The 57,277-nt window shown below is 65.1% G+C and carries 46 protein-coding genes, 1 tRNA gene, 3 pseudogenes and 1 CRISPR repeat array (2 of these 51 only partly in view); of the genes and pseudogenes, 29 read left to right on the top strand and 21 right to left on the bottom strand.

All coding sequences use genetic code 11. The features are described from left to right. Both G5A46_RS14800 and hemB read right to left on the bottom strand, forming a co-directional pair. Window positions 1-455, bottom strand: partial view of a lipid-binding SYLF domain-containing protein gene (locus G5A46_RS14800; RefSeq protein ID WP_163850583.1) — the 5' portion only. Its footprint begins 106 nt before the window's first position; the window shows 455 of its 561 coding nt (coding positions 1-455); the start codon lies at window positions 453-455; its stop codon lies beyond the left edge, outside the window. Between the two features lie 272 nt (window positions 456-727). After that, the gene (gene hemB / locus G5A46_RS14795; protein ID WP_163850581.1) at window positions 728-1,726 is read right to left on the bottom strand and encodes a porphobilinogen synthase; all 999 of its coding nucleotides are present in this window, start codon (window positions 1,724-1,726) and stop codon (window positions 728-730) included. A gap of 153 nt (window positions 1,727-1,879) precedes the next feature. Between hemB and G5A46_RS14790 the strand changes: the two genes are divergently transcribed. Further along, complete coding sequence (locus G5A46_RS14790; protein ID WP_163850579.1) at window positions 1,880-2,404, top strand: component of SufBCD complex; 525 nt, start codon at window positions 1,880-1,882, stop codon at window positions 2,402-2,404. An 18-nt stretch (window positions 2,405-2,422) separates the two neighbouring features. Continuing rightward, complete coding sequence (gene mfd / locus G5A46_RS14785; protein WP_163850577.1) at window positions 2,423-5,905, top strand: transcription-repair coupling factor; 3,483 nt, start codon at window positions 2,423-2,425, stop codon at window positions 5,903-5,905. A gap of 106 nt (window positions 5,906-6,011) precedes the next feature. Here the strand turns inward: mfd and G5A46_RS14780 are convergent, their stop codons facing one another. The 5 genes from G5A46_RS14780 to G5A46_RS19665 all read right to left on the bottom strand — a co-directional run bounded on the left by G5A46_RS14780 (window position 6,012) and on the right by G5A46_RS19665 (window position 12,712). After that, window positions 6,012-7,691: a tetratricopeptide repeat protein gene (locus tag G5A46_RS14780; protein WP_163850575.1), complete on the bottom strand. Its 1,680-nt coding sequence runs from the start codon at window positions 7,689-7,691 to the stop codon at window positions 6,012-6,014. 272 nt (window positions 7,692-7,963) lie between these two features. Then, window positions 7,964-9,307, bottom strand: coding sequence for an HlyC/CorC family transporter (locus G5A46_RS14775; RefSeq protein WP_163850573.1), 1,344 nt, complete (start codon window positions 9,305-9,307; stop codon window positions 7,964-7,966). 477 nt (window positions 9,308-9,784) lie between these two features. Beyond that, complete coding sequence (locus G5A46_RS14770; RefSeq protein ID WP_163851176.1) at window positions 9,785-10,726, bottom strand: tyrosine recombinase; 942 nt, start codon at window positions 10,724-10,726, stop codon at window positions 9,785-9,787. Window positions 10,727-10,737: 11 nt separating this feature from the next. Further along, window positions 10,738-12,393 carry a hypothetical protein gene (locus G5A46_RS14765; RefSeq protein ID WP_239520959.1) on the bottom strand — a complete coding sequence of 552 codons (1,656 nt, stop codon included), beginning with the start codon at window positions 12,391-12,393 and terminating at the stop codon, window positions 10,738-10,740. Window positions 12,394-12,562: 169 nt separating this feature from the next. Then, window positions 12,563-12,712 (bottom strand): hypothetical protein, encoded by a 150-nt coding sequence (locus G5A46_RS19665; protein ID WP_204318764.1) that lies wholly within the window; start codon window positions 12,710-12,712, stop codon window positions 12,563-12,565. A gap of 122 nt (window positions 12,713-12,834) precedes the next feature. Between G5A46_RS19665 and G5A46_RS14760 the strand changes: the two genes are divergently transcribed. The 13 genes from G5A46_RS14760 to G5A46_RS14700 all read left to right on the top strand — a co-directional run bounded on the left by G5A46_RS14760 (window position 12,835) and on the right by G5A46_RS14700 (window position 26,461). Continuing rightward, window positions 12,835-13,380, top strand: a complete 546-nt coding sequence (locus tag G5A46_RS14760) for a shikimate kinase (protein WP_163850571.1) — start codon at window positions 12,835-12,837, stop codon at window positions 13,378-13,380. Beyond that, window positions 13,377-14,489, top strand: coding sequence for a 3-dehydroquinate synthase (aroB, locus tag G5A46_RS14755; RefSeq protein ID WP_163850569.1), 1,113 nt, complete (start codon window positions 13,377-13,379; stop codon window positions 14,487-14,489). Before G5A46_RS14760 ends, aroB begins: the two co-directional genes overlap by 4 nt. Before the next feature lie 131 nt (window positions 14,490-14,620). Further along, the gene (locus G5A46_RS14750; protein ID WP_163850567.1) at window positions 14,621-15,166 is read left to right on the top strand and encodes a DinB family protein; all 546 of its coding nucleotides are present in this window, start codon (window positions 14,621-14,623) and stop codon (window positions 15,164-15,166) included. Between the two features lie 58 nt (window positions 15,167-15,224). Then, window positions 15,225-16,214, top strand: coding sequence for an acryloyl-CoA reductase (gene acuI, locus G5A46_RS14745; protein WP_163850565.1), 990 nt, complete (start codon window positions 15,225-15,227; stop codon window positions 16,212-16,214). A 231-nt stretch (window positions 16,215-16,445) separates the two neighbouring features. Next, a complete protein-coding gene (locus G5A46_RS14740; RefSeq protein ID WP_163850563.1) occupies window positions 16,446-16,865 on the top strand; it encodes a universal stress protein in 420 nt (139 codons plus the stop codon). 201 nt (window positions 16,866-17,066) lie between these two features. Continuing rightward, the gene (locus G5A46_RS14735; RefSeq protein WP_163850561.1) at window positions 17,067-18,710 is read left to right on the top strand and encodes a BCCT family transporter; all 1,644 of its coding nucleotides are present in this window, start codon (window positions 17,067-17,069) and stop codon (window positions 18,708-18,710) included. A 172-nt stretch (window positions 18,711-18,882) separates the two neighbouring features. After that, a complete protein-coding gene (locus G5A46_RS14730; RefSeq protein ID WP_204318763.1) occupies window positions 18,883-20,301 on the top strand; it encodes a cryptochrome/photolyase family protein in 1,419 nt (472 codons plus the stop codon). A gap of 98 nt (window positions 20,302-20,399) precedes the next feature. Further along, the gene (locus G5A46_RS14725; protein ID WP_163850559.1) at window positions 20,400-20,846 is read left to right on the top strand and encodes a TrgA family protein; all 447 of its coding nucleotides are present in this window, start codon (window positions 20,400-20,402) and stop codon (window positions 20,844-20,846) included. A gap of 8 nt (window positions 20,847-20,854) precedes the next feature. After that, window positions 20,855-21,994, top strand: a complete 1,140-nt coding sequence (locus tag G5A46_RS14720) for an NUDIX domain-containing protein (RefSeq protein WP_239520955.1) — start codon at window positions 20,855-20,857, stop codon at window positions 21,992-21,994. An 88-nt stretch (window positions 21,995-22,082) separates the two neighbouring features. Then, complete coding sequence (locus G5A46_RS14715) at window positions 22,083-23,114, top strand: cysteine synthase A (protein ID WP_163850557.1); 1,032 nt, start codon at window positions 22,083-22,085, stop codon at window positions 23,112-23,114. A 32-nt stretch (window positions 23,115-23,146) separates the two neighbouring features. Further along, window positions 23,147-25,564: a DUF3772 domain-containing protein gene (locus G5A46_RS14710; RefSeq protein WP_163850555.1), complete on the top strand. Its 2,418-nt coding sequence runs from the start codon at window positions 23,147-23,149 to the stop codon at window positions 25,562-25,564. Continuing rightward, the gene (locus G5A46_RS14705) at window positions 25,561-26,274 is read left to right on the top strand and encodes an alanyl-tRNA editing protein (RefSeq protein WP_163850553.1); all 714 of its coding nucleotides are present in this window, start codon (window positions 25,561-25,563) and stop codon (window positions 26,272-26,274) included. Before G5A46_RS14710 ends, G5A46_RS14705 begins: the two co-directional genes overlap by 4 nt. Window positions 26,275-26,371: 97 nt before the next feature. After that, window positions 26,372-26,461 (top strand) — tRNA-Ser (locus tag G5A46_RS14700). A gap of 272 nt (window positions 26,462-26,733) precedes the next feature. On the opposite strand, the pseudogene G5A46_RS14695 reads toward G5A46_RS14700, so the two are convergent. From G5A46_RS14695 to G5A46_RS14680, 4 genes and pseudogenes are all read right to left on the bottom strand, one after another. Further along, window positions 26,734-27,171 (bottom strand): annotated as a pseudogene (locus tag G5A46_RS14695) (recombinase family protein); the annotation flags it as partial. After that, a complete protein-coding gene (locus G5A46_RS14690; RefSeq protein WP_163850551.1) occupies window positions 27,168-27,620 on the bottom strand; it encodes a DUF2924 domain-containing protein in 453 nt (150 codons plus the stop codon). The pseudogene G5A46_RS14695 and the gene G5A46_RS14690, both read right to left, overlap by 4 nt. A gap of 22 nt (window positions 27,621-27,642) precedes the next feature. After that, window positions 27,643-28,272 carry a DUF6441 family protein gene (locus G5A46_RS14685; protein ID WP_163850549.1) on the bottom strand — a complete coding sequence of 210 codons (630 nt, stop codon included), beginning with the start codon at window positions 28,270-28,272 and terminating at the stop codon, window positions 27,643-27,645. Beyond that, window positions 28,269-28,583 (bottom strand): head-tail joining protein, encoded by a 315-nt coding sequence (locus tag G5A46_RS14680; RefSeq protein WP_163851168.1) that lies wholly within the window; start codon window positions 28,581-28,583, stop codon window positions 28,269-28,271. Before G5A46_RS14680 ends, G5A46_RS14685 begins: the two co-directional genes overlap by 4 nt. Before the next feature lie 113 nt (window positions 28,584-28,696). Between G5A46_RS14680 and G5A46_RS19945 the strand changes: the two are divergent. The 9 genes and pseudogenes from G5A46_RS19945 to cas2e all read left to right on the top strand — a co-directional run. Next, window positions 28,697-28,771: pseudogene (locus tag G5A46_RS19945) on the top strand (hypothetical protein); the annotation flags it as partial. A gap of 244 nt (window positions 28,772-29,015) precedes the next feature. Next, window positions 29,016-31,562: a CRISPR-associated helicase Cas3' gene (gene cas3 / locus G5A46_RS14675; protein WP_239520953.1), complete on the top strand. Its 2,547-nt coding sequence runs from the start codon at window positions 29,016-29,018 to the stop codon at window positions 31,560-31,562. Between the two features lie 101 nt (window positions 31,563-31,663). Then, window positions 31,664-33,148: a type I-E CRISPR-associated protein Cse1/CasA gene (gene casA / locus G5A46_RS14670; RefSeq protein WP_239521036.1), complete on the top strand. Its 1,485-nt coding sequence runs from the start codon at window positions 31,664-31,666 to the stop codon at window positions 33,146-33,148. Beyond that, window positions 33,145-33,648 carry a type I-E CRISPR-associated protein Cse2/CasB gene (gene casB / locus G5A46_RS14665; RefSeq protein WP_163850545.1) on the top strand — a complete coding sequence of 168 codons (504 nt, stop codon included), beginning with the start codon at window positions 33,145-33,147 and terminating at the stop codon, window positions 33,646-33,648. Before casA ends, casB begins: the two co-directional genes overlap by 4 nt. Next, window positions 33,645-34,700, top strand: coding sequence for a type I-E CRISPR-associated protein Cas7/Cse4/CasC (gene cas7e, locus G5A46_RS14660; RefSeq protein ID WP_163850543.1), 1,056 nt, complete (start codon window positions 33,645-33,647; stop codon window positions 34,698-34,700). The genes casB and cas7e overlap by 4 nt, the downstream gene beginning before the upstream one ends. Continuing rightward, entirely contained in the window at window positions 34,693-35,394 is a 702-nt protein-coding gene (gene cas5e / locus G5A46_RS14655; protein WP_163850541.1) for a type I-E CRISPR-associated protein Cas5/CasD, read from the top strand. The genes cas7e and cas5e overlap by 8 nt, the downstream gene beginning before the upstream one ends. Further along, entirely contained in the window at window positions 35,394-36,068 is a 675-nt protein-coding gene (gene cas6e / locus G5A46_RS14650; RefSeq protein WP_239520949.1) for a type I-E CRISPR-associated protein Cas6/Cse3/CasE, read from the top strand. Before cas5e ends, cas6e begins: the two co-directional genes overlap by 1 nt. After that, complete coding sequence (cas1e, locus tag G5A46_RS14645) at window positions 36,068-37,009, top strand: type I-E CRISPR-associated endonuclease Cas1e (RefSeq protein WP_163850537.1); 942 nt, start codon at window positions 36,068-36,070, stop codon at window positions 37,007-37,009. Before cas6e ends, cas1e begins: the two co-directional genes overlap by 1 nt. Then, window positions 36,990-37,274: a type I-E CRISPR-associated endoribonuclease Cas2e gene (gene cas2e, locus G5A46_RS14640; RefSeq protein WP_163850534.1), complete on the top strand. Its 285-nt coding sequence runs from the start codon at window positions 36,990-36,992 to the stop codon at window positions 37,272-37,274. Before cas1e ends, cas2e begins: the two co-directional genes overlap by 20 nt. Before the next feature lie 84 nt (window positions 37,275-37,358). Further along, window positions 37,359-38,668: direct repeats of the CRISPR family, unit length 29 nt; unit sequence CCGTTCCCCGCCCACGCGGGGATCAACCG. Window positions 38,669-38,755: 87 nt separating this feature from the next. Here the strand turns inward: cas2e and G5A46_RS14635 are convergent. The 5 genes from G5A46_RS14635 to G5A46_RS14615 form a co-directional block, all read right to left on the bottom strand. Next, entirely contained in the window at window positions 38,756-39,406 is a 651-nt protein-coding gene (locus tag G5A46_RS14635) for an ATP-binding cassette domain-containing protein (RefSeq protein WP_163850532.1), read from the bottom strand. Beyond that, window positions 39,403-41,109 (bottom strand): ABC transporter permease, encoded by a 1,707-nt coding sequence (locus G5A46_RS14630; RefSeq protein ID WP_163850530.1) that lies wholly within the window; start codon window positions 41,107-41,109, stop codon window positions 39,403-39,405. The genes G5A46_RS14635 and G5A46_RS14630 overlap by 4 nt, the downstream gene beginning before the upstream one ends. Beyond that, window positions 41,106-42,287, bottom strand: coding sequence for an ABC transporter substrate-binding protein (locus G5A46_RS14625; RefSeq protein ID WP_163850528.1), 1,182 nt, complete (start codon window positions 42,285-42,287; stop codon window positions 41,106-41,108). The genes G5A46_RS14630 and G5A46_RS14625 overlap by 4 nt, the downstream gene beginning before the upstream one ends. A 72-nt stretch (window positions 42,288-42,359) precedes the next feature. Continuing rightward, window positions 42,360-42,974, bottom strand: a complete 615-nt coding sequence (locus tag G5A46_RS14620; protein WP_163850527.1) for a CDP-alcohol phosphatidyltransferase family protein — start codon at window positions 42,972-42,974, stop codon at window positions 42,360-42,362. 253 nt (window positions 42,975-43,227) lie between these two features. Continuing rightward, window positions 43,228-43,740 carry a hypothetical protein gene (locus tag G5A46_RS14615; RefSeq protein WP_163850525.1) on the bottom strand — a complete coding sequence of 171 codons (513 nt, stop codon included), beginning with the start codon at window positions 43,738-43,740 and terminating at the stop codon, window positions 43,228-43,230. A gap of 23 nt (window positions 43,741-43,763) precedes the next feature. Here G5A46_RS14615 and G5A46_RS14610 point away from each other — a divergent pair, with 23 nt between their 5' ends. Next, window positions 43,764-43,904: a hypothetical protein gene (locus tag G5A46_RS14610; protein ID WP_163850523.1), complete on the top strand. Its 141-nt coding sequence runs from the start codon at window positions 43,764-43,766 to the stop codon at window positions 43,902-43,904. Between the two features lie 52 nt (window positions 43,905-43,956). Beyond that, window positions 43,957-44,067: pseudogene (locus G5A46_RS14605) on the top strand (IS5/IS1182 family transposase); the annotation flags it as partial. A gap of 1,118 nt (window positions 44,068-45,185) precedes the next feature. Here the strand turns inward: G5A46_RS14605 and G5A46_RS14600 are convergent. The 5 genes from G5A46_RS14600 to G5A46_RS19940 all read right to left on the bottom strand — a co-directional run bounded on the left by G5A46_RS14600 (window position 45,186) and on the right by G5A46_RS19940 (window position 48,798). Continuing rightward, window positions 45,186-45,938: a DUF6602 domain-containing protein gene (locus tag G5A46_RS14600; protein ID WP_163850521.1), complete on the bottom strand. Its 753-nt coding sequence runs from the start codon at window positions 45,936-45,938 to the stop codon at window positions 45,186-45,188. Then, a complete protein-coding gene (locus tag G5A46_RS14595) occupies window positions 45,935-46,873 on the bottom strand; it encodes an AAA family ATPase (RefSeq protein WP_239520943.1) in 939 nt (312 codons plus the stop codon). The genes G5A46_RS14600 and G5A46_RS14595 overlap by 4 nt, the downstream gene beginning before the upstream one ends. After that, on the bottom strand, window positions 46,870-47,391 hold the full coding sequence (locus G5A46_RS14590) for an HORMA-1 domain-containing protein (RefSeq protein ID WP_163850519.1): 522 nt from the start codon (window positions 47,389-47,391) through the stop codon (window positions 46,870-46,872). The genes G5A46_RS14595 and G5A46_RS14590 overlap by 4 nt, the downstream gene beginning before the upstream one ends. Window positions 47,392-47,400: 9 nt before the next feature. Continuing rightward, the gene (locus tag G5A46_RS14585) at window positions 47,401-48,366 is read right to left on the bottom strand and encodes a CBASS oligonucleotide cyclase (RefSeq protein WP_163850517.1); all 966 of its coding nucleotides are present in this window, start codon (window positions 48,364-48,366) and stop codon (window positions 47,401-47,403) included. A gap of 135 nt (window positions 48,367-48,501) precedes the next feature. Continuing rightward, entirely contained in the window at window positions 48,502-48,798 is a 297-nt protein-coding gene (locus G5A46_RS19940) for a hypothetical protein (protein WP_163850515.1), read from the bottom strand. A gap of 161 nt (window positions 48,799-48,959) precedes the next feature. Between G5A46_RS19940 and G5A46_RS14575 the strand changes: the two genes are divergently transcribed. The 3 genes in view from G5A46_RS14575 to G5A46_RS14565 are tightly spaced (each overlapping or abutting the next) and all read left to right on the top strand, a layout consistent with a single transcriptional unit that may run on beyond the window. Further along, a complete protein-coding gene (locus tag G5A46_RS14575) occupies window positions 48,960-54,038 on the top strand; it encodes a DEAD/DEAH box helicase (RefSeq protein WP_163850513.1) in 5,079 nt (1,692 codons plus the stop codon). Next, the gene (locus G5A46_RS14570) at window positions 54,035-56,800 is read left to right on the top strand and encodes a DEAD/DEAH box helicase (protein ID WP_163850511.1); all 2,766 of its coding nucleotides are present in this window, start codon (window positions 54,035-54,037) and stop codon (window positions 56,798-56,800) included. Before G5A46_RS14575 ends, G5A46_RS14570 begins: the two co-directional genes overlap by 4 nt. Next, window positions 56,797-57,277, top strand: partial view of an Eco57I restriction-modification methylase domain-containing protein gene (locus tag G5A46_RS14565; protein WP_239520942.1) — the start only. Its footprint extends 3,503 nt past the window's final position; 481 of the gene's 3,984 nt are visible here — the first part of the coding sequence; its start codon is at window positions 56,797-56,799; its stop codon lies off the right edge, out of view. Before G5A46_RS14570 ends, G5A46_RS14565 begins: the two co-directional genes overlap by 4 nt.

Raw genomic sequence — 57,277 nt, 5'->3', positions numbered from 1 at the left:
TCCGCGCGCAGCATCTCGCCCACGTCGTTGAAGGCGTATTCCACGTCGGCGGAAGCCGCCCAACCATCGGATCGGCGGAAGTTCTGCAACGCCTCTTCGGTCATGAAAAACAGCACATGGGCATATTGCTGTGCGCCGAATTGCAGGCCCACATTGGCACGGGTGGCAGAGTAGTAATCCACCGTCGCACCGCCAACGCGCAGCGCGCCGCGACCATAGCCGCCGCCGACGCCCAGCCCTGCCTCGGTGATGACGGGCATCACCATCATGCCCGAGGACCGCGCAGAGAGGGTCCGCGTCTGCGGGTATTTCTCGAACATGTGGGCGATGGTGGCATCGACGCGGGCGTCGATCTCGGACGGCGCGCGGGAGCCGACGCCGCGGCTGCAAGCCGCCAGCGCGGGCAGGGCCGCGAGGCCGGCCAGAGTGAAGGAACGTCTGGTCAGTTGGGTCATGTCACTTGCCTGTCACTGCCCCGGTCAGGCCGGTGGCGTTTCGTTGTTCTGTCCTGCTCGGACCTTGTTCTGTCGGGCCTTGTCCGGGTTGCGCCCGGATTGCCGGCCCATGTCTGCGTGGCGCGGGGGAGCCCCGCGCAGGGCGCAGTATAGTCCTGCGCGCAGATCCTGTCACCGGATAACGCCGTGCGCGCCGGCAGGGGGCAGGATCCGGCCGGTCGCGGCGGCGGGAACCGACCGCGGCGTGATCACACCCCTCCGGTCCGGTGCGGTCAATCCGACAGCAGGCGCGCCACGGCGGGGGCAAAGTAGGTCAGCACCCCGTCGCATCCGGCCCGACGAAAGCCCAGCAGGCTTTCCACCATGGCCTTTTCCCCGTCGATCCAGCCATTTTGCGCCGCCGCCTGGATCATCGCGTATTCGCCCGACACCTGATAGGCAAAGGTCGGCACGCCGAAGGCATCCTTTATCCGCCGGCACATGTCCAGGTAGGGCATTCCCGGCTTGATCATCACCATGTCCGCGCCCTCGGTCAGGTCGCGGGCGACCAGGCGCAGGGCCTCGTCGGTGTTCCCGGGGTTCATCTGGTAGGTCTTCTTGTCGCCCTTCAGCGCGCCCGAGGCCCCGACCGCGTCGCGGAACGGCCCGTAGAAGGCCGAGGCATACTTGGCCGAGTAGCTCAGGATCGACACGTTTTGGTGGTCGGCGGCTTCCAGCGCGCTGCGCATCGCGCCGATGCGGCCATCCATCATGTCCGAGGGACCGATGATGTCGGCGCCCGCCTCGGCCTGGCTGAGCGCCTGTTTCACCAGCGCCTCCACCGTGGCGTCGTTCACGATCTCGCCGTCCACGACGAAACCGTCGTGCCCATCGATGTTGTAGGGGTCCAGCGCCACATCTGTCATGACCAGCAGGTCGGGGCAGGCGGCCTTGATCGCGCGGGTGGCACGGTTGGACAAATTGTCGGGGGACCAGGCCTCCGCGCAATCGGATGTGCGTTTCTCCATTGGCGTATAGGGAAACAGGCAGATCGCCGGGATGCCCAGAACGTGGGCCTCCTGCGCGGCCAGAACCACGCGATCGACCGAACGGCGCACCACGCCGGGCATGGAGGGTACGGGTTCCTCGTGGTCCTCGCCCTCACAGACGAAGACGGGCCAGATCAGGTCCGAGACCGACAAGCGGTTCTCCTGAACCAGGTCGCGGAGCGCGCCGCTGGCGCGGGTTCTGCGGAAACGGGTGGCGGGAAAGGGGGCATGAAGCGGCTGCATCGGTGATCCTGTGCTTGATCCGGCGGGGCGGTGGTGGCATGGAATAGCGCGTCTCCTTACCGGGACGCAACGGGCCATCCGGTTCCGGCGCGGCGACGGGGTCCGATCCCGGCGCGAACGAACGCGCAACATGGGGGCACGAAAGGCAGGCGGGTGAACATTTCGACGAGTATCTTCGAGCTGATCGACCTCAGATCGTTTTCGAATCTCTGGTTCTGGATTGCGCTTGCGGTTGTCTGGTCCTCGGCCAGCCACTGGGTGCTGGGCGTGCCCTATGACCTGGTGCTGCGCGCGCGCCGCCATCGCGGCCGGTTCGAGGACGATTTGATCGACCTGGTGCGGATCAACGTGACGCGTCTTCTCTACGCGGCCGAAGTCTCGGGGCTGATCATGGTGGGGCTGGGCAGTTTCGTGCTGACCATGCTGGTGGCGCTTGGGTTCTTCTACGATGTCGAATTCGCCCAGGCGCTGTTCCTGCTGATGCTGCCGCTCAGCCTGGTTGCGCTGATGTCGGTGCGCACGGCCCGGCAGATCCGGCTGGAAGATCCGGATCCCGAAACGTTATACAAGCGTCTCCACCGGCACAGGATGGCCGTGCAGGGGATCGGCGTGCTTGCCATACTCATCACGGCGATGTGGGGCATGTACCAGAACGCCACGCTCGGGGTTCTCGGCTAGACACAAAGGAAAGGCGCGATGGCAACGGATCCCGCCCATATCACCCTTGGCGGGGCGCCCGAAGGGTTCGACGCCGCCCTGATCCTGTCGGAGGCCCGCCGCCACGGCGGATCGGTCGTGCACGTGGCCCGCGATGACAAGCGGATGGCCGCCATGGCGGAGGCGCTGCGCTTCTTCGATCCGGGGATGCCGGTGTTCAGTTTTCCGGGCTGGGATTGCCTGCCCTATGACCGCGTCTCGCCCAATGCCGAGATCTCGGCCACCCGCATGGCCACACTGGCGGCGCTGGTGCACGGGATGCCGGACCGGTTCGTCCTGTTGACCACGCTGAACGCCGCGACCCAACGGGTGCCGGCGCGCAAGGTGCTGGAAACCTCTGCCTTTTCCGCGCGTGTCGGTGATCGGGTGGACGAGGCGGGGCTGCGCGATTTCCTGGTGCGCATGGGGTTCTCGCAATCCCATTCGGTGACCGAACCGGGCGATTACGCCATTCGCGGCGGCATCATCGACATTTTCCCGCCCGGACCCGGTGGGCCGGTGCGGCTGGATTTTTTCGGGGACGTGCTGGATGGCGCCCGCCGCTTCGATCCGGCGACACAGCGCACCACGGAGAAGCTGGAGCTGGTCGAATTGGCTCCGGTGTCCGAGGTCATCCTGGATGATCAGGCGATCACCCGGTTCCGCCAGAACTATCGCATCGAATTCGGCGCCGCCGGCACCGACGATCCGCTGTACGAGGCCGTCAGCGCGGGACGCAAGCACCAGGGCATCGAGCATTGGTTGCCGTTCTTCCACGACCGGCTGGAAGTGCTGTTCGACTACCTGCCCGGTGTCTCGATCACGCTGGACGAACATTCCACCGCCGCACGCCTGGCGCGGTGGGACAGTGTTGCCGATCAATATGAAACCCGCCGCATCGCCCTGACGGAAAAGGGGCGGATGGATTCGATCTACAAGCCCACGCCGCCGGAGCTGCTTTACCTTGACGATGCCGCCTGGACGCGGGCGGTGGCCGGGCGCCGGGTGGTGCAGCTGTCGCCGCTGCCGCAGGCCTCGGGCCCCGGCGTGGTGGATGCGGGCGGGCGCGTGGGGCGCAATTTCTCTCCTGAACGGCAGATGGAGAACGTCAATCTCTTTGCTGCGCTGGCCAGCCATATCAAGAAACGCCTGCCGGACGGTCCGGTGGTCATCGCTTCTTATTCCGAAGGCGCGCGCGAACGCCTGTCCGGCCTGATCGAGGACGAGGGCCTGTCGGAAACGATCCACATTCCCGACGCCAGCCGTGTCGGCAAGACCGGCCTTTATCTCGCCGTCTGGGCGCTGGAACACGGGTTCGAAGGGCGCTGGCAGGACCGACCTGTCACCGTGATCTCCGAACAGGACGTCCTGGGTGACCGACTGATCCGTGGCGCCCGCCGCAAGCGCAAGGCCGAAAATTTCCTGACCGAGGCGCAATCGCTCAGCCCCGGTGACCTGGTGGTGCATGTCGATCACGGCATCGGGCGCTATCACGGGTTGGAGGTGATCACCGCAGCCGGTGCCGCGCATGAATGCCTGGTGCTGGAATATGCCGAAAGCGCGCGCCTTTATCTGCCGGTCGAAAATATCGAGCTGCTGTCGAAATATGGCCACGAAGAGGGGCTGCTGGACAAGCTCGGCGGCGGCGCCTGGCAGGCCAAGAAGGCCCGGCTGAAGGAACGCATCCGCGAGATGGCCGACCGGCTGATCCGCGTCGCCGCCGAACGTGCCCTGCGCCGCGCCCCCATGCTGGAGCCGCCGGGCGGTGAATGGGACGCCTTTCAGGCCCGTTTCCCCTATGAGGAGACAGAGGACCAGCTGTCTGCAATCCATGACGTGATGGACGACCTCGGCTCCGGCCACCCGATGGACCGGCTGATCTGCGGCGACGTGGGGTTCGGCAAAACAGAGGTGGCGTTGCGCGCGGCCTTTGTCGCGGCCATGTCGGGGGTGCAGGTGGCGGTGATCGCGCCCACCACCCTGTTGGCGCGCCAGCATTACCAGGGCTTCGCCGAACGGTTCCGGGGCTTCCCGATTCAGGTCAGCCCGCTGTCGCGGTTCGTCTCTGCCTCCGACGCCACAAAGACGCGTGAGGGGATCTCGCGCGGGACGGTGGATATCGCCGTGGGCACCCATGCCCTGCTGGCCAAGGGCATCCGGTTTCAGAACCTGGGCCTGCTGATCGTGGACGAGGAACAGCGCTTTGGCGTCAATCACAAGGAACGGCTGAAGGCGCTGCGCACCGATGTTCATGTGCTGACCCTGACCGCCACACCAATTCCGCGCACGCTGCAATTGTCTCTGTCGGGGGTGCGTGACCTGTCGATCATCGGCACCCCGCCGGTGGACCGCCTGTCAATCCGCACCTACGTCAGCGAATTCGACACCGTCACCATTCGCGAGGCGCTGCTGCGCGAACATTATCGCGGCGGGCAGAGCTTTGTCGTGGTGCCGCGCGTGTCCGATCTGGCGGAGATGGAGGAATTCCTGAAAACCCAGGTGCCGGAGGTCAGTTTCGTCACTGCCCATGGTCAATTGGCGGCTGGCGATCTGGATCAGCGGATGAACGCCTTCTACGACGGGCGCTACGATGTGCTGCTGGCCACCACCATCGTGGAAAGCGGGCTGGATATCCCCCGCGCCAACACGATGGTTGTCTGGCGCGCGGACATGTTCGGCCTGTCGCAGCTGTATCAGATCCGGGGACGCGTCGGCCGGTCCAAGACCCGTGCCTATGCCTACCTGACGACGAAACCCCGCGTCCGGCTGACGCCTGCCGCCGAAAAGCGCCTGCGGGTGCTGGGCACGCTGGACACGCTGGGCGCGGGCTTTACCCTTGCTTCGCAGGATCTGGACATTCGGGGCGCCGGCAACCTGTTGGGGGAGGAACAGTCCGGCAACATGCGCGATGTCGGCTATGAACTGTACCAGAGCATGCTGGAGGAGGCGATCGCCAAGATCCGCACCGGGGAACTGGACGGCCTGACGGAGGCCGACGACCAATGGGCGCCGCAGATCAATCTGGGCGTGCCGGTTCTGATCCCCGAGGATTTCGTGCCCGATCTCGACCTGCGCCTGGGCCTCTATCGCCGCCTGTCGAGCCTGTCGACCAAGGTGGAGCTGGAAGGCTTTGCAGCGGAGTTGATCGACCGGTTCGGCCCGCTGCCGCGTGAGGTCAACACCCTGCTGCTGATCGTGCGGATCAAGGCGATGTGCAAACGCGCCGGCATCGCCAAGCTGGACGGCGGCCCCAAGGGTGCAACGATCCAGTTCCACAACGACAAGTTCGCCAATCCCGAAGGGCTGGTCGAATTCATCAAGGACCAGCGCGGCCTGGCCAAGGTCAAGGACAACAAGATCATCGTCCGCCGCGACTGGAAAAAGGAAAGCGACAAGATCAAGGGCGCCTTTGCCATCGCGCGCGACCTGGCCGAAAAGGTCATCGCCGCGAAAAAGGCCGCGCGGGCCAAGGCCGCGAAGTGACCACCGCCGCCGGGGGCAGGATCGCCTCCGGCAAGCGGAGGGGCAAAGCGGTGCATGGGACGCGCGCTGCCCGGTGTCAATCTGTCAGAGGCCAGATCGCGCCCTGTCAGCCGGTGGAACAACAGCCCCGCATCGCGGCCTGCGCGCAGAAACAGCTGGCGGCGACCTCCACATCGGCGCGGGCAAGTGCCAAGTCCAGACGTTGCCGGATCAGCGGACGCTCTGACGCTTCGCCGCGCGCTTCCAGGCAATCGTGCAACCCCTTCAGCGCCCAGACGTTATCGGGGTGGATGCAGACGCGGGGCAGATCACCCGCCAGCCCCAGATCTTCGCGGTAGACCTGTTCGGCCTCCGCCACCTGGCCTTGTTCGAACAGCAGCGCTCCAAGGGCGTGCCGGGCGGGCTGCATCCAGCCCCAGGGCTCGTCATAGGGCAGGGTATCGTCGAGGCGGACCGCCTCCCGCAGGGCGTCGAAGGCAGCGGGGAAATCCTGCTGCCGGTAAAGGATTTCCCCGCGCAGCATGGCGCGGGCCACGGCCAGCAGGTCCACCACGCGGTTGTTGTGCATCAACCGCGTCGACGGCACCCGCGCGGCGGCCTCCAGAAAGATATGTTCCGCCGTCAGCGCCTGGTCCACCTGGCCCAGAGCGGCATGGGCCAACGCCTTGCCATAAAGGACAAAGGCGGTGGTGGCGCAGTAGAACGCCTGATCCTCGGGCAGGGGCAGGGCCAGCAGCTCCGCCCAGCGGCCAAATCGGATCAGGATATGCGGCTCGAACCCCATGAAGCTTTCGAAATAATCGGCCATCGGTGGGCTTTCGATGCGCAGCATCTCGTCGGGGGTGGTGGCGATCAGGTCGCGATTGGCGGCCAGGGCAGGCGCGATCTGACCCAGGAACATGGCGCCGTAGATGACGAAATGGTAATTGTGCTGCCGGTAGCCGGTGTAGAAATCCATGCCGCCCCTGCTGTCGTACCAGCGCCGGTCGGCCCGCACGGCCTGCTGGTTCCAGTCCACCGTGGCCTGGTAGTCGCCGCAGAGCACGTCGATATGGGTGGGCATATGCACCAGGTGGCCGGCATCCGGCACCAGCCTGCGCAACGCGTCGCCGGCGCGCAGCGCGGCCTGCGGTTCGGGCGACATCTCCATCAGGTGGATGTAAAGGTGCAGCAGGCCGGGATGAGCCATGGCGCCGGGCCGGGCCAGCGCGGTTTCCAGCACCTGGCGGCATTCCACCGTATGGGCCCGCGGATTGGGTTGGCCGGCGGGCAGATCCCACATCTTCCAGGGCGTGACGTTCAGCAGCGCCTCAGCGAAGATCGTCGCCGCCTCCGCATCTTCGGGCAGGGCCTGGTGGACCTGGCGCATCGCGGCGGCATAGTCTTCGTCCCAGGGGCGCATGTCCTCGACCGGCTCGGCCTGGGGGTAGCGGGCGGGCAGGGCGCGGATCAGCGCCGCCTCCCAGGGCTGAACCCGGTCGGCCAGCGCCAGTGCACGGTCCATCGCATCGCGCGCCACGGCCAGGGCGGCACGGCGCGAGGGCAGGTCCATCACCTTCCATGGCAGGTTGTAATTCGGCCCCGAGGCATAGGCCACGCCCCAATGCGCCATGGCGCAGGCGGGATCGGCCTCCGCCGCGCGGCGAAAACAGGCTACGGCTTCCACGTGGTGATAGCCAAAGGTCCAGTTCAGCCCGCGATCGAACCAGGTCTGTGCCTGGGCATTGGCGCAGGTGACGGGACGGGAATGCGGGCCAAGGTCGAAATAGGTGTCAGAATGAGTCATGCGGAATGGTTAGCGCCGGTGCCAGCAGGGGACCAGAGGTTTCGCGCCTTGCCGGGGGGGGGCTGTGGTGCGCCGACCAATCCGGCGCCGGGTGCGGCAGGCGCCTTCGGGCGGTTGTGCGGCGCGGGGCAGGGTGGCCGGGCTGAGAGGAGCGGGGCTGTTCTGAACAGGACCGATGCGGCCGCGCCGATCCGAACGGGCCAGGGGGCAGAGCCTGTCGCGCCATCGCGTCCGGCCCGTCAAGAAATCGCGACCGGTTCGCGCAGGGCTGGTCAGAGACCGCGCATCAGCGGCCGGATCTTCAGCCCGGTGATCCGGTTGTCCTTGCGCGCCGTGACCTCGAAACGGAAGCCGTGGAAGGAAAACACCTGTCCCACCGTGGGGATCGTCTGGGCCTCGTGGATCACCAGGCCGGCAACGGTGTTGGCCTCCTCGTCCGGCAGCGACCAATCCAGCGCCCGGTTCAGATCGCGGATGGTCATGGCCCCGTCGATCTGGAAATGCCCGTCCTCGGAAGGGCGCAATTCATGCTCTCCATCCTGGTCGAACTCGTCGGTGATTTCGCCCACGATCTCTTCAAGGATGTCTTCCAGCGTGATCAGACCCTGCAAGGCGCCGTATTCATCCACCACCAGCGCGAAATGCGTATGCAGCCGCAGGAACTGGCGCATTTGTTCGTCCAGCGTTGTGGTTTCCGGCACGAAATAGGGCGGCATCACCACGTCTTCGATGCGAAACCCGGTCAGGGCGGTGACGGCAGGGGTTTCCGCATCCTCCGCGGTTTCCGACGCCGTGACAAAGGCCAGCTTGTGCATCGCGCGCAACAGGTCCTTTGCGTGGATGATGCCGATGATGTTCTCCGGCTCCCCCTCGTAGACAGGCAGACGGGTGTGGTTGGAGCGCAGGCATTGCGTCAGGATGTCCGCCGGCGCATCGGCGGCGTTGATCATCTCGATCCGCGAACGGTGCAGCATGATCTCTTCCACGGCGCGGTCGCCCAGGTCGAGCGCGCCCAGAATGCGGTCGCGGTCCTCCTTTTCCACCACGCCTTCGGAATGGCCCAGCTGCAAGGCGCCGGCGATTTCCTCCCGCACGGCCAGGATCTGGCTGTCGGGATCGGTGCGCACGCCAAAGATGCGCAGCACGCCACGCACCAGAACCCGGACGGCGGACACGATGGGCGAGAACAGGGTGATGATCACCCGGATCGGTCCCGCCACGCGGGAGGCCGCGACCTCGGCATTGGTGATGGCATAGGTCTTTGGCAGAACCTCCGCGAAGATCAGCACCAGCACGGTCATCACCAGCGTCGCCAGCGCCACGCCGCTGTCGCCCAGCATCCGGGTGAACAGCGCAGTGGTCAGCGAGGTCGCCAGGATGTTCACCAGGTTGTTGCCCAGCAGGACAGAACCGATCAGCCGTTCGTTGTCCTCGGTGATGTCCAGCGCGGACGTGGCGCCCTTGGACCCCTTGTCGGCCAGCGATCGGAGCTTGCCGCGTGAGGCGGCCGTCAGCGCGGTTTCGGAGCCGGAAAAGAAGGCGGACAGCACCAGCAGCAACAGGATCGAGCCGGAGGTGACCCAGAAGGCGGTATCGAAGATCAGACCGGTTTCCATGATGCTTCCTGCTTGGACATTTGCAGGGGTTATGGTGGCGGGAGCGGGGCGGATCAAGGGGGCGTGACGCGGCATGGCGGGACGGGGTGACGCAGGCCGGGTAATGTCGGGGGCGATGTGGGCAGGGCGGGCCGAGCCCTTGGTGTGACGTGCCGCCCGGGGTGGGTGGCAGGAGAGGCGGCGGGGTCTACGATGGGACGCGGGCGGGTGATGGGCTGGTGAGGCCGTGCCGGAAGGCGATGAGCGGGGAGATGGTGGCACCCTTGCCTGGCAAACTCGTCCCGGTGGTGAGGGCAGGCGCCTCCGGCGGCGGTACTTGGGCCCGAAGGGAGGGAGCGTTCCACCCGGAGGAGCGAGGTCAGACCTGAGAGGAAGATGCCAGGGACAGGTTGAGAATGCAGGGCGAGGGCGCGGCGAAGGACACAGGGGCAGGGCCTGCGAATCGGGAGCCGGCGAGATGCGGCGGCGGTTTGGCTCTCAGCGCGGTTTGACCAGGGGGTGATGCGCCTCCACCAATTCCCGCAGGCGGGCCTCCAGCACATGGGTGTAGATTTCGGTCGTGGCAAGGTCGGCATGGCCCAGAAGGGTCTGGATCGCGCGCAGGTCGGCCCCGTTTTCCAGCAGGTGGGTGGCAAAGGCATGGCGCAGACGGTGCGGCGTCACGGCCTGCGGCGAGACCCCGGCAATCACGGCCATTTCCTTGATCAGCAAGTAGAACCTGTGACGGGTCAGGTAGCCGTCGGAGGAACCGGAGGGAAAGAGATGCGGCGAGGGAGGGTGCCCTTTGCGGCGCGCGGCGGCCTCTGCGGCGTCGCGCAGCGTCAACCAGGCGGTCAACGCCTCCCGCGCCGGGGGGGACAGCGGCACCATCCGTTCCCTGCCGCCCTTGCCCCGGATCAGCAGCATCTGCGGATCGCCCCGCGCGGCGCTGACGGGCAGGGAGACCAGTTCCGTCACCCGCATCCCGGTGGCGTAGAGAACCTCCACCAGGCAGGTGTTGCGGGCGCGGATCGCCTCCGTCCGGCCGAGGGTGCGGGCGGCGGCGAGCAGGTCCTCGACCTCCGCCATGGTCAGGGTGCGGGGCAGGGCGCGGCTGCGACCGGGCCCCTTGATGCGGATCGCGGGGTTGTCGGCGCGCCAGCCCTCTTCGAAGGCAAAGCGGTAGAGCTGTCGGATGGAAGACAGGCGACGGGCGCGGGTCGCGGCGGAAAAACCCTGCGCCTCGCAATGGACCAGGTAGGCCTCGATATCGTCGCGGGTGGCCGTGGACCAGCCGGTGTTGCGTCCGGCCAGCCAGGCACCGGTGTCCTTCAGGTCGCGGCCATAGCCCAACAGGGTGTTGCGCGCCGCGCCGGCCTCTGCCGCCTGGGCGTCCAGAAAGGCCGAGATCCAATGCGCATCGCCGCCGTCGCCGCCCATCTGCCCGCCCATCAGCCCGCCCGGTCCAGGATCATCATCTGCAATGCCGCCCGACGGGCGGTGTCCTCCAGCCCGACATGGCGGAAGGTGGCCAGCGCGTCGGAAATATCCTTCCATTCGCCGGAGGCGGCGCGGGTATAAAGGGCCATCGCCTCCACGATGGCCTCCCCCAGCCGGCCGGCGTCCAGATGGGCGCGGATACCGCGCGGCAAGGGCCGCGACAGGTCGAAGCCGCGCGCGATCGCGGCGGCACGCGGGCCGATCACGTCGTCAGGCGCGGGCTCGCCCCGGGTCAGGCCCAGCAGGAAACGTTCGGTGGGCGTGGCCGGTTTCAGCTGTCCGGCGGCGGCCTCGTAATCGTCCGACAGCAGCGCGATGCGAAACGCCAGCGCGCGGGCCGGCCCCGATGCGGGGGTGATCCGGGCCAGCGCGGGACCGTAGAGACGGGAAAACGGCACCTCCAGCTCGGCGCGGCGCATCGCCGTCCAGGCCTCGGGCAGGGCGGCCAGGGCGCGATCGGCATCGCGTCGCGACTGGATCGCCGCGTCAAAGCGCTGGATCGCGGCCACCCGGTCCCAGATCCCGCCGGACGCCGCCGGCTTGCGATCCGAATAGACGCCCAGCAGGCGGTTTTCAGGCATGGCGCCGGTGCGGGCCAGGCGCTCTGCCGCTTCGATCTCGGCCTTCCAGCCGGAAACGTTGCGCAGATCCGTCATGGCAAAGGCACGCGGCAGGGCGGCGGCGGGCAACGGTTCTCCGATGGCTTCCTGAAGGCGAAAAGCCAGCGGGGTGATCTGCGACGGCGGCGGCAGCGCCACCGCGTCCTCGTCCATGCCGACATCGAGAAACCGCAGCAACAGCCCCTCCGTCGACGGGTCCAGCAGGCCAAGCGCGCTGACGGAGCCGAAGGTCAGGGCCGCCGTCTCCCAATCGCCGGTGCGGGCAAGGCAGAAGATATGTTCGGCATAGCCCGGCGACAGATCGGGGGCGGCGATCAGGCGGGTGCAGGCTTCGTCTTCGGTGCCGGCCAGCAGCGACAGGTCGAACCATCGGGCGAACAATGCCTCGTGACGGTCCGGCCCGGCGCGGGCCAGCAGGGCCAGCGCGGGATCCACCGCCCCCAGCTCGTAAAGCTTGTCGACGCGGGCCTGCAGCAGCACGGGATCGCGGCCTTCGCCCCTGGGGGGATCAGCTTCGGCCAGCAGCAGGGAATAGAGCAGGGATTGCATCGCGGGCAAGCCTGCCACGTCCAGCCCGCCGATCCGCCGCGACAGAATTTCCGCCTCGGAGGCGGACCAGAGCGTCAGCGGCAGGCCGGTTACCGCTTGCGGCAACAGGCCGACTCCCCCGGCGCGGGTCTCGTCCAGGGTGCTGGTGCGGACCTCCGGGCGTTGCGCGGTGCTGGCCACAGGCGGTTCGCCGGGTGGGGCAAAGCGGCCTGTGGTTTGCAGCGCGGCCCCGTCGAGGTCCAGACCGAAGGTCGGATCCGCGCCGGGCCGTGCCACGCCGTTCAGGCCGGTGGTGGAGCCGATGCCGGCGCGGGGGGCTGCGTGGGGCGCCGGCAGCACATCGCGGTTCAGCCAGTCGATGGCCGAGATCGGGCGCTCACCCGTCTCCTGCGCGACGGCCGCGCCGCTCAGCGTGGACAGCGCCAGCGTCAGACCCATCAGCAGCCACAACGGCCGTGGGCGGGCCGGCAATGGACCGGCGGCGGTTGGTGGCGGTACCGGCGGGGCGATCCCTGCGTAGAAGGTCAGAAGGCCGGGGACCGCGTCGGGCAGGGCGCATTCGTGCCGCCGCCGGGAGGCGGGCCTAGGGGTGGACAGGGCCTGTGCCTCAGCTCGCATCCAGCACCACGGGGGTTCGCATCTCCTGCGAGGGCGGCGCGAAATCGGCGCCGAAGAACGGCCCGACATAGGCATAGGCGACGAGGGCGATTCCCCCCAGAATGGCAAGGTAGAACAGCCATTTGATTATCCGAAACATGCGTGACCTGCCCGATTTTTCGCGTTTTCGTACCAAGTTATAGCTGGCCTTTCCGGCAAGATCACGCCATTCAGTCGGGAAATTCCGCAACAGGCATTTCGGTGCCGAGGTTTTGCCGGGCGATGGGCTGGAGACTGAAGAAAACGGTAGTGATGGTCGGCATGATGGGCGCCGGCAAGACCGCCGTGGGCAAGGCCCTGGCGGCGCATCTGGCCGTGCCGTTCCGCGATTCGGACGCCGAGATCGTGACTGCCGCCAACATGGAAATCGCCGAGATCTTCGCCCGCGACGGTGAGCAGTTCTTTCGTGACCGCGAAAGCCAGGTGTTGGCCCGGTTGCTGGACGACGCGCCCTGTATCCTGTCCACCGGCGGCGGGGCCTTCCTGCGTGACGGGAACCGGCGCATTATCTCGGAACGGGGGGTGTCTGTCTGGCTGGACGCGGATCTGCGGGTGCTGTGGTCGCGGGTGCGGCATCGCGATACCCGGCCGCTGTTGCGCACGCCCGATCCCCTGGCCACCCTCACCCAGCTGTTCGAGGTCCGCGTGCCGGTCTATGCCACCGCCGATCTGTCCGCCCGCTCCGAGGCGGGGGTATCGGTGGCACAGATGGCCGAACGTGTGACCTCCGCCCTGCTGACCCGCCCCGACGTCCTGGAGGAGACATGATCGAAACCGTCCGCGTGAACCTGGGCCCCCGGTCCTATGACATCGAAATCGGGCCTGGGCTGCTGGCCCGCTCCGGCGCGCTGATCGCGCCGCATCTGCACCGCTCCCGCGTGGCGGTCCTGACAGACGAGACGGTCGCGCCCCTCCATCTTGAAGGCCTGCGCGACGGGCTGGCCGGGCAGGGAATCGACATGGTGTCCCTGGCTTTGCCAGCCGGTGAACAGACCAAGGGCTGGCCGCAGCTCTGCCGCGCCGTCGACTGGCTGCTGGACCAGAAGATCGAGCGGAACGACATGATTCTGGCCCTGGGGGGCGGGGTGATCGGCGATCTGGCGGGATTCGCCGCCGCCGTGCTGCGCCGGGGGGTCCGGTTCGTACAGGTGCCCACGACGCTGTTGGCGCAGGTCGACAGTTCGGTCGGGGGCAAGACCGGGATCAACGCGCCACAGGGCAAGAACCTGATCGGCGCCTTTCACCAGCCGACGCTGGTTCTGGCGGATACCGATGTGCTGTCGTCACTGCCGGGGCGGGAGTTCCTGTCCGGCTATGGCGAGGTTGTGAAATACGGTCTGCTGGGCGATGCGGAATTCTTTGACTGGCTTGAGGCGCATGGCCCCGACATGGCCGCCGGCGATATGGCCGCGCGGGTGCATGCGGTTCGGCGCTCCTGCGAGATGAAGGCCGAGATCGTCGCTCGCGACGAGACGGAGCAGGGCGACCGCGCGCTGCTGAACCTCGGCCACACCTTCTGTCACGCGCTGGAATCGGCCACCGGCTATTCCGACCGCTTGCTGCACGGCGAAGGCGTTGCCATCGGCTGTGCGCTGGCGTTCGAACTGTCGGCGCGGTTGGGCCTGTGTGCGCAGGAAGACCCCTCGCGACTGCGGGCGCATCTGCGCGATATGGGAATGAAGACCGACCTGGCCGACATCCCCGGTGATCTGCCGGAGGCGGAGGCGCTGATGAACTTGATGGCGCAGGACAAGAAGGTCGTGGATGGCCAGTTGCGGTTCGTCCTGGCGCGGGGGATCGGCACGGCCTTCGTCTCGGCGGAGGTGCCGCCGGAGATCCTGCACGGGCTGCTCGCGGACGCGCTGTCGGCAAGATGATGCGCTGAACGCCGCGCCCCGACGGGGTGGGTGGTTGCATTCCGCCGCCGCAGCCGCTGTTATCGCAGGGCCGCCACACCTGGCCGTGGCGGACGTCGCGCCCGGCGCGCCACAGGAGGGGAAAGACCGCGATGATCACGCCGGACTATTGCCAGACCATGGCGCGTTACAACGCCTGGCAGAATTGCCGGATGCAGGCCGCGATGGCAGGGCTGTCCGAGGCCGCGCTGCGGGCCGACCGCGGGGCGTTCTTCGGGTCGATCCTGGGCACGGCGAACCATCTGCTTTGGGGGGACGCGATGTGGATGTCGCGGTTCGACGGCGGCGCGCGTCCGCAGGGGGGCGTGGCCGACAGTCCCGGACTGACGCCGGATCTGGCCGCCTGGTGGCGGGACCGCCAGCGGATGGACGCCCGGATCGACCGCTGGGCCGCGACGCAGACGGCGGCCGCGCTGGCCGGCGATCTGCGCTGGTATTCCGGCGCCCTGAGCGCCGAGGTGACCCGGCCGCGCGGGCTTTGCATCGCACATATGTTCAACCACCAGGCCCATCATCGCGGCCAGGTGCACGCGCTGCTGACGGCGGCCGGCGCCGCCCCGGCGGATACGGACCTGTTCCTGATCCCCGATCCGACGCCTGCCGCCCCTGCGCGCCCGGACAGCCCCCCGCCTGGCTGATCGGCCCGCACCCCGAAGTCACACCAGGATCACGTCATACCCAGAAAAGGAGACCGACATGAAAGCGCTGCTTGTCGAAAAGGACGGCGACGGACCGGCGAAACCGGCGATCCGCGATATCCCCGAAAGCGACTTGCCCGAGGCGGAGGTGACGGTCGCGGTGGAATATTCCACCGTGAACTACAAGGACGGGCTGTGTCTGTCGGAGAATGGCGGCGGTCTGGTGCGCAAGTATCCCCATGTGCCGGGCATCGATTTCGCCGGCACGGTGGAGTCGTCCAGCGATGACCGCTACGCGCCGGGCGACAAGGTCGTGCTGACCGGCTGGCGCGTGGGTGAGGCGCATTGGGGCGGCTACGCGGAAAAGGCCCGAGTGCGCGCCGATTGGCTGGTGCCGCTGCCCGCCGGGCTGACCTCGCGCCAGGCGATGGCCGTCGGCACCGCCGGGTTCACCGCGATGCTGTCGGTGATGGCGCTGGAGGATCATGGTCTGACCCCGGACAAGGGCCCGGTGCTGGTCACGGGGGCCGCGGGCGGTGTCGGCTCTGTCGCGACGATGATCCTGTCCGGGCTGGGCTACGAGGTCGCCGCTGTCACCGGCCGCCCTGAAACAGGTGACTACCTGAAGTCGCTGGGCGCCTCCACCATCGTGCCGCGTGCCGATCTGGCCGAAACGGTCAAACGCCCGCTGGAATCCGAGGCCTGGGCCGGCTGCATCGACGCGGTTGGCGGCGACATGCTGGCCCGCGTGCTGGGACAGATGAAATACGGCGCCTCGGTCGCCGCCGTGGGCCTGGCGGGCGGCGCGAAACTGCCGGCCACGGTGATCCCCTTCCTGCTGCGCGGGGTGAATCTGCTGGGCATCGACAGCGTGATGCAACCCTACGAGAACCGTCTGCGCGCCTGGGAACGGGTGGCTCGCGACCTGCCGATGGACAAGCTGGAGGCGGCGGTGCAGCCTGCCACGTTGGACGACCTGCCCAAACTGGGCGCCGCGATCCTGCAAGGCCAGGTCAAGGGTCGCGTGGTCGTCGATATCGCCGGCTGAGCCGAGGGCGCCCCTTGCCAACGGGACGGGCGGCCCCTGCGGGCGGCCCGCTCCGAGATGCGACGATGTCTATTTCCTGTGCACGGGTGTCATCCCGGCGCAACTCCTGTTAGCCTGCACAAAATCGAGGCGCCGCACCCTTTCGGTGATGTGACGCCCGCGCAGGACCGCCCGCATTGCCCTTTTTCCAAGGTGGCGCCGCTGGGCTGGCAAGCAAAAGGAGTAATCGACGTGTTCAACACAGTGATGGTCCCCGTGGACCTCGCCCATGCGGACAAGCTGGATCGCGCGCTGAGCTGCGCCGCCGATCTGGCGCAGCTGTACAAGGCGCGTGTGGTCTATGTCGGCGTTTCCGCTGCGGTGCCCGGCGCCGTGGCCCGCACGCCCGAGGAATTCGCCGCCAAGCTGGACGCCTTCGCCAACGAGCAGGCCCGCCTGCGCGGGATCGAGGCCACGGCCCATGCGGTGACCAGCCACGACCCCGCCACCGACCTGGACCCGGCCCTGCTGGACGCGGTCAAGGACACCGGCGCGGACCTCGTGGTGATGGCCAGCCACATCCCCAATGTGACCGATTACATCTGGCCGTCCAACGGCGGGTCGCTGGCGACCCATGCCAAGGTTTCGGTGCTGATCGTCCGGGGCGGTTGACCCCGCCGGATGCGCACCGCCAGCGCGGCGCTGTCGTGGGGGGGCATCCCCGCGGTCGCGCCTTGCGTCCCCGGCAGGGCCGGGGGGAATCGCGGGATACACCGCGAAGTCAATGAAAAGACGACGAAAAATAAACAGGGAAGCAACGCGAGAGAATAGCGCGACAACAAAAAGAGAAATGACTGAAACGGGAATCGTAACATGAGTGACACATCGGATCAGGGAATCCCCGCGCCGGAAGGTGCGGCGGCTGTGATCCAGACCGATTACGAAATCGGTCAGGACAATATCGACGGGCAGGTTGGGCCATTCGGATTTGACATCCACAACCCGGTCTTCCTGGTCTCGGGCCTGGCGATCATCGCCTTCGTCTTCTACACCCTCGCCCTGCCCGAACATGCGGGCGCGGCGTTCTCCTGGCTCTTCTCCGAGGTGACCAAGGGCTTTGACTGGTTCTTCATCGGGGCGGCCAACCTCTTTGTCATCTTCTGCCTGCTGCTGATCGTGACGCCGCTGGGCAATGTCCGCCTGGGCGGCAAGGAAGCCACTCCGGACTATACCTATGCCGGCTGGTTCGCGATGCTGTTCGCCGCCGGTATGGGTATCGGCCTGATGTTCTACGGCGTCAGCGAGCCGCTGTCGCATTTCTCGTCCTCCCTGGGCGGGATCGCCACCGGCGAGGACGGCCTGCGTACCGATTGGGCGCCGCTGGGCGGTGCCGAGGGTGACGAGCAGGCGGCCATCCGTCTGGGCATGGCGGCGACGATCTTCCACTGGGGTCTGCACCCCTGGGCGATCTATGCCGTGGTCGCGCTGGCACTGGCGCTGTTCAGCTACAACAAGGGCCTGCCGCTGACCATCCGCTCCGCCTTCTATCCGCTGCTGGGCGAACGCGTCTGGGGCTGGTGGGGCCATCTGATCGACACGTTGGCGGTCTTTGCCACGCTGTTCGGCCTGGCGACCTCGCTGGGGCTGGGGGCGACGCAGGCCAACGCCGGCCTGAACGAGCTGTTCGGCATTCCCGTCTCCTCCACCACGGAGGTGATCCTGATCTCCTGCATCACGGCGGTGGCGCTGGTGTCGGTGCTGCGCGGGCTGGATGGCGGGGTCAAGCTGCTGTCCGAGGTCAACATGGGCCTGGCCTTCGCGCTGCTGCTGTTCACGCTGATCGCGGGGCCGACCATCGCGATCCTGACCGGCTTTGTCGATTACCTGGGTGCCTACCTGCAACATCTGCCTGCCCTGGCCAATCCGATCGGACGAGACGACACCAATTTCGTGCAGGGCTGGACTTCGTTCTACTGGGCCTGGTGGATCTCCTGGTCACCCTTTGTCGGGATGTTCATCGCCCGTGTCAGCCGGGGCCGGTCGGTGCGTGAGTTCATCACCTGCGTGCTGCTGATCCCCTCGCTGGTCTGCGTGCTGTGGATGTCCGTCTTTGGCGGCGTCGCGATCCAGCAGGTGATCCAGGACGGCTACACCGCCGCCAAGGAGGCCGAGCTGCCGATCCAGCTGTTCAAGATGCTGGATGGTCTGCCGTTGACCACGATCACCTCCTTCATCGGGATCGTGCTGGTCATCGTCTTCTTTGTCACCTCCTCGGATTCCGGGTCGCTGGTGATCGACACGATCACCGCCGGCGGCAAGGTCGATGCGCCGGTGCCGCAGCGGGTTTTCTGGTGCCTGTTCGAAGGCGCGGTGGCCATCGTGCTGCTGTTGTCGGCGGGTGGGTTGAACAGCCTGCAATCCATGGTGATTTCCACGGGCCTGCCGTTCACGGTCGTGCTGCTGCTGATGTGCTTCACCATCTGGCGGGGTCTGCTGGAAGAACGCCGCAAGACCTGATCCCGACCATGGGATCACGTGATGCCCCCGTCCGCCGTCCTTGGCGGGCGGGGGTTTTTCATGGGCGGCTGCCGGGTGACTGAGCGCTGCTGCCGCGTCGGCCGGTCCGGAGCGCGGCTCTTGACCCGGCGGGTCACGCGCTACCTTGGCCGAAACCGTCAAGGAGTTGCCGATGCCTGCCCCCGTGATCCTCTGGCTGCGCCGTGACCTGCGGCTGTCGGACCACCCCGCTCTCGCCGCCGCTCTGGCGCAGGGGGCGCCGGTCATCCCGGTGTTCATCCGCGATGCCGGTGTCGATGGTCTGGGGGCGGCGCCGAAATTCCGACTGGGCCTGTCGCTCCAGGCGCTGGCCGGTGATCTGGAAGCCGTCGGCAGCCGCCTGATCCTGCGTGCCGGTCCCGCGCGCGAAGTGCTGGAAGACCTTGCCCGACAAACCGGGGCGGGGGCGGTGCATTGGTCGCGTCTCTATGATCCCGAAACGACGGAGCGTGACAGCCGGGTGAAATCCGCCCTGCGTGACGCCGGTCTGCGCGCGACTTCCCACGCCGGTCACCTGCTGTTCGAACCCTGGGAGGTGGAGACGGGGCAGGGCGGCTATTACAAGGTCTTTACCCCCATGTGGCGCAATGTGAAGGACCGCGACCTGCCGCAGCCTCGGCCCGCGCCCGCCCACATCCCCGCACCCGACCGCTGGCCCGACAGCGATCGGCTGGCCGATTGGCAGTTGGGGGCCGCCATGGACCGGGGCGCTGCGATCGTTGCCCGCCATGTCGATGCCGGAGAGGCCGCCGCCCTGGCCCGCCTGTCGGTCTTCATCCGCGACCGGGCAGAGGATTACGCCCGATCCCGCGACTTTCCCGGCCGCGACGGCACCAGCGACTTGTCGGATCACCTCAGCCTTGGGGAGATTTCCCCCCGGCGTTGCTGGCACGCCGCGTTGCGGGCCGCGCAGGACGGCAAGGCAGGGGCCGAAACCTTTCGCAAGGAACTGGTCTGGCGTGAATTCGCCTATCACCTGATGTACCACACGCCACAGCTGCTGGACGCCAACTGGCGCCCGGAATGGGACGGGTTCGACTGGGACCGCGACGCCCGCAGCGCCAGGGTCCGCGCCTGGAAACAGGGCCGTACCGGCGTGCCCTTCGTCGATGCCGCGATGCGGCAGATGTATGTCACCGGGCGGATGCACAACCGGGCGCGAATGATCGCCGCCTCCTACCTGACGAAACACCTGCTGTGCCATTGGTCCATCGGGGCGGAATGGTTCCGCGACTGCCTGGTGGATTGGGATGTGGCCAGCAATGCGCTTGGCTGGCAATGGGTGGCGGGGTCGGGGCCGGATGCCGCGCCCTATTTCCGCATCTTCAACCCGGACACCCAGGCGGCGAAATTCGATCCCGGCGGCAGCTGGCGCCGCGCCTGGATCGCCGAGGGGCAGGCCGATCCGCCACAGACCGCACGGTCCTGGTACGCCGCGATCCCGCGCCACTGGGCGCTGTCGCCCGATCAACCCTATCCCGAACCCGTGGTTTCCCTTTCCGACGGGCGGCGGGCCGCGCTGGAAGCCTATGCCCGCCACAAGGTCGAGTGACCACCGCCCGTGCAGCCGCCCGCCCCGCCCCTGCGACGCCTTGCGCCCGCCCCGTGAGCACGGCTAGGTATCAGCAGGAGCAACAAAAGGACCACCACATGTTCACGGCGCCCAAACTTCTGGCCGGTGTGTGCCTGGCCGCCCTGGGCTACCTGGTCTCTCTCCAGGTGATCGAGGTCTGGCCGGAGCAGCGAAATTTCGGCAACTTTGCCCTGATCAACGCCGGCTTCGGCTTTCTGGTGGGGTGGCGGCTGGTGGGGCGGCAGGTGCGCGCGGACACCACCCTGTCCGACATGATCAGCCATGCGATCACCGCGCCCATCGTGCTGGTCGCACTGGCCCTGTTCCTGCAAGTCGGCAACGAGGTGCTGGATCGCGCCCTTGCCCGCCAATACGATGGCCCGGTGGAGGCGATTTATGCCATGATCCCGCTGGGCTTCGATTTCCTGACCAAGATGGCATATCCGCATATCGCGGCGACATTGTTCGGGGGGGGGCTCGTCGCCGTCCTGGTGACCCGGTTCGCCGCCACCCGCTGGCGCTAGGAGGGGCCGTGACCACATCTCTTTTCGTATTCGGAACGCTGCGTGACCCCGACCTGCTGCGCATGGTTGCAGGCGCCGACCTGGCGGTGGAGCCCGCCACCCTGCCCGGATGGCGGGCGATGCGGGCCGCCGCCGGGGCCTGGCCGGTGCTGGTGAACACGCCCGGCCACGGTGCGCCGGGTCTGCTGCTGCGCGATCCCGGTGCGCGGGCGCTGGACCGGCTGCACCACTACGAGGACGCCTTTGGCTACGTTGCCCGCGAAGAGGTGGTGGAGACCGCGACCGGTCCGGTGCCGGCGCTGGTCTACCGCACCCAGGGTCCGCCCGATGCCTCGGACGAGGTCTGGGCGCTGGAGATCTGGCAGGCCCGGTCGCGCGCCGATACGCTGGAAGCAGTGCCGGAAGTAATGTCCCACCATGGCCGCTTTGCCGGGACCGACCTGCAAGGGCGGATGCCCCAGGTGCTGGCCCGCGCGGCATCGCGGATGCGGGCGCAGCGCGACGCGCCCCCCCGTCAGATGGGCACCGATCTGCACCGGCGCGACGTGACCTCGCTGGCGGTGGATGCTGCGCATCAGGGCTACTTCCGCACGGAGGTCCACGACCTGCGCCACCCGACCTTTGCCGGGGCGCTGTCGGATCCGATCCGGCGGGAGATCTTCGTCGCCGCCGATGCGGCCATCGTTCTTCCCTATGATCCGCTGCGCGACCGGGTGCTGTTGGTCGAACAATTCCGCATGGGCCCCTACGGGCGCGGGGCGCCGCACCCCTGGGTGCTGGAACCCGTGGCGGGCCGGGTCGACGTGGGCGAAACCCCTGCCGCCGCCGCGCGCCGCGAATGCGCCGAAGAGGCCGGGCTGAGCCTGCACAGGCTGGAGGAGATCGGCAGTTTCTATCCCAGCCCGGGCTTTCTGACGGAGTATTTCTACCTTTACCTCGGCCTGTGCGACCTGCCCGACGGCCATACCGGCCCCGGCGGGCTGGACAACGAGGGGGAGGACATAAGAACCCATATTCTGAGCTTTGAGGCCGCGATGGATCTGTTGTCCCGAGGGGAGGCCGATAACGGCCCGCTCATTCTGTCGCTGCTCTGGCTGGCGCGTGAACGTTCCCGCCTGCGGGCCGGGCTTGCGCGGGGCGCTGCTTGAGGTCGCGCGGGGGCGGCGGTAGATCTTGCGAGACACGGGAAATGGCGTCCGGCATTGGGTCGTGGCGTCCAAGCTGAAAGGAAAGCCGATGCGATTTGCCTCTGATCTGGCCGAAGCGGTCGGGAATACGCCGCTGATCAAGTTGCGCCGCGCAAGCGAGGAAACCGGCTGCACCATTCTGGGCAAGGCCGAATTCCTGAATCCCGGCCAGTCGGTCAAGGACCGCGCGGCCCTGTACATCATTCGCGATGCGATTGAGAAGGGGCAGTTGGAACCGGGGGGCACCATCGTCGAGGGCACGGCCGGCAACACCGGTATCGGTCTGGCGCTGGTAGGGGCCTCGATGGGGTTCAAGACGGTGATCGTCATTCCCGAAACGCAGAGTCAGGAAAAGAAGGACATGCTGCGCCTGGCCGGGGCGGAACTGGTCCAGGTGCCGGCCGCGCCCTATCGCAATCCCAACAATTACGTCAAGTATTCGCAACGTCTGGCCGAAAAGCTTGCTCAATCCGAACCTCATGGTGCGATCTGGGCAAATCAGTTCGACAACGTCGCCAACCGCCAGGCCCATGTCGCCGGCACCGGGCCGGAGATCTGGGAACAGACCGGGGGCAAGGTCGACGGCTTTGTCTCGTCGGTCGGGTCGGGGGGCACGCTGGCGGGCACCGCGATGGCGCTGCAACCGCATGGGGTCAAGGTCGCGCTGGCCGATCCGATGGGGGCCGCGCTTTATGAATTCTACCGCAACGGGGATCTGAAATCCGAAGGCTCGTCGATCACCGAGGGGATCGGCCAGGGGCGCATCACCGCCAATCTCGAAGGGTTCACCCCCGATTTCGCCTATCAGATCCCGGATGAGGAGGCGTTGCCCTATATCTTCGATCTGCTGGCGGAGGAGGGGCTGTGCCTGGGCGGGTCCACGGGGATCAACGTCGCCGGCGCCGTGCGCCTGGCGCGTGATCTGGGGCCGGGCCATACGATCGTGACGATCCTGTGCGATTACGGCAACCGCTATCAGTCCAAGCTGTTCAACCCGGAGTTCCTGCGTGAAAAGGGCCTGCCCACCCCGTCCTGGCTGACCGAGGGGCCGCGCTCAATTCCGGGTGTGTTCACTGAATGAACTATCCCTGAAAGGATAAAGATATCAATATGATGAACGTCGTTCTTCGTGTTTTGGGTTCACTGTTGCTCTGCGCTGTCCTGCTGGCTCCGGCCAGTGGCATGGCGCAGACCCGCGCCACCGGCGCCGCCCTGACCCAGCAGGAGGTGAGCGACTGGGAAACCCTGACCACCCGCGCCGAAGACGTGATCGGGGCCAACCGCGCCTCCGATGATGCGCTGGAGACTCTGCGTGCGCAACTGGCCAGCGCGCGGGAACGGTTCACCGCCGCGCGGAGCGTCAATGCCGGTGCGATCGAGACGGTGCTGGCGCAGATCGACGCGCTTGGCCCCAAACCCGACGAGGGGGAAGAGCCGCCCGCCGTCGCCGAACAGCGCGAGACACTGGAGGCCCGGCTGGCCGAACTGCGTGCGCCGGTGCTCCAGGCCGATGTCGCCTATAGCGTGGCCGATGCGCAGATCCGGGTGATCGACGCCCTGCTGCGCGAACGCCAGGCGGATGAGCTGATGGAGATCGGGCCCTCGCCGCTGAATCCCGCCAACTGGCCCGGCGCCGTGACCGAATTGTCGGATTTCCTGCTGGAGCTGGCGGAGGAAACCCGCGCCTCCTGGTCCGATCCTCAGCGCCGGGACGAGGTGCTGGGCAACCTGCCGACCACGCTTTTGCTGCTGGTTGTGGCGCTGCTGATGGTGCTGCGCGGGCGTGGCTGGATCGAACGCATGGGCGAGGGGGTGGAGGAACGCCGCCGCACCGCCGAACGCTGGCTGCTGGGCTTTGTCATGTCGCTGGGGCAGATCGTGATCCCGGTGGGCGGTTTGATCGCGCTGAGCGCGGCGGTCTCCAACCTCGGGTTGACCGGCACGGTGGGCGACGCGTTGATCGCCGCATTGCCGGAGGCCGGGTTCGTGCTGTTCGTCTCCCGCTGGCTGGGCGGACGCATCTTCGGCATGGGAGAGACCTCGGAATTGACCTCCGGGCTGGACCGCGCGCGCCGCCGTGAGGGGCGGGTGTTTGCCTCGGCCCTGGGGGTAGTGGTCTTCCTGGCGGTTCTGATCGACACCGCGTCGGGCGCGGCCGGCTGGTCGCCGGGCACCCAGAACATCGTCTATTTTCCGCTGCTGGTGGTGGCCGGGCTGATGATCATGCGCCTGTCGCGGCTGCTGGTACTGCACACCCGGTCCGAACAGGCCGACGAGGAGGAGCAGAGCTTTCGCCTGCGGGTGCTGATGCTGTTGGGTCGGGCGATGTCGGTGCTGGCGGTGCTGGCCCCGACACTGGCCGCCATCGGCTATTTCAAGGCCGGGCAGCAGATCGGGTTCTCCACCATCTTCTCGCTTCAGCTGATCGCGCTGCTGGTCATCCTGCAACGGGTGATCAACGAGCTCTACGTGCTGGTCACCCGCAACCGCCAAGGCGTGAACGAGGCGCTTCTGCCGGTGCTGCTCGGCTTTGGCATGGCGCTGGCCTCGGTGCCGATCTTCGCGTTGATCTGGGGCGCGCGCAGCACCGATCTGACCGAGATCTGGACCCAGGTGCGCACCGGGTTCACCATCGGCGACACCACGATTTCGCCCACCGATTTCTTCCTGTTCATCATCGTTTTCGCGATTGGCTACATCATCACCAAGATGTTGCAAGGCGCCCTGAAAAGCACGGTCCTGCCCAAGACCGGGCTGGACCTGGGCGGGCAGAACGCGGTGGTGTCGGGCACCGGCTACGTGGGGATCTTTCTGGCGGCCCTGATCGCGATCACCACGGCGGGGATCGACCTGTCGTCGCTGGCCATTGTCGCCGGTGCGCTGTCCGTCGGGATCGGTTTCGGTCTTCAGACCATCGTGTCCAATTTCGTGTCGGGGATCATTCTGCTGATCGAACGTCCGATTTCCGAAGGTGACTGGATCGAGGTCGGCGGCAACATGGGCTTTGTCCGCGACATCTCCGTGCGATCCACCCGGATCGAGACCTTTGACCGCACTGACGTGATCGTGCCCAATGCGGACCTGGTATCCGGCACGGTGACGAACTGGACCCGGGGCAACATGGTGGGCCGGCTGATCGTGCCCGTCGGCGTGGCCTATGGCACCGATACCCGCCGGGTCGAGGCGATCCTGCAAGAGATCGCCGAGGCCCAGCCCATCGTTCTTCTGAACCCGCCGCCCTATGTCTATTTCAAGGGGTTCGGCGGGGATTCGCTGGACTTCGAGATCCGTGCCATCCTGCGCGACATCACCCAGATGCTGGTCGTGCAGACGGAGATGAACCACCAGATCGCGGAACGGTTCGCCAGGGAAGGGATCGAGATCCCCTTCGCTCAACGCGACATCTGGCTGCGCAATCCCGAGGCGCTGCATCCTGCCGCCCCCAGGGTGGAAGCCGTGTCCCTGCCGGGCGGATCCGCCGGGGCGGCTGCCGCTGGCCCCGCGGACCCAACCGGAAAGGACGAGACATGACCACGCCGCTCTATCGCGAGGATGCCTACCTGCAAGAGACGATGGGGCAGGTGGCCCAGGTAACGGAGCAGGGTGTCATCCTGGATCGCGCGCTGTTCTACCCCCATGGCGGCGGCCAGCCCGGCGATCGTGGGCGACTGCTGTGGGACGGCGGCGATATGGCCGTTGCCGACACCCGCAAGGGCGAGGACGGCGCGATCGTGCTGATCCCCGCTCCGGGGGCGGCCTTGCCGGAGCAGGGGGCGCAGGTGTCCCAGCATCTGGACTGGGATCTGCGCCACGCCCATATGCGCATGCACACCGCGCTGCATCTGTTGTCGGTGGTGATCCCGCTGCCGGTCTCCGGCGGATCCATCGGGGCGGAAAAGTCGCGGCTGGATTTCGACATGCCCGACGCGCCGGAGGACAAGTCCGCGATCGAGGCGGCGCTGAACGCGCTGATCGCGCGGGATCTGGACGTCACTGAAAGCTGGATTACCGACGCAGAGTTGGACGCCAACCCTGGGCTCGTGAAGACCATGTCCGTCTCGCCCCCGCGCGGGTCGGGCCGGATTCGGCTGGTACGGATCGGGCAGGGGACCGAACAGGTGGATCTGCAACCCTGCGGCGGCACCCATGTCGCCCGCACCGGAGAGATCGGCCCCATCGAACTGGGCAAGATCGAGAAGAAAGGCGCCAGAAACCGCCGCGTTTACATCCGCCTGGCCTGAACCTGCGGGTCACGCTGCGGCAGGATGCGGAAAAGCCGCGAAAATATGTCAGAAGCCCTTGAACATCCTGTGCTGCATTGGCTAAAGACACCGTCACGGACAGTTGGCCGAGTGGTCGAAGGCGCACGCCTGGAAAGTGTGTAGGCGGGAGACCGTCTCGAGGGTTCGAATCCCTCACTGTCCGCCACTTGCCCCCGCGAAAGTGTTCTCCCGATCCGGCTGCGGCCGGATTTTTTCGTTGTTTTCGAGGGTTATGCGGGAGGAGCTCAGCACCGGCATGGATGCCAGGAGGGCCGAAAGCGGTCTCTCGCAGCCGATATTCTCCGGACCTCATGACTGCGCCGATTTGGTGAATTTTCTTTAAGTGATTGAAATACTGTGACTTTACGAAGCGCCTGGCTAAACACTTCGATTCCAGTGGCGTTGATGAGAAGGAACCCGGATCGAATATCCCGCTTACACCTCGCGTTCGAACTGGGCGAAGCTGAGCAGGATGTTCAGTGTCAGCCGCCCCATGGACGTGGTCGTGTTGAAGCTCTGTGTTATCGATACGAAGGTCACGTCATTGCGGTCGAAGACGTCGACCAGTTTGGCGAAGTCAGCGAGCGAGCGACTGAGACGGTCGATCTTGTAGACCACGACCACATCGACCAGTCCGTCCTCGATGTCGGCCATCAACTGTTGCAGGCCGGGGCGTTCGAGAGTGCCGCCGGAAACACCGCCGTCGTCATATTGATCGCGGACCAGCGCCCACCCCTCAGACCGCTGACTGGCGATGTAAGCTTCGCAGGCCTCACGTTGCGCATGCAGGCTGTTGAATTCCTGCTCAAGTCCTTCTTCAGAGGATTTGCGCGTGTAGATCGCGCAGCGCAGTTTCCGGACAATCGGTTTGGTCATGCGCGCCTCCGGTGGTTTTTCAGGCCAAAGAACACCCATCCATTCCAGCGCGTTCCGGTAATGGCGCGGGCGGTGGCGGAGAGCGATTTGTAGAGGCGGCCTTGCCATTCGAATCCGTCGGCAGTGACGGTGACAACGTGTTCGACGCCCTGCCATTCACGGATCAGCCGCGTGCCGACGATGGGCATTTGGTCGGCGCGGACACGGCTCTTTTTCCGGTCACCGCCGTCCAACTGTTCTCCAAGGGCCTCCAGCCTTTTCACGGTCTCCGGCTTCAGGCCGCCATAGGCCAATTCCTGAATGCGGTACGCGAGGCGGCTTTCAAGGTAACGACGATTGAACGGCGGCGGCTCACTGTCGAACAACTCGCGCCATTGCGCCTTCAGGTCTGGCGTCGATGTGGTTTTGAGTGCGGCCAAGCGCGCGGGGATCGGATCGTGGGTCGTCATGCATTTCTCCGTTGTCCCCAGATCAGAAACGCTCCTCCACCCAGTTCGCCACGATCAGCCCCGGCACGCCGTCCAGCGCCCGCTCCGCGTCCCGCGCGAGGTCCAGCCGCTTCGGCAGCTTGACCTGCGGCACCAGCGGGAAGATCGGCGCGGTGACCTTGCCGCGCCCGGTGTTCGAGCGCGACACCACCGCCTGACCCTTCGTGTTCAACCGCCCTTCCGCGACCAGCAGGCTCGGCCCTGTACGGCGATAGACGAAGCGGAGGCGCAGCCCGCGTCGCCGTTCCCATTCGCCGGGCGTGATCCTGCCGCCTCGCAGAGAGTAGCCTGCCGCAGGCAGCGGGATCGCCAGCCAGAATCCGTTCTTTGAGCGGATGAGCGGCCCCGTGTCGTGCGCGCCCACGATGACCGGTGCCTTCGACCGGACCAATGCTGCCGCGTCCAGGCTTTCGCCCGACCTCGGGAAGTTCTGGCTGCGGATCGAGTTGGCGAGCCGAGGCCCGAGCCCCGCGCCGGTGATCTGCAATCGCCAGGCGGTCTTCTGCCCGGTGCCGGCCTCGCGCATGGCAGCCGTGACCGCACGTTCGCCCGCCGCCACCTCCGCCGCCATCATCGCGACGATGTCGGGATCGATGTCGAGCTTCAGTTTCACGCGGGCCTCAGCTCCACGATCCAGACCAGCTGCTCGCGGTCGCGGACGGGCTCGCCCTGAATGAGGAAGGCGTCGCCGTCGATCTCGATGCGGTCGCCGGGGCGCGGGTTCGCTACCTCGGCCACGCGCAGGTCGATCCGGGTGGTCTCGGACCAGAGCCGGGCATCGCCGAAGTCGGTGACGGCGTCGGCGCGACGGGCGACGGCACGCACCAGCACGGGCGCGCCGCCGTCGGCGATGTAGACCGCGTCGCGGCCGATGTTCGGATTGGCGAAGAGCGCGGCAACGGCGGCGGCGAAGCCATGTTCGATTGGTCCGAGCGGACCGGCGTGCGTCTGCGGTTCATCGAGCCGTGCAAGCCCGTGCAGAACGCCTTTGCGGAAAGTTCCGGGGCGGATGTTTGAACCTTCACTTGTTCTGATCCCTGCTCCATGCCCGAGACGAAATCGGTCGAGGGCGAAATTGCTTCAACACCAAGCGCCCGCATTCGGCGCTCGGGTACCTGTCACCAACGGAGTTCCTGATGAAAACCACCGCGCCAGCGCTGGAGACTCATGCGGTTTCCACGCTGCCGCTCAACACTGCAAACCAACCGGACGATTCCAGATTAAATCGGCCTTGATTGCGGGGGAAGATCAGTTTCATCTGAATTTTCCTCCGGATCTTGACAATTTCCTCGTGCGGACCTGCAATGGCGTAGATGCGCGGCTTTCAATACTGATCGACAGCCTTTCTGAGTCGCGATGAAAACGTCGATTGCGACCGGTGGAACCGATCCTTATGGCTTTGGTATATTCAATTTTCGAATTGAGGTTTCAATGATTGTAAGTGACTGGCCTGGAAAATCGGCCACTGAAGATCACGTTGAACACCCTGCGCTGTACCACATGATCGATGTTGGCGCAGTGGCCGAAAGACTTTTGTTGCCGCTTGCCCTTCCCGCGCCGCTGCGGGATTTTTACGCTGTGTGTGCAGCCCTGCATGATCTGGGCAAGATCAGCGACAGCTTTCGCAAAATGATCCGAACCGGGGCACCTCAATCTGCGGGAAAGCACTGGGAAGTGACTGAGGCCTGGCTTCGGGAATTCGATGCTCAGCTTGGACCATTGGTCGAGGACCGCTTTGATCGGCTGGAAATCTATGCGGCTATCGCCGGGCATCACGGCAGGCCGCCGGTTCAGGAAGAATTCACCAGGATGATGGCGGCTGCCGGCCAGGAGGCGTCACGGGATGCCTCGGACGCGATCGGGATTCTCAAAGGGCTTTGGCCCGAAGCGCGCTTCGATCTGCCGTATGATCAGATTCCTGCGCAGACGTGGTGGATGCCAGGACTGATCGCGGTTGCAGATTGGATTGGGTCAAACCCAGATTTCTTTCCCGCGGTCGAACCGGGCCCGGAGGCGGTCCTTTACCTGGAGCAGGCGCGCGAGAAGGCGTCCGGTGCTGTCGAAAAGGCAGGCTTGATCTGGCCGGCGCCGTCGCAGGAATCGATCATTCCATCGGGTTGGAGCCTTCGGCCGATGCAGAAGGCAACTCAGAGGGTGGAATTGCACGAAGGCCCTGTACTGGCACTGATCGAAGATGAAACCGGATCAGGCAAAACCGAAGCTGCACTGATCCTCACGCAACGTTTGATGCAAGAGGGCAAAGGGCAGGGGGTATTCTTTGCCCTGCCGACCATGGCCACGGCAAACGCGATGTTCGACCGGGTTGCGGACCTTGTGGCGAGGCTGTTCGAGGCCCCGCCGAGCCTTTCTTTGGCGCATGGACGGGCCGGGCTTTCTCAACGGTTTCGCGATCTGGTCCGGGCACCGGTGTCGCCCAACATGCCTGATTGCACGGAGTGGTTGGCCGATGACCGGCGGCGGGCCTTGCTGGCGACCGTGGGCGTGGGCACCGTGGATCAGGCCCTTTTGTCAGCTTTGCCCGTCCGGCATGCGATGCTGCGCCATTACGCGTTGTCGCAAAAGATCCTGATCGTGGACGAGGTCCACGAAATGGGAGATCCCTACATGATCGAGGAGGTCTGCCGGCTGTTGAGCCTGCATCGCCGCATGGGGGGATCTGCTATCCTGATGACGGCGACCTTGCCTGTCGACCAGCGGCGCCGCCTATGTGAAGCTTTTGGATGCGAGGCACCGGTGAGCACGGATTACCCGGCGCTGACGATCGCAGGGCATTCAAGGTCGTCGCGCCTGCCACGGGACGGTGATGGGAAGAACGACAAGGAAAGAAAACGTGGTCCCGTCGCGGTTCATCGCCTGCCTGATACGGACGCGGCACTGACCGTCATCGAGGACGCGATCGGCGAAAGGGCGGCCGTCCTCTGGGTGCGCAACGCGGTGGATGATGCCATTTCGGCCGTCGATGCTCTGAAAATCCGCGGGATCAAGGCCGACCTGTTGCACGCCCGGTTTGCCTTGTGTGACAGGCTGCGGCACGAAAAGTCCGTCTTGCAGGCTTTCGGAAAAGAGCGGCCTGACCGACCGGGGCGCGTCCTGGTGGCAACGCAGGTGGTGGAAAGCTCTCTGGATCTGGATTTCGATGTGATGGTGTCGGACCTGGCGCCGGTGCCTGCGCTGGTGCAGCGGGCAGGACGGCTGTGGCGGCACATGGATCGGCGGCCGAGATCCCTGCGGCCAGTGTCTTGCCCGGCCTTGCACGTCGTATCCCCGGACCCTGACAAAGTCGAAGATGACAGGTGGTTGCGAAAGGTTCTGGACCGGGGCGCCTTTACCTATCCCGTGGCGTCGCAATGGCGGTCTGCAAGGGCGATTTTTGCGGCCCGCCGGATCGACGCGCCGCAGGGCCTGCGCGACTTGATCGAGAACAGCCTTTCGAACGACCCGGTGCCCGAGGCCCTGCAAAAAGCCGAGGACGAACGCAAGGCAAAGGGGTACGCAGAGACGTCCCTCGCGCGGCAGAACCTTGTGCCCTTGGGCAAGCCATATCGAGAGATCAAGGGGTTTTCCGATGATGCGGATTTTCCGACACGTCTGGGGGTCGAGCAACGTGTCCTGATCCTTGCGCGTGTGTCGGAGGCGGGGATCGTCCCGCTGGCCGGGGCGGCGTGGACGGTGGAGGAGCGCCAGCGATCCGAAGTCAGTGCAGCGGCACATAAGTTGAGGTCACTGACCCTGCCGGATCAGACTGCACGCGAGATTGCCGAGGTGAAACGGCATTGGCCCGAATGGCAACGGGATCGGTTTGTCTTGTGTCCTGTCGACGCAGGCGGGCGTATCTGCGAGGGCTTGTCATATGATCCGGAGAGGGGGCTTTTATACGGATAGGTAATCAGAGGTTTGTTCATTGGGATTGGAGATGAGGATTGACTTGAATAAAGGTATGCGCAACGGTCGCCTATTTATATTTAGATAGTGTAGTGGCGAAAATGATTTTAAATTTGGTTCGGGACTCATGGATTCCCGTTCGCATGTCGAATGGCCATACGCGGTTGATTGCCCCGCACGAGATGGCAGATCCCGAAATTGCGGCGCCTGATTGGCCGCGCGCGGATTTGAATCTCGCATGCTATGAGTTGCTGATCGGCCTCGTGTTCATGGCCTCTCCGCCTGCGGACCTGCGCAATTGGGCGCACAACAGGCCGACGGTGGCAGAGTTGCAGGCCCGGCTTGCGCCCTTTTCGGATGCTTTCAACCTGCTGGGCGATGGGCCGCGTTTCATGCAGGATCACGACGATCTGCCGGGCGCGCCCTCCGGTCCCGACCTGCTGTTTATTGATTCCTCCGGCGGCAATACCGCCAGGAAAAATGCAGACCTGATGGTTCATCGCGACAGGTACGCGACTTTGGAACAACCACTGGCGGCCATGGCGCTGTATGCCTTCCAGCAGTTTGCGCCTTCGGGCGGGGCCGGCAATCGCACGTCCATGCGCGGCGGCGGTCCCCTGGTGACGCTGGCCGATCCGGGAACAGGGCTATGGGATCTTGTATGGGCCAATGTGCCCTATGGGACTGCGGCCAAGCCCGAAGACCTTCCCTGGATGCGCCGCACATGCACCTCTGAAAAAGCCCAGGTCTTAACGCCCGAGCAAGCCACCCCGGTCGAAGCCTTTTTTGGCATGCCGCGCCGTCTTCGGTTGGTCGGGGATGATACGATTGCCGGTGTTGTGCAGAGGCCGTACGGGACGAATTACAGCACATGGCGTCATCCGCTTACCCCCTACTACCGAATGAAGCCGGGAACGGAGCTTTTGCCACGGCACCCGGCCAGCGGCCGTCTGCCATACCGAAACTGGATTGGCATCGTCTTGTCCGACCCTCGACAGGAGGGGGGGCTTCGATTGCGCGCCGAGTGCATCCAGAGTTTTTCCGGAAGGCATGAAAGGCAGGCAAAGCGCATGATCGCCGCAGGCTGGAGCATGGACAACATGAAACCCAAGGACTTCCTTTGGTCCGAGCTGCCCTTGCTGAAACTTGGCGCCAATGCCGAAGCGCGGGCCGAGGACTTGGTCGAAGCGGCGTCGATTGTTGCTTCACAATTGAGGACGCAGTTGTCCGTGGTTCTGGCCGAGGGCAGCGCGCGCGAGGCACAACTGGACCAGTTCTGGTTGGCGACGGAAGCCGATTTCACGGAAGCCCTGGCCGGATTGTCCGCCGAGGATTTTGACGCCGCCGCCATTTCCCGGGATTTCCTTGGGGCGATCAGTCGACAGGCGCGGTCCCAGTTCGAAGACGTGGCTGTTCCGGGCATGGCGGATGGCAAGATCGAACGGGCGGAAAAAATCGTCACTGCTCATCGCAACCTCAATGCCCTGCTTTCAGGACGCAGCAAGCTGGGTCGCAAGCTTTGGGACGGGCTAGGGCTGACGCCGCCTGATCCCAAGTCCAATCCGAAAGTGGAGATCGACGCATGACCGATGAAAATGCGGAAAAACGGCGGGGCCAGATCATTCTTGCCTGGTGGTCGACAGAACTGGGCGACCGCAAGACCGGAGTTCAGAAGGCGCTTTCCGCCCGCCTTCGGCGTGGTGACGACGTAACCGTCTTGTGCCAGCCAGCCGTGCACGATTTGTCGCGCAAGCTCGGTCTGAAGGATGGCGTGCGTCTGGCCCGTCTTGCCCGTCTCCTGGCGCATGTGCGCGAACACGGGCCGACGCGTTTGCCGCGTCTGCTGGGGCGCGGCGATCCCAAGGCTATGACAGCTCTGCGATTTGAAAGGCTTGTCCACTCCGCTGGCGCCGACCTTGAGGCCGCAATCCGCCGTGCGCTGCCCTTGGTCGGCCACAGGGCCAATGTCGCGCACCTCGGCGACGCCGTTCTGTTCTGGTCGGACAAGACCCGGACCCACTGGTGCTTTGACTACTACGGCGGCGAGACGCCCCTCACCGACACGTCGAAGGAATTTTCTCAATGACAACCTTTTTGCAGTTTCACCTTTTGACCACCTATCCGCTGTCCAACCCCAATCGTGACGATCAGGGCCGTCCGAAGCAGGCGATGATCGGTGGCACTCCGCGGCTGCGCCTGTCGTCCCAGTCGCTGAAACGCGCCATCCGCGAAAGCAGCTTCTTCGCGCAGGACCTCGCCGGGAGCCGGGGCACCCGGACACGCCGCCTTGCCACTGCACTGAAGGCTGAGTTGGTGGGCAAGGGGTGCGGGGAAAAACAGGCAGATGATATCGCAACCCGGATCGGGCGGGTATTCTCTACCCTGGAGAAAGACAGCACCAAGGCCACCACGCTTGCCTTCATTTCGCCCGAGGAATGGGCGTTTGCCCGTGATCTCGCGGATAAGGCGATGAACGGCGAACCCTTGCCCGAAAGCAAGGTTCTGAAGAAGATGGTTCTGCGCAAGGCCGACGGTGCGGTGGATATTGCCATGTTCGGACGGATGCTGGCGGAAAGTCCCGACTACAACCGCGATGCCGCGGTCCAGGTTGCCCACGCCTTTACCACCCACCGGGCCCAGGCACAGGATGACTGGTTCTCGGCGGTTGATGATCTCAAGACCCGGGACGAGGATTCAGGCGCGGGTCATATCGGGGAGCACGGATTCGGATCGGGTGTTTACTATCTCTATGCCTGCGTCAATGTCGATCTGTTGGTCGAAAACCTGGATGGTGATGCGGGACTGGCCGCCAAGGGGCTGGAGTCGTTGGCCAACGCGCTGGCGACTGCCACGCCCAAGGGCAAGCAGAACAGCCACGCGCATCATCCCCGTGCCGGCTACATCCGGGTCGAACGCGGCCATCAACAGCCGCGCGACCTGTCAGGTGCGTTCCACAAGGCGGTGACGGCGGATGAACGCTCCAGCGTCGCGGCGCTGGCCGAAATGGTCGCAAAAATCGACCGAGCCTATGGAGCGTCCTGCGACGCATTCGCGGTCATGGATGTGGCTGAAGGACAGGGTACCCTGGCTGAAATTGCCGGTTTCGCGGCTGCTTCGGTCACGGTGTCAGATGCCTGATTATCTGATCTTCCAACTCGTGGCTTCGATCGGGGCGATGGGAGAATTCGGCGGGCACGACAGGCGCGGGTCGCTGACGCTGCCGGGCCGCTCTGCGGTCATCGGAACGCTGGGAGCGGCGTTGGGGAGGCGGCGAGGCGATGATTTTTCTGACCTCGAAAACCTGGCGGTGGCTGTTGCAAGCTTCGGGCGCACCGCGCCCTTGCGGGATTACCATACCGTCCAGACCGTACCGTCGGCGGCAGTGAAGGCACCGCAATCGCGTCCCGAGGCGCTGCGAGCGGCGGAGCGCAAGGGCAAGGTGAACACCACTCTAACCAGCCGCGATTACCGCACTGATTGCGTGTTTGGCGTAGCGGTCTGGCAGGGGGACTTGCCGATCCTCGAACGCGCGTTGCAGCAGCCCGTCTTCCAGACCTTTCTGGGGCGGAAGTCCTGCCCGCTTTCTGCGCCATTTGACCCACGGATCGTGACCGATGAAAATCCGGCGCAGGCGCTGCAACACCTGCGCCTGCCGCCTTGGATCGGTGCGCGCAAGATGGTCGAGATCGTCGCAGAAGACGGGACAGACCTCGGCGCACCGGCGCGGTGGGAGGTCCGCCATGACCGGGCACTGGATCGCGGTCTGTGGCACTTCGGACGCGCCCGTTACGTGGTGGCCCATCCCGATGTCCAGGCGCAGGGGGTTACGTGATGTACCTTTCACGACTTGTCCTATCCCGCGATCCGGGCGTATCGGCGCTCAATGCGCTGTTGGATCCGGCGGAACATGGCCACAAGCTCGATGCGCATCATCGATTGATCTGGTCCGCTTTTGCCGGTGCTTCCAGGACCACACGCGATTTTCTTTGGCGTGAAGAAGAGCCGGGGGTTTTTCTGGTCCAGTCGCATGTCCCGCCGCAGGACAGCCCGTTTCTTGAAGCGGTGGAGGTGCGCGATCACGCGCCAAACCTCCGCGCTGGAGACAGGCTGGCTTTTTTGCTGCGGGCCAATGCCACCCGCGATTTGCGCGGTGCAAACCGAAGCCGCAAGCGTGTCGACGTGGTGATGAATTTGCTGCATGACGTGCCAACGGAGCAACGCAATGAGCGACGCATGGACAAGGCTGCACAGGCGGCCGAGGATTGGCTGACGGGGCAGGGCACGCGGGCCGGGTTCCTCTGCGATCGCGTGCAAGTCCAGGACTATTCCGCCATAACGCTGCCGGGCCATCGCGGCCGACGCAAGGGGGCCCCCCGGTTCGGGATTCTTGATCTCACGGGCGTGATCACTCTCTCCGAACCCGATGTCTTTCTTGTGAAACTGGCGCAAGGGTTCGGACGTGCCAAGAGTTTTGGCTGCGGCCTCATGCTTGTTCGGCGGGCTTGATGGCAGACATGCCGGGCCTGCCACCGCCGCGGCCGATCCCGCTGAAGGACCGGGCCCAACTGGTGTTTGTCGAGCGGGCGCAACTGGATGTGCGCGATGGCGCCTTTTGTGCGGTCAACGCGGACGGCACCGTGACTCAGATCCCGGTGGGCGGTTTGGCTGGGCTGATGCTGGAGCCGGGCGCGCGGATCAGCCATGCCGCCGTGGCGCTGGCGGCGCGCACCGGCACGCTGATCGCTTGGGTGGGCGAGGGCGGCGTGCGGCTCTATTCCGCCGGTCAGCCCGGCGGAGCGCGGTCGGACAAGCTGCTGTGGCAGGCGAAACTCGCGCTGGACGACAAGCCGCGCCTGCGTATCGTGCGTCGCATGTTCGAGATCCGTTTTGGCGAAGCCGCCCCGGAACGTCGATCCATCGACCAGTTGCGCGGCATCGAAGGCGTGCGGGTGCGCGAAACCTATTCCTTGCTGGCACGGAAATACGGTGTGGCCTGGAAGCGCAGAAAGTATGACCCGAATGATTGGGACGCCAGCGATACGCCGAACCGGTGCCTGTCTGCCGCCACGGCCTGTCTTCACGGGCTGACCGAAGCGGCGGTTCTGGCGGCAGGGTATGCGCCCGCGATCGGCTTCCTGCACACGGGCAAACCGCTCAGCTTTGTCTATGACATTGCCGATCTGTGGAAACTCGACACTGTCGTGCCAGAGGCCTTTCGTGTCGCGGCTCAGGCGGCGAAAGGAAAGCTCGACATGTCTCCGGAACGGGCCGTGCGACTGGCCTGCCGGGACACTTTCCGAAGGAGCGGGCTCTTGTCGAAGATCATTCCGCGCATCGAGGAGGTCCTGTCAGCAGGCGAATTGCCCATGCCGGAACCGCCGAAGGAGGTGATAGGTCCGGCATTCGAAGACGAGGGGAAGTCTGGCGATGATGGTCATCGTGGTTAGTCGCGCGCCGCCACGTTTGCGTGGACGCCTGGCGGCCTGGCTGCTTGAGGTTCGCGCGGGGGTCTACGTGGGCGATTATTCCGCACGGACACGAGAGCGGATCTGGGATCAGGTGCTTGGCGGGCTGGAGGACGGCGATGCCGTGATGGTTTGGAAGGCACCGAATGATCAGGGTTTCAATTTCGCCACCGCAGGTCGAAACCGCCGTATGCCCGAGGATTTCGACGGTCTGAAACTGATCAAATTTCTACCTCGCCAGACTTGAGCGTGAGCACTTTATCGAGGTCGTGGACTCGGTACGTTTTTTGACATTCGAATAATCACGTGTTTTCAATGATCTCCGGAAAGACCGTTCCCCGCCCACGCGGGGATCAACCGGCAACAACCTGACCGGCTCAATCCCCAGTCTGCCGTTCCCCGCCCACGCGGGGATCAACCGTACCGACAGAACATCGTGGTACGGCTGTACACCCGTTCCCCGCCCACGCGGGGATCAACCGCTGACGCGCCGCGAGATGGTGTTGATGGCCGACCGTTCCCCGCCCACGCGGGGATCAACCGACGCCGCCGAAGCTGTCGCCACGGGCCCCCGGCCGTTCCCCGCCCACGCGGGGATCAACCGTCGCTGCGCGAGGAAATCAAAAGGCGTGACAGCCGTTCCCCGCCCACGCGGGGATCAACCGCCTGAGCGGCGTCGGTTTCGAGGAAATTGGTCCCGTTCCCCGCCCACGCGGGGATCAACCGCTGTTCGGGCAGGGGGCGGCTCATGCGGATGCCCGTTCCCCGCCCACGCGGGGATCAACCGAGGGCAGAGGCATGCCGCGATACAGAGCAAAGCCGTTCCCCGCCCACGCGGGGATCAACCGCTACCAGTCACCAGAAGGCGGCTGTTCGCAGTCCGTTCCCCGCCCACGCGGGGATCAACCGATGATTTCGCGGGGCTTCCAGCCGCTGTCCTTCCGTTCCCCGCCCACGCGGGGATCAACCGTGGACCCAGCCCAAGCGCCTCCCTAGGGGGCGCCGTTCCCCGCCCACGCGGGGATCAACCGACCGGGTAGAGAACCGAGCCGTATTTGACGAACCGTTCCCCGCCCACGCGGGGATCAACCGACCGGGTAGAGAACCGAGCCGTATTTGACGAACCGTTCCCCGCCCACGCGGGGATCAACCCCCCCGTGGTCAGATTCTGATCCTGACGGACAGCCGTTCCCCGCCCACGCGGGGATCAACCGTTGTTGAAATGGGTGTCTATCGTCCACCCCCACCGTTCCCCGCCCACGCGGGGATCAACCGACATGCGCAGCTGGTGGTCGAACCAGCACTACCCGTTCCCCGCCCACGCGGGGATCAACCGCGTGGTGTCTTCGCATGTGATGCGGATGCGCTCCGTTCCCCGCCCACGCGGGGATCAACCGGTTTCGCGGGGTGGCGATGTCTTCGCAGCTGACCGTTCCCCGCCCACGCGGGGATCAACCGTCCGGGCGGGGGTGATCGAAAGGGGGAGAGGCCCGTTCCCCGCCCACGCGGGGATCAACCGGCGCATGCAGGCTGTCCGCTGGGGTGTGCGCGCCGTTCCCCGCCCACGCGGGGATCAACCGGTCATCAGCAGAACCCCATCATCATGTTCACCCCGTTCCCCGCCCAAGCGGGGATCAACCAATCCGATTGCCCCGGACCCGGATGACGGGGGGAGCGTCCCGCCGGACGGCAGCCCCGCAGGTCCCGTGGTGCCCGCTATCGGTCAGCTCAGCACGGCGCCCCTGGCGCAAGCGCGATCACCGGGCCGTTGGCGGCGGCCGCATCCTCGGGGTCGTGGGTGACCATCAGGGTCGGAACCGCGCGGGATATCACATGTTCAAAGGCGAATGTCCGCATCTCGTCGCGCAAACCGGGGTCGAGCTTGGAAAAGGGTTCGTCCAGCAGCAGCGCCGCGGGGTCGGCCAGCAGGCTGCGCATCAGCGCGGCGCGGGCGCGCTGACCGCCGGACAGGGTCGCGGGGTCGCGGTCGTGCAGCCCGGTCAGCCCGGCCTGTGACAGCGCCTCTGTCACCGCTGTGCGCCGGGCATCGCGCCCGCGCAGGCTGGCGGGCAGGCCAAAGGCCAGGTTGTCGCCCACGCTAAGATGCGGAAACAGCAGCGCATCCTGGAACACCACACCGATCCGCCGCGCCTCGGCGGGCAGGCAGGTCACATCCCGCCCGTTCAGCATGACGCTGCCCGACAGCCGGAAGCCATGGGCCAGGTGGCCGCCGATCGCGTCCAGCAAGGTTGATTTCCCGACCCCGGAGGGGCCCATTACCGTGACAACATGACCGGGCGGCACGGCCAGGGTCAGCGGCGCGAACAGAGCAGCTCCCCGCGCGGTGCGGATGGCGAGGGCGTCGATCTCCAGGCTCATGTGGCGGTTCCTCCTGACAGGGCGCGACGGTTGCGATGCACGATCGCGGGCAGCAGGACCGCAGCAAGGTAGGCGGCAAAGGGCAGCCCGGCCTGTAGCGTCGCGTAGACTCCCGTCACCCGCCGATCGGATCCCGAGGACAGGGTCACGGCCTCGGTGGTGAGGGTGGCGACCCGCCCCGCCCCCATGAACAATGTCGGCAGGTATTGCGCGACGGAGACCGCAACCCCGATGGCGGCGGCGGTCAGGATCGGGCGCAGGAGCACCGGCAGTTTCACCGTCCAGAGCCTGCGCCCCGGCCCGGCGCCGAGGGCCGCCGCCGACCGGGTCAGGCGCGGGTCCAGCGCCCGCCAGGGGTCGGACAGCGCGATCATCACATAGGGAAAGACGAACAAGACCTGGGCCCAGATCACCGCCGTGATCCCGCCGGACAACCCCAGCCGCAGGAAGCCGACGTTCAGACCGTACAGGAACCCGATCTGCGGGATCAGCAAGGGCAGGTAGATCAGCGCCTCGGCCCAGGGGGCACGGGTCCGGCGGGCGCGGTCCTCTCCTTCAAGCCAGGCAACCGCCAGCGCCAGCGACAGCGCCGTCGTCGTGGCGGCCAGCAGCAGCGTGTTCGCCAGCGCTCGCATCCAGCTGTCGCGCGCGCCGGACCAGGGCCTGAGCGACCAGCTTTCCGGCAGGGCCTGCGGGAAGGACCAGCGCCAGGTCACGGACCAGACGGCCAGCGACAGCATCGCCAGCAGGCCCACCGCCATCAGTGCCACCACGGCCAGGCCCGCCGCCCACAGCCCCGGCCCGGCCGAAACGCCGCGGCCACCGCGCCGCAGCCACCAGCGGCCCAGCCGCTTGACCGCCTGTTCGACGGCCACCAGCAGCGCCACCGCCAGGCCCACGATCAGCGCCTGCACCAGCGCCCCGGCAGAGGCGGGCAGGATCATCGTCGGATCGGGATCGGTGAACCAGCGGGTCACCGCCACCGCCAGGGTCGGCGGGTTGGACGGGCCAAGAATGATCGCCATGTCCACGACCGACAGCGCATAGGCCAACACCACCCAGACCGGCAGCCGGATCAGCGGCCAGACCTGCGGCATGATGATCTTGATCCACACGATCCCGCGCCCGTAGCCAAGCGCGCGCCCCGCCGCCAGGTGGCGCGCCACCGGGATCTGGCTGAGCGCCGACAGGATCACCAGCAACAGGAACGGCACTTCCTTGATCATCAGCCCAAGGGTAAGGGCCAGGCCCCAGCTGTCGTTGACCGTGGCAAGGTCGGGCGGGCGCGTCCAGCCGGCCAGCGGCGCCAGCAGCCGCGCGATCCAGCCCGAGGGCGCAAGCACGAAGGCCAGCCCGACGGCCATCGCCGCATGGGGTATGGCCAGGAACGGCGTCAGCAGCCGGGCGCCCGCCACCGTCGTCATCCGGGCATGGACCGCGGCGCAGAACCCCGTTGCCAACAGCAGCGACAGCAGCGTAGCGCCCAGCCCGGTGACCAGAGTCAGCCGCAGGCTTGCGGCAAAGCCGGGCAGGGCGGCCAGATCGTGCCAAGGCTGCGCAGTGGCCACGCTTTGGCCCAGGGCAGGCAGGATGCCGAAGGCGGCACGCCCGGTCTGCCACAGGCCCAGCACGATGGGCGCGATCAGGCCAAACGTGACAAGGCCCAGAACCGTAGCGCGCAGCAGGCGGCCGTCACGGGTCATTCGGTATAGCGCCGGGCCCATTCCTCGGTCAGCCGGGTCATCCAGCTGGCATGCGGCTCCAGCAGTGTCGGGCCGAGTTCCTCCAGCGTCGGCAGTGCCGGTGCCGTGGGGAGGGCGGCAAAGGCCTGGCTGGCGGCATCGTCCAGCCGCGCCGGGTCAAGCACGGAGAAAGAGCCCAGAACCTCGATGTTCTGCATCCGCGCCTGGGTCGCCGGATCCAGCAGGAAATTCGCCACGACCTCGGCCCCGGCGGTATTGGCGGCGTTGTAGGGGATGGCGACGAAGCTGACATTGCCGATGCTGCCCCCCTCGGGCACGAAAACCCGCGCGCTTTCGGGCAGGAGGCCGTCGGCAATGGCGGCGGCGGTGGAGGCGGGGTCGAAAGACATCGCGATGTCGACCTCGCCGTCGTTCAGCAGCTGCTGTTGCACGGATTCATTGGCCGGATAGGTCTCCCCCCCGCGCCACAGGTTCGGGCGCAGCGCGTCGTACCACGTCCAGAGCGGCGCTGTTGCCGCGTCAAAGGCGGCCTCCGTGACCGGTTGCTGCAACAGCGCGGCCTCCGGCGCCAGTTCGATCAGCGCCTGTTTGAGAAAGGTCGCCCCCATGAAGTTCGACGGATCGGGATGGGTCATCCGCCCCGGATGGGCCGCCGCCCAGGCAACGAAACCGGCCATGCTGCGCGGTGGTTCTGCCACCCGCGCCGCATCATAGGCAAAGACGAACCGCGCCAGTCGCCAGGGGCTTTCCATGCCGTCCACCGGCACCGTGAAATCCACCGAGGCGGGCGCCGCAGGCCCAAGGTCCAGGTACCGCGCGTTGGGCAGATCGGCGACGAAAGGCCCGTGCAGCAGGCCCTGCTCCTTCATCGCCAGGAAATTCGGGCCGTTGATCCAGATCAGGTCGACGCTGCCGCCGTCGTCCTGGCCGGCGGCTTTCTCGGCGATCACGCGGGTCACGGCCTCGGCCGTGTCGCTCAGCTTGGCCTGCACGACGCGCACCCCGTAGCGGTCCTGCGTCTGCTCCCCCACCCAGGCGATGAAGGCATTGGTCCGCGCGTCGCCCCCCCAGGCGTTGAAATAGACCGTCTGGCCCTGCGCGGCCTCCAGTCGGTCCTGCCAATCGGCCAGGGTCGGGGTGGCAAGCAGGGACAGGACTAGGCCGAGGGAAAGTTTCATGGGGTCTCCGGTAGATGGTGCAGGGTCTTGGGTCTATGACAGATCGACTGTCCATCCGTTACTGCATCTTGATCACATTTTCGCGGAAAATGCCCGCCAACCCTGATGCCAGCGCAGCGCCGTGGTCAGGGCACAGGCTGCGGCATAGCCATAGGCCAGCAGGGCAAAGAATCCGGGAAACAGGCACATGACGGCAAAGACGGCGATGGTTTCAAAGCCTTCGGTCAGGCCGCCGAGGTAGTAGATCCCCTTGGCCGGGTAGGCGGCGGCGCTTTCGCCCCGCTTGGCCGCGATGGCGGCGAAGGCCAGGAACGAGGAACCGGTGCCGACAAAGGCCGCGATCAGAACCGCCGCCGGCAAGGCATTGCCCGCCGGGTCGGCCAGTGCGAACCCCAGCGGAAACAGCGCGTAGAAGACGAAATCCAGCGCGATATCCAGGAACGCCCCGCGATCGGTGGGCGTGGTCAGCCGCGCGACTGTTCCGTCCAGCCCATCGGCCAGCCGGTTCAGCGCCAGCAAGGCCAGCGCCAGGCCATAGGCCTCGGCGGCGAGCGCGGGAACTGCCAGAAGCCCCAGGATAAAACCCGCCAGCGTCAGGTGGTCGGCATGGATGCCGCGCGCCACCAGCCAGCGTGCCGGCGGGGTCAGCACATGCCGTTGCAGGGGAAGAAGTGCCGCGTCGATCATCGCGCGCGCCTGATGCGGTGGCGGCGGAACGGTCCGGCACCGGAGCGGCGGGGCCGGACCGGACCACCGGCCCAACGGTGTGGTTTTCCTGAAACGGGCATGGGCATCCTCGGCATTTTCCTGCGTCCCGCCCGCAATCGGGCGAGCCGGGACGAGATTACAGATTTTTCAGCGATGGGATATTCACGTGCGCGTCAGCGCCGCGCCGACGGTCGCTTGCCGCGCCGGACAGCCCCGCCCGGCACCGCGCCGATCAGACGACTACCCGCGACCAGTTGCCGTAGCTGTGGCGCGCCGGCTCACGGGGCAGGCTGACGATGACCAATGGCACCCCGGCGGCGATGTCGGCACCGGCTTGCAGCCAGGTTGCGTCGTTCACCAGCGCGCAGATCGCCAACGCGACGTCCGGGCAGAGGTTCAGGAACTTTGCGGTGCGAAGGCTCTCGGCCATGGTCATGACAGCGAGGGTGGCGGCCAGCGCGCCGATCAGGTGGACCGTATCGGCAAGGATGTCGCCGGTGCCCAGTGAAAGCCGTGTGAACATCAGCCAGTTCCCGACGGCGACACTGACGGTCAGGCCCCAGCTTGGGCTGACGCCTCTGCCGAACATGTCACGCGGCACTGCGCGGGCAGGGCGTTCAAAGCGCTCGTCGCGGCCGTCATCCGGACCGTCATCGATGCCGCCGGTCAGGAATACCCGCAGGATCGGGGCACCCGCACGCTTGCGGCGGCGCAGGAACAGGCAGGTGGCGATCAACTCGTCCACCGCCAAGGGGGATCTGCAAAAGCATGGCGGCGGCAGCGACCAGCCAAAGCGTGCACCAGGTCCCCGGCAAGACCGGCTGGATGATGATGAAGGTGATCGAGATCACCCCAAGCGGCACGATCATGATGCCGAAGATCGGCACTAGGCCACCGACTCATAAATGACCAGCGGTGTTTGAGTTTTACTGATTCACTCTTCAAAAAAGAGGAGAGCATCATGGCCCAACGTCGCTATGAACTGACCGATTTCGAGTGGTCGATCATCGAGCCGCTTCTGCCGAACAAGCCGCGCGGCGTGGCGCGCGTCGATGACCGGCGGGTGCTGAACTGATGCGGTGGATGCCCCCACCAACGGCATCTCATATGCCATGATGGTTCCATTGGAACCGAACAGAGGGCACACCGATGACGACGCGTTTCAGCATGTTGGCGATCGACCTTGCGAAGGGTAGCTTCCAGGTCTGCGCCGTCGGGCCGGATGCTGAACGGGTTCTGGTCGATCAGCTGCATGTCCATCAGCACCTCGCCGACCGCACGGCGCAAGAACAGTGAAGGCTGTTCGTAGATTCCCTGATGACGGCGGGAGCGCTCCTGGCTTATGTCGAGCAGGACCTTCGTCGCCTCGTAGGCGAGGGCGGTCCAGTCTTCATCAGCCTCGTCGAGCGCGATCCCGAGGTGCGCGGCGACATGGTGTAGCGGGCGCTGCGCGACCTGCCGGTCGCCGAGGTAAATCGCCTGCCGCAAGGTCGTCTGCAGCGCCTCTTCACGCCGAAGATCCTGGGCGGCGGCCTCCGGACTGCGGGGAGCGGCCACGGCGCGCATACGCTCGAAGGCCTCGATCTCGAACCGAGCGAGGCTCTCCAGCATCCGGCCCTGAATTTCGGGCGCAATCGCCATCATCGTCTCCGCGTCTGCGGCGAAGACCAGGTCGCTCATTTCGGTCAGGCGGCGGGCCAGGATCTTCGCGTCGCGGAGGATTTGGTTGCGAAGCGAGAGGCACAAAAAAGCTTTCTTGGGCCTCGTCGTGTTTTCTTCTTCCGGCAGGTCGGGCCAGGGCGCGCCCCGGTCCCGTAGGGACCGGGGTAGGCGTCTGCGCCAGAAGTAGCCGGCGCGACGGATCTCGAGGTGGGGCGGCAAGCTCCGATTCCGGGGCATGACAATGCCCTCCTGTGCACACGTTGTGCACCGCCCTGTGCACTGATTTGTGCACCTCGTCGTCGAGCTTCGATTCCGAAGCGGGAAATCGCAATGATTTCAGAGGGTAGCTGAGATTTTGGCTCCGGCGGTAGGGGCCCCTCCGCGCAACCAAGTCCCTTTGATTCCAAAGGAATTTCCGACGCGGCGGTGCACCGGCTCCGGACGGACTCCAAGATGTGCCCGGAGTCGTGGCGTACTACGGGCACCAAATCAAGCACCAGAATTCAGCCGTTGCATGTTCGGCGGCGCTTAGGCGCGAGGCGTCGAGTTCAGAATCTGCGCATATGCGGCCCAGTCGATCGCAGGGACGGTTCCCATGGACTGAAGCTTTGAGAGAAGCCGGAACAGGAAGTAGACCAGAGCTCCGTCTCGAGGGGTGACGTTCACGCCGCCGTCGAAGTCGTCGAAAGCTCCATGCTCAAGTGCGCAGCCGCAGTTCAGAGCTTCGTCGCCAGAAGTCGGCAAATTGCCTGAGAAACTCTTCCCGAGGCCATCAGTCCAGCTGGAGCGGGCTGCGACGATCCCGGCCAAGATCGGAAATGGCTCCTTAGGTGCAAATTTCCCGCCAGCATGCGCGATCGATACAGATGTCCGGTGAAGCTTCCGAACCGAGGCGGCCTTCTGGCCGGCATATTTCAGGTAATCTTTGTCGAAATGAGGTTTAGCCTCGAACACCGCGTAGACGGCTTCAGCGGGAATATAGTGGTGGCTTTGCTGGTCGAGCAAGGTAGGAGTGAAATGCTTGTCATAGATGACCATGTCAATTTGGTCGCTACGCGCGCCTTGGCTATCGATGACAAACCCGCTGGCCACTTCGTATCGCTTCGGCAAATAGGCCCGGAAGACAGAGATCCAGTGATCTTCGTTTACACTTCCAGTCGTTGGGGCATGACCGATGGATGAGGATGCCAGTTTCAGATCGAGGACCAGCTTCTCTTGAACTCCCATGAAGGCACTGCGCAACCATGCAGTGTCGGACGAGACTTTCTCGCTCTTGGTCATGACGCTTCTTCCTGAAAGGGGGGCGTGGGCTGAATGCCTCGCGCAATTTCGACGGCCCTCGCTCCACGAACGGGCTGGCTGGGATAGGCATCAAGGACGATGGCAGGAAGCAATCGTTGCGTGATGTCTGAGAACGTGAAGCCGTAGTCGCGACCGTCCTGGTGACCTGTCGCTTCTACAAGAGCATTCAGATCTGTCTGTGACAGCCCCAGAGGTTGAAGTCGGAGGCCGAGGACGAACCGCCTCTGCTCAGCATCAGGGCGAGCGAAGGCCATGATCTCCGCAGCCCGCCTCTTCACGGCTGGGTCGAGGGCGTTGAGGCGGTTCGTGCACATGATCACGGCCGCCGGCACTCGTGCACTGGCCAGACGATCAATGCCGCGGATGAAAGCATTTACCCCGGCGCGATCTTCGTGGTGCATTTGCGCCGCTTCCCTCGACTGCGCGAGAGCATCGGCTTCGTCTACGAGCAGGATGACTGCTCCACGGTTGCGCCCGGAGCTCGCTTTCAGCTTCTGGGCTTCGGCCATTGTGTGGTCAAAAGCGGAGGAGATCAGCTGAGTCATCTCGCCGACACGTCCCTGGCCGCGGCTGGAGAGGCTCAATGGGAAGAGGTTGATATCGATGTCTTCCTGCCGCGCAACAGCATCACCGATGGTTTCTGCGAGTTCGGTCTTACCGGAGCCGACGTCTCCCGCGAGAACTACGAGCGGCGGGCGTCGGAGGACCGTGTCGAGCAAGGCATCAGCACCCGGGTGATGCTTCTGAGCCCATTTCGCTAAGCCGGCGGGGTTTACCAGCAGGCCCAGAATCTTTGTGAGCCTCGACTTATGTGCATCCAGTCCGACCAGACGCGCAAGGCGCCCCTGCTGATCGGGGTCGGGGTAGGAAATTACCCGGTCGAAGAGCTCCGCCGGAGGTGCCATCATGGTCATCCGAAACTCCTCACAGTGGTTCGATCGAGAGCATGTCCGCCCGCGGAGTAGGTTTTGTCAGAGCTGAAATACCCCGAGACGCCGGGCTCATTGCCAGCTGTCCGCGAAAAAGGCAGGGTTGCCTTGAACCGTTTCTTCTCATCCTCGGTCAGCTGGTCCCACGCGGTGCTGTAAGTCAGGAAGCTATGGAAGCTGGCGCCAGAGACATCCTTGCCAGGACGGATTTTGCCAGGATCATCATCGGCCGCAGAAGCTCCCATGAGATCGCGGGCGGTATAGCGGATAGTGGGCTCGATCCAGTTGTCGCCGCGCTTGAAGCCGTAGGTGACGGTTCCGAGGTAACCCGCCTTCAGTAGCGCCGTGACCTCAACCTCGTGCTCGTCGATGTCCGAAGATAAGGGAAGGCCGTAGAACCGCTGCATCCGCAGCAGATCGGTCGCCACCTTGGCTGCCATGTGTTTGGCGTGTGTGAGAGTGAAAGTGGTGCTCGAGGAAATCGTCGTGCTGAAAGAAGACATGTCGGGGCCTCACACCTGGAACTGGGGACCGAAGACCTTCTGCCAGTAGGCAACGGTCTCCTGTTTCGTGGGCGCCCGTAGAGCTGAGTCGATCGCGTCGCCGGCATCGAGAGCTGCCTCGACGATGGCATCAGCTTGTCCGCTGTCGTAGAGGCGGGCGACGTTATTTTCCTGATTCACCGGATCGATGATCTGGATGGGGTCGGAGGTGCTCGGGACGCTGGAGGGAGCGTAGTAGTCCGAAAAGACGATGCGTTCCCTCATGTCGCTGTTCGCGATGTAGGTGAAGAATGCCTGAAGGGCGTCCGGATAATCCGAGAAGTCCACGCCATCATCGGAGAGCTTCGACATGATCATCTCGATCATGAACGACTTGAAGCGGAAGCCGTCCTGCTCGCTCTTCATCCGCCGTGCCCAGAATTTGGCCAGACGAACCACTTGAGCGTAGTCCTTGTCATGGCGCTTCTTCCGGACGGACGCGAACTCGAGGTGACGCGGGATACTGGTGCGCAGAAAACTTCCGTCCTCCTGGCTGACAAGGTTCCCATACCAGTTCGGATCGCCATCGTAGAGGATCGGCACCACGTCGACATCCAGGCCGGTGCCCCGAAAAGAAACGGTCACGCAGTAGGTCTGCGGTTGCACCTGATCAGGACTGAAATTCGGGAACGCCTTCCGAAGTTTCTCTGCAAGGTAGTCGAGAAGAGCCTGGGTATCTTCCGGTGCGTCCGCGCCACTCACGTAGCAAGCCACGTCGATATCGTTCAGGGTGCGAAGCGCGGTGCCCTTCGCCAGGCTACCGGACAGCAGCATCTTCTTCAGCGAGAAATCTGGATGATCCCGAAGGTAGCCTTCAAGCTTGTCGCGCAGGCGTTTCGCCTGAGCACGGTATTCCTTGGCCTTGTCCGATGGAAGGTTCACCCGGTCCTGCGCGAATGCCGCGATTTCTCGATGATCAACGTGCTGGCGACTCATCCAAACTCCGATTTGCTGCTAAACGGCACAACATGATGTGTGTATTGGCAATGCTACTCGCAAGGGGTGTCCGCTCTCCGACATGATCTTTTTCTTGCGTCGCGGCTCCCAAGCGCTGAGGGCGCTCGCCTTCTTTCAGTCGGTGTCGAGCATCACGCTGCGGGCGCGGTCCGAAAAAGGTGAGATTCCTTTCGCAACTGCGGTAGCGGCGATGGTACGGAAGAGCAGCCACAGGATTTCGACCATGAGAGCCCATAGATGGACGAAGATCAGGTGGATGTTGTGGCCGAAGCTGCAGAGCGCCGTGCGGAGGGCATTGCCAAGCGATCCCTTCAGCAGGCTGCGGGCGAGCCGGCCGTCGGTTTTCACGCGTCCGATAGCGGGCTCAATTGCGCTGCGGTGCCGGAGGTCGCGCTTCAGCGCCGGGGTCATCCCGCAACCTTGTCGCGCATGAAACGGACTGCGTAGTGCCGGGGACAAGGACGAGCGCGGACCCCACCGCTCATGCGCATCAAAGCCCTCGAAAAGCCTACATTTTTCTGCAACAACTTGGCTAAGATGCGACCGATGGGGCGGGGCAAGAGAAAAGGCTGATGGACGTATTTTCACTTAACCAGAAATCGATCGAGCGATATGAGAATTTCTCCCGCTCCTTTGCAAATATTCGATCGGAAGATCTCCAGGCAGCAATCGATAAGGCCTACAATGAGCGCCGATACGTCCGCGAGCCGCTCATAAGTCTGAATCCCCGGTTTAGACCTGGTGCGTCAGTGGATGAGAGAGCTGCTGACGGTACAGTCCTTCCGGATACAGCCAAGGTCTTTCGCCGCAAAGATGGCAGCCCCATCGATCTCTACGTCCACCAGGACCTGGCGCTTGGCATGGCGCAGTCCGGAAAGGGCTTCGTCGTCACCACCGGAACGGGTTCAGGCAAGTCGCTCTGTTTCTTTATTCCATTGATCGACGCTGCCATTCGGGCGCGTGCGGCGGGAGAGAAGCGTCGCACCCGCGCAATCATCATTTATCCGATGAACGCACTCGCGAATTCTCAGCTCGAGGAAATCAACGGTTTTCTGCGTGACTCCGGTCTGGGCGATCCTCCTGTCGTCGAGAGATACACCGGTCAAGAATCTGAAGCTGACCGGGAGAGGATCGCCGCAAATCCCCCCGATATTCTGCTTACCAACTTCATGATGCTGGAACTGCTGCTCACCCGCGCCGATCGAAAAGGGCGCCAGGTCCTGGCGAACGCTCGCGGCCTCGATTGGCTCGTTCTCGACGAGCTACACACCTATCGCGGGCGCCAGGGTGCCGACGTAGCGATGCTGGTTCGTCGTCTGCGAGATCGACTGTCGCCGGACCACCTTCGGTGCATCGGAACGTCCGCCACCATGGCCTCTTCGGATGCAGTCGCGGAAGACCCGGCAACAGTTGTGGCGAATACAGCGACGATGATCTTCGGTGACCGAATTGAACCTGAGGCCGTGATTGGCGAGACCCTGGTCCGGGCCACCGAAGGACATGTGGATCGAGCTGACTTGAAGAAGTCCATATGCACGCCGCTTGCGAATTTGTCGGATGACCGCCTGAAGACCGAACCGATCATCGTCTGGGCCGAAACTCGCATTGGCTTGACGGACGATCCGATACCGCAACGCCGCAAGCCCCGCACCCTCAGTGAGGCGGCATCCCAACTCGCGGAAGAGTCAGGCGAGCCGGTGCTCGAGTGCGTCGCCGCGCTTGAGCGCGCGCTTTCCGTTGCCTCGATGCCCGAGACCCTGCGGCAAGGCTCATCGGATCGCGGCTTCCTGGCCTACAAGCTTCACCAGTATCTGTCCGGTCCGGACAGTCTGTATGCGACCTTGGGTCCGGAGCATGGACGGACGATCCGGTTCGACAAGCAGAAAACCGACCCGAAGGCAGAAGCGCGGCTGTTCGAGGTTCGTTTCTGCCGGAAGTGCGGGCAGGACTATCACCCTGTCCGCGCGTTTCTGGATGGTGCCGGACGTCGATACGTCCCTCGCTCGATCGACGAGGAACCGCTCGACGATGATGACGAGACAGGCTTTCTATGTCGCGCGGAAGGGCTGCCCTTTGAGGGAGATCAGGATCTTCCGTCGTCCTGGCTCGAGGAAACGGCAAACGGATCGACCCGTATCAAGAAAACCTATCGCGAACGCGTTCCATTCCAGGTTTCAGTAGATTCCCAAGGTGTCGAAGGCTCCGGCATCGATATGTGGTTCATGAAGGGAAAATTCACGCTGTGTCTGCGCTGCGGAGACACGCCGCCGGGGCAAGGTCGGGATCGCAACAGGCTGTCGGGCCTCTCCGCCGAAGGTCGCTCCTCGGCGACAACGATACTTAACTCAGTAGCACTCGAGGAAATGGAAGCTGCGGAAGCCGGCCGCGGCAAGCTTCTGACCTTTACCGACAACCGCCAAGACGCGGCCTTGCAGGCAGGTCATTTCAACGACCACGTCTTCGTCACGAAGCTGCGCGCAGCCGTATTTGCGGCCGTTCGCGACGCTGGCAGCGGCGGGTTGGCCGGTCGCGATTTCGGAGACGCTGTCCGGAGGGCTCTGGGTTATGCTTGGTCGAACGAAGACAGTCACGAAGAATGGCTGCGGGATGATGTGCGTGGACGCAAAGCGACTGAGGCTGAGGTGCTGCTATCGCGGATCATCGCCCATCGCGTCTGGACGGATCAGCGCCGCGGCTGGCGCTTTACGAACCCCAATCTGGAGGACCTCGAACTTGTTCGGGTCGAATACGCGATGCTTTCGGAACTGGCCGAGGATGACGCCATCTTCGCCGGCGCTCCCGAGGTGTTGCGCGATACGACGTCTGATATCCGCTTGAAGGCATTGCGGATCCTTCTGGAACACATGCGAACCGGCCTCGCAATTGATGTAGAAGCTCTGGACCGGCAACGCTTCGAGGAGATTGCCGAGGAGTCGCGACGCTACCTCCAAGCGCCCTGGGCCATCCATGAGAAAGAACGCCCAAGGGAAGCCGCGTGGCTGATGCTCGAAGGCACATCGCGTGCAAACATCTCGCTTCGGGATGAAGGCATCGTGCTTCGCGGCAGCGCCCAGTCGGCTCTGGGCAAGGCCCTCGTCGATGAACGCCTCTGGGGTCGTCGGCTGCGGCGGGGTGAGGTGACCGAAGTCATCGAAGCGCTTCTCCAGGCGACGGCCCATGACGACTACGCCTATGTCCGGGCTCAGCGAACGCCCTTTGGCCCCATGGGCTGGAAACTTGACCCCGGCGCCCTGAAGCTCTGCGCCGCGAGAGAGCCCGTGGCCGAAGAAGGCGAAAAAGCTCCGCCGAACCCCTATTTTCGCGAACTCTACACAAGGGTTGCCGACAACATGTTGGCCAGGCGCGCACCGCTGCGGGGCCTGGAGGCAAGGGAACACACCGCACAGGTGGACAAGGACCTCCGGCAGCACCGGGAGCGCCGGTTCCGTTTCGAAGAAGACGACCGGAAGCAAATGCAGGAGATGCCGCATGACAACGAAACCTCCCGGCGTCTTCCCCTGCTAATTTGCTCGCCAACAATGGAGCTCGGGGTCGACATCTCCACACTCGAACATGTGCACCTTAGAAACGTGCCGCCGACGCCGGCCAACTACACGCAGCGGGCAGGGCGTGCAGGCCGCGCTGGACAGGCGGCGCTGATCACGACCTATTGCGCCGCACAGAGCCCCCATGATCAGTATTATTTCGCTGATCCAGGCCAGATGGTCGCGGGAACGGTGCAGCCGCCGCTTCTCGATCTCGGCAATGAGGAACTCGTCGTATCCCACTGTCACGCCATCTGGCTGGCGGAATCCGGAGTGGAACTTGCACCGGCGATCGCCGAAGTGCTGGACCTCACTCAAGGAGACGGCAAGTATCCACTCCGAGATGAAGTAGCGGCAGCTCTATCAGTCCCCGAACTCGCCCCTCGTGCGGCAGAGCGCATGGTGGCTGTCCTCAGCCAGATTGCCGGTCGACCCTTCGGACATGACCTCGCAGAAAGCACCGCGCGCGATGCCTTCGAGAGATTCGACCGGGCTTTCGACTCGTGGAGACGGCGGTTGAGCGCCGCCGAAGACCAGAGAGATCGCGGCTACCGGTTGTCGAAGAGCACCCAGGCAAGCGCCGAGGAACGACGGCAAGGGGACCGATCTTATAACAGCGCACGACGGCAGATCGAATTGCTCAAAAGCGGCAAGGATTCAAACTCCTCGGACTTCTTCACCTACCGCTATCTGGCAACGGAAGGCTTCTTGCCTGGATACAATTTTCCCCGCCTGCCGCTCACGGCTTTCGTTCCCGGTGCCGAACGACGTGGCCGTGGCGATTTCCTCTCGAGGGCGCGTTTCCTGGCAATTTCCGAGTTCGGGCCGGGGAGCATGATCTATCACGAAGGGCAGTCGTTCCGCGTGACGCGCGCCATGCTACCTCCACAAGTGCGCGCTGGCGACGGAGTCGGCCTCAACACCGATGTATTGCTTCTCTGCCCAAACTGCGGCTCGATCCAGGGTTCGGATGCTCCCGAGCGCTGTGATGCATGTGGGGCCGGACTGGCCGATCCTATCCGCCTCGACGGCGCATTTCGCGTCGAGAATGTCGAGGCCGCTCCGGCGGAACGAATTTCCGCCAATGACGAGGAGCGCCAGCGCCAGGGCTTCGATATTCAGACCGCTTTTGCGTTCCAGGGCGAACCACAAAGGGTTCGGTTGCGCGATGGTGAAGGGAAAGACCTGGCAGCGATCTCCTACGGACCGCGCACCCGTATTGCCAGGATCAACAAGGGACTGCGGCGACGTCGAGACAAGGACCTCTACGGTTTCAAGATCGGAACCCATAGTGGTCGCTGGCGCGGTTCGGCAGGCGGTGATGATACCGACCCGGATTTACGCCCCAGCGCCGAGCCCGAGCAGACGGTCCTGCCGATGGTGGAGGATCGCAAGAATGCCATGCTTCTGGTTCCCTCGCGTCACTTGGAGGTCGAGGACGTCGCAACCTTGCAGAGCGCCCTTGCCCGAGGCCTCGAGCGAGTTTTCCGTCTTGAGGAAGGTGAAATTGCCGTGGATCCCGTTCCGGATCGGGATGCGCGCAACGGGCTTCTATTCTACGAGGCGTCCGAAGGTGGCGCGGGTGTGCTGTCGCGGATCTCGCGCCAGGAGGACCTGCAAGCGGTGGTCCGCGCCAGTCTCGAGATCATGCACCTGGAAGAGACTGACGGCGAATGGCGTGACCGCGACGACGCCCCCTGCGTCGAGGGCTGCTATCGCTGCATCCTTACATATTTCAACCAGCCTGATCATGAGTTGATCGACCGGAGGCGGAGCGAGGTCCGGCGTTTGTTGGCTGACCTTCTATCGGCCAAGGTCGAGGTGGTCGCGCCGATTGAAAAGACGAGTCCAGTTCGCACACCGGCCTCGGAAGGGCCGTGGGCAAACGCGGCGCGCAGGTGGGGAATCGTACCGCCGGACGTGGACCCCATTGCACGGGGCGGCAAGGTCGCGCAGGCGTCGTGGAGCAAGTTCTACACCGCCGTGACCGAGGACGCAGGCCTTTCCGCCGAGCTGTCGAACGAAGGTTACATTATCCTCGGAGCGGCCGCGCCGCCCGATGAGATGCCGGAAGAACTCGCGCATATCGACAAGGTGACTTCATGACTTCGGCTACCAGCGCCCTTACAAGCCCAGGCAGCCTGATCCGTGCACGCGGCAGGGAATGGGTCGTCCTGCCCGGATCGGGACCCGACCGCCTGCGCCTGCGACCGCTATCGGGCACGGAGAGCGATTCCACGGTAGTTCTGCCGGCACTCGAGTCGGTTCCGCCCGAGCCGGCAATCTTCAAGGCGCCGGACGCATCGCGTATGGGCACTTCCTCGGAAGCGCGCTTGCTGTCGGACGCGTTGCGCCTCAGCCTTCGCCGCGGCGCGGGCCCGTTCCGCTCCTCCGGTCGGATCGCGTTCGAGCCGCGATCCTATCAGCTGGTCCCGTTGATCATGGCGCTGCGCCTCGACCCGATCCGGCTGCTGATCGCCGACGATGTGGGCAATGGTAAGACCATCGAGGCCGGCCTAATCCTCCGGGAGATGTGGGACCGAGGCGAGGCAACGCGAGCCTGCGTGCTGTGTCCGCCGCACCTGGTCGAGCAATGGGTCGATGAACTGCGCGAAAAATTCGATCTGCATGCGACCGCCGTGACCGCCACGACTGCGCCACGTCTCGAACGCGGGCTCGCATTGGACGAGAGTCCTTTCGACGCCCATCCGGTCACCGTTGTCAGCCTGGACTACATTAAGGCCGACCGCCGCCGGGCTGACTTCGCAAGGTCCTGCCCGAATTTCGTTATCGTGGACGAGGCGCATGCCTGTGTCGGCGGCGGACGCGGCACAACCCAGAGGCAGGTCCTGTTGAACGGTCTCGCAAAGGACCCGAACCGTCACATGGTTCTGCTCACCGCGACGCCGCATTCCGGTGACGCGGAAGCTTTCGACGACATTCTGGCTTTGCTTCGCCCGGACTTCTCTCATGGCGCCTTGTCCCGAGCTCGGGAAGAGCTCGCCCAGCATTTTGTCCAGAGGCGACGTATCGATGTCAGGGAAGAAGGCTGGGAAGTTCCCGGCGCGAAGCGGACCTTTCCCAAGCATGATGTCGGCGAGAGGGCGTTTCAGTTGACGCCCTCACACCTGGCGTTCCACGAGGCCGTCTTGGCGTGGTGCACCGAGCGCGCCGCGAAATCCGGACATGATGCGCGCCGGCGGCGGCTGGCGATCTGGGCTACCCTGGCCCTGATGCGATGTGTCGGTTCCTCGCCGGCCGCTGCGATTGCCACGCTGGAGGCCCGGCGCGGCCCGATCGACGATTCTGATCTGGAAGCCGCGATCTTTGACGAGGATGAGGGCCAGCTGACGGATGACGATCTGGAACCGGGGACAGCGGCAGAAGACATGGCTGGCCTCGACGACCTTCTGCGGATGGCACGAGATCTCGAAGCCAGACCTCAGGAGGACGCCAAGCTGTCACTCCTCAAGCGCGAACTGGCGGAGCTCTGTTCTCAGGGCCATCAGCCTGTCGTGTTCTGCCGCTACATTGCCACAGCCGAGGCCGTGGCCGGCGCGCTCAGGAAAGATAAGTCCTTCAAGGACCGGACGATCGAGGTCGTCACCGGCCGGCTTCCAGGCACGGAGCGGAGGGTCCGCGTCGAAGGCATGGCGGACGCGGAGCGTCGAATACTCGTTGCAACCGATTGCCTGTCAGAAGGTATCAACCTCCAGACCCTATTCGATGCTGTCGTGCACTACGATCTGTCGTGGAATCCGACGCGGCACCAACAGCGCGAAGGCCGGGTCGATCGGTTCGGGCAGCCGGCCGATCAGGTGCGCTCCTTGACGATCTATGGCAGCAACTCGGCCATAGACGGGGCCGTACTCGACGTCATCCTGAGAAAGGCTGCGGCCATCCGGAAAGCCACGAATGTCTCGGTCAGCATGCTGGATGATCGAGGGACGGTGTCCGAGGCGCTGATGCATGCACTGGTATTGAAGTCCGGCGCAGCCTCGGGTCGTCAGGGCGACCTGTTTCGCGACCTCGATCCCGCGGCCGATCTCGAACGACTCTGGCGCGATGCGGAGGAGAACGAAAAGGCATCCCGGGCACGCTTTGCGCAAAGACGCCTGAAGCCCGAAGAAGTGATACCGGAATGGCAGCGCGTGCGCGACCTTTTGGGCGATACCGAGGATGTTCGGCGGTTCGTACGCCGTGCCCTGGACCGGGTCGGCATCACGTTCGACGGAAAATCCGTCCCGGTCGATGCGCTACCCGAAATGGTGCGCGAAGCTCTCTCCTCGCGGGGCATCCAAGGGCGAACCCGAGTTTCGTTCGACCCTGTCGCCCAGCCAGGAGTCGAGGTGTTGCATCGCACGCATCCCATAGTCGCAACGCTGTCCGACGCCCTATCCGAAGGAGCCCTGGAGGACGCCCCGGACGCTCTATCGCGATCCGGCGCCTGGATCAGCCGAGCTGCTACCATGATGCGAACGCTGGCTCTTCTCAGGGTCCGCCATCGCATCCGACGCGCTTCGGCCGCATCAGATGACTTCCTACTGGCTGAAGAGATTGTGCCAGTTCTCTGGGAAGGCACGGCCGCGGGCCACGCCGCCATCGGCCTCGATGCGCTGAAGGTGCTCGACGAGGAGGTCGGCGCGACCTTGCCCGAGCCGGTGCGGAGAACCCAGGTGCTGCGGGCCCGTGCCCGTATCGATGACTCGGACGCCCTCACCGCAATCGCTCAGTCTCGCGCCGAAACGTTGACTGCGGATCACGACCGTCTGCGTGTTGCCTCCTCCACCCGGGGTCGCACGATTGTCGAGCCAGTGCTGCCGCCGGACCTCATTGCCCTCCACGTAATCTTGCCGGAGGCCAGATGATGCGCCACGAGACGATGCACCGCCCCGTCGAGATTGGCGCCGGCCTGATCCTGGAAGGAGGGCTGATCCCGTCAGATATGATCGCAAAGATCGCCCGCGGACAGGCCGCCGAACAGGCGGCGACAGACTATGGTGTGCCGAAGGGACTTACCCTCAACGACGAAATCGAGCGGGCTTTTCGCATGGCCTGCGCGGCCAATGATGAGCCGTCGGCCGACGCTACCGCCCAGGTCCGTGCGGTGCTTCGAGCCTTCGGATTCGACGACTTGAAGACCGGGCCACTGATGGCGGGCGATCGCCACTTTCCGGTCGACCTGTTGACAGGGGATGGCCGTGTCCCGGTGGTCATCGCGCCGGAAGGGGGGCTCGACCGCGCGCGGCATGAGGGCGGGCCGGCCGGGCGGTTCCGCTCGCCCGCGCTGCTCCTGCAGGACGCGCTCAACGCCTCGGATGACGCACTCTGGGGGCTCGTCATCG

The sequence above is a fragment of the Pseudooceanicola aestuarii genome, from assembly GCF_010614805.1.
Classification (GTDB): Bacteria; Pseudomonadota; Alphaproteobacteria; order Rhodobacterales; family Rhodobacteraceae; genus Pseudooceanicola; species Pseudooceanicola aestuarii.
The sequence above is the reverse complement of the archived record's forward strand: the minus strand, read 5'-3'. Positions and strand labels throughout refer to the sequence as shown.

What these genes read in the sequence shown, in the direction of transcription:
- G5A46_RS19940 (WP_163850515.1), bottom strand. Translation starts at nt 48,798, where the DNA reads ATGACCCCGGCGCTGAAGCGCGACCTCCGGCACCGCAGCGCAATTGAG.
- cas2e (WP_163850534.1), top strand. Translation starts at nt 36,990, where the DNA reads ATGATGGTCATCGTGGTTAGTCGCGCGCCGCCACGTTTGCGTGGACGC.
- G5A46_RS14635 (WP_163850532.1), bottom strand. Translation starts at nt 39,406, where the DNA reads ATGAGCCTGGAGATCGACGCCCTCGCCATCCGCACCGCGCGGGGAGCT.
- G5A46_RS14725 (WP_163850559.1), top strand. Translation starts at nt 20,400, where the DNA reads ATGTTCACGGCGCCCAAACTTCTGGCCGGTGTGTGCCTGGCCGCCCTG.
- G5A46_RS14730 (WP_204318763.1), top strand. Translation starts at nt 18,883, where the DNA reads ATGCCTGCCCCCGTGATCCTCTGGCTGCGCCGTGACCTGCGGCTGTCG.
- mfd (WP_163850577.1), top strand. Translation starts at nt 2,423, where the DNA reads ATGGCAACGGATCCCGCCCATATCACCCTTGGCGGGGCGCCCGAAGGG.
- G5A46_RS14595 (WP_239520943.1), bottom strand. Translation starts at nt 46,873, where the DNA reads ATGACCATGATGGCACCTCCGGCGGAGCTCTTCGACCGGGTAATTTCC.
- G5A46_RS14600 (WP_163850521.1), bottom strand. Translation starts at nt 45,938, where the DNA reads ATGACCAAGAGCGAGAAAGTCTCGTCCGACACTGCATGGTTGCGCAGT.
- G5A46_RS14760 (WP_163850571.1), top strand. Translation starts at nt 12,835, where the DNA reads ATGGGCTGGAGACTGAAGAAAACGGTAGTGATGGTCGGCATGATGGGC.
- cas7e (WP_163850543.1), top strand. Translation starts at nt 33,645, where the DNA reads ATGACAACCTTTTTGCAGTTTCACCTTTTGACCACCTATCCGCTGTCC.
- G5A46_RS14620 (WP_163850527.1), bottom strand. Translation starts at nt 42,974, where the DNA reads ATGATCGACGCGGCACTTCTTCCCCTGCAACGGCATGTGCTGACCCCG.
- cas5e (WP_163850541.1), top strand. Translation starts at nt 34,693, where the DNA reads ATGCCTGATTATCTGATCTTCCAACTCGTGGCTTCGATCGGGGCGATG.
- G5A46_RS14625 (WP_163850528.1), bottom strand. Translation starts at nt 42,287, where the DNA reads ATGAAACTTTCCCTCGGCCTAGTCCTGTCCCTGCTTGCCACCCCGACC.
- G5A46_RS14690 (WP_163850551.1), bottom strand. Translation starts at nt 27,620, where the DNA reads ATGACGACCCACGATCCGATCCCCGCGCGCTTGGCCGCACTCAAAACC.
- G5A46_RS14570 (WP_163850511.1), top strand. Translation starts at nt 54,035, where the DNA reads ATGACTTCGGCTACCAGCGCCCTTACAAGCCCAGGCAGCCTGATCCGT.
- casB (WP_163850545.1), top strand. Translation starts at nt 33,145, where the DNA reads ATGACCGATGAAAATGCGGAAAAACGGCGGGGCCAGATCATTCTTGCC.
- G5A46_RS14765 (WP_239520959.1), bottom strand. Translation starts at nt 12,393, where the DNA reads ATGGGTCTGACGCTGGCGCTGTCCACGCTGAGCGGCGCGGCCGTCGCG.
- acuI (WP_163850565.1), top strand. Translation starts at nt 15,225, where the DNA reads ATGAAAGCGCTGCTTGTCGAAAAGGACGGCGACGGACCGGCGAAACCG.
- cas3 (WP_239520953.1), top strand. Translation starts at nt 29,016, where the DNA reads ATGAAAACGTCGATTGCGACCGGTGGAACCGATCCTTATGGCTTTGGT.
- G5A46_RS14775 (WP_163850573.1), bottom strand. Translation starts at nt 9,307, where the DNA reads ATGGAAACCGGTCTGATCTTCGATACCGCCTTCTGGGTCACCTCCGGC.
- hemB (WP_163850581.1), bottom strand. Translation starts at nt 1,726, where the DNA reads ATGCAGCCGCTTCATGCCCCCTTTCCCGCCACCCGTTTCCGCAGAACC.
- casA (WP_239521036.1), top strand. Translation starts at nt 31,664, where the DNA reads ATGATTTTAAATTTGGTTCGGGACTCATGGATTCCCGTTCGCATGTCG.
- G5A46_RS14610 (WP_163850523.1), top strand. Translation starts at nt 43,764, where the DNA reads ATGGCGGCGGCAGCGACCAGCCAAAGCGTGCACCAGGTCCCCGGCAAG.
- G5A46_RS14715 (WP_163850557.1), top strand. Translation starts at nt 22,083, where the DNA reads ATGCGATTTGCCTCTGATCTGGCCGAAGCGGTCGGGAATACGCCGCTG.
- G5A46_RS19665 (WP_204318764.1), bottom strand. Translation starts at nt 12,712, where the DNA reads ATGTTTCGGATAATCAAATGGCTGTTCTACCTTGCCATTCTGGGGGGA.
- G5A46_RS14590 (WP_163850519.1), bottom strand. Translation starts at nt 47,391, where the DNA reads ATGTCTTCTTTCAGCACGACGATTTCCTCGAGCACCACTTTCACTCTC.
- G5A46_RS14585 (WP_163850517.1), bottom strand. Translation starts at nt 48,366, where the DNA reads ATGAGTCGCCAGCACGTTGATCATCGAGAAATCGCGGCATTCGCGCAG.
- G5A46_RS14705 (WP_163850553.1), top strand. Translation starts at nt 25,561, where the DNA reads ATGACCACGCCGCTCTATCGCGAGGATGCCTACCTGCAAGAGACGATG.
- cas6e (WP_239520949.1), top strand. Translation starts at nt 35,394, where the DNA reads ATGTACCTTTCACGACTTGTCCTATCCCGCGATCCGGGCGTATCGGCG.
- G5A46_RS14750 (WP_163850567.1), top strand. Translation starts at nt 14,621, where the DNA reads ATGATCACGCCGGACTATTGCCAGACCATGGCGCGTTACAACGCCTGG.
- G5A46_RS14630 (WP_163850530.1), bottom strand. Translation starts at nt 41,109, where the DNA reads ATGACCCGTGACGGCCGCCTGCTGCGCGCTACGGTTCTGGGCCTTGTC.
- G5A46_RS14710 (WP_163850555.1), top strand. Translation starts at nt 23,147, where the DNA reads ATGAACGTCGTTCTTCGTGTTTTGGGTTCACTGTTGCTCTGCGCTGTC.
- cas1e (WP_163850537.1), top strand. Translation starts at nt 36,068, where the DNA reads ATGGCAGACATGCCGGGCCTGCCACCGCCGCGGCCGATCCCGCTGAAG.
- G5A46_RS14575 (WP_163850513.1), top strand. Translation starts at nt 48,960, where the DNA reads ATGGACGTATTTTCACTTAACCAGAAATCGATCGAGCGATATGAGAAT.
- G5A46_RS14735 (WP_163850561.1), top strand. Translation starts at nt 17,067, where the DNA reads ATGAGTGACACATCGGATCAGGGAATCCCCGCGCCGGAAGGTGCGGCG.
- aroB (WP_163850569.1), top strand. Translation starts at nt 13,377, where the DNA reads ATGATCGAAACCGTCCGCGTGAACCTGGGCCCCCGGTCCTATGACATC.
- G5A46_RS14780 (WP_163850575.1), bottom strand. Translation starts at nt 7,691, where the DNA reads ATGACTCATTCTGACACCTATTTCGACCTTGGCCCGCATTCCCGTCCC.
- G5A46_RS14770 (WP_163851176.1), bottom strand. Translation starts at nt 10,726, where the DNA reads ATGGGCGGCGACGGCGGCGATGCGCATTGGATCTCGGCCTTTCTGGAC.